Below are 57051 nucleotides of genomic sequence, written 5' to 3'. Positions count from 1 at the left end.
TCATGCTGCATCCTCCTCGAGCGCCTGGGGATGGCTATCGAGCAACGGCTGGTAAAGCCGCTCGCTCCACGCCGGGAACTGGCCGTCAGCAGTGAGCGCGGTGTAGTCCGGGAACTGCCGGGCCAGGCTGGCGCTGCCCTGGACTTCACCGGTGAGGTTGTAGCTGCCTTCGTAGACACTGCGGGCCTTGTCCTCGTTGTTGTCCTGCAGCCAGGCCAACGAGGTTTTCAGGGCGACCGGCAGCGGCGCCTGCATGCCGGCATTCCAGGCTTCCAGCCAGGCGCCAAGTACCTTCGACGCTTGCTCGGCTTGCAGAGGCTCGAACGCCAGACTGCGATCCTCGCCGACCAGCAAGGTGGTCAGCGGCGCACCGCAGGCCGCCGCGATGACGTGCAGCGCGTAAGGCCGCAGCAGGCGATGCCACTTCCAGCTTTTATCCTTGTGCAGCGCCCCCGGCAGCAGCTCCAGGCGCGCCAGACTGCCATCGGCCTTCTGCCGCAGCCCGGCGAGCCAGCCATCGAGCTCAACACCGGCTGCGCTGAACAACAGGCGCAGCGGCGACTCCACCAGGTTCGGCCAGCACAGGCAGAGCCCCTGATAACGCTGCAATTGCGCCGGCAAAGGCTCCAGCAAGGCGTTGCGATACTGCTCGCCGAAACCGGCCAGCGGCAGCACACCGCTACGTTGCAGGCGATCAGCTGCCGCCCTCAGCGCATCTTCACAATCCCCCTCGCCTGCGACCGCCGCCTTGAGCAAGGTTTCCTGCAACTGATAGCGCTGCAAACCGTCGAGGGCGAATGGCTCGCTGTCGAGCTGTGCCTGCTCTTGCTCATCGAGAAATACCTTGAGGCGGCGAGTGAAGAAACACTTCACCGGATCACGCAGGAAGGACTGCAACAGCTCAGGCGTGAGCTGCTGTCCGTCCTCCCAGGCCGGCAGTGGCAACGTGCTCTCGCCCGCCGCGACCTGGCCATACAGCGCGGCCCATTCGTGGGCATAACTGAACAGCTGCCCCTGCTCATCGAAGTAGCGGCGACTGAACGGCTGCAAGGGATGCTCGGTGGTCAGGCCGTGCAGCAGGTCGCCGCCAGCGGCCAGCGTCCAGGCACTGGACAGATGGTCGCGCAACTGGCCGACCAGCACGGATGGCGGGCGCTCGCTGTTATCGCGAATGCTGCGCCCTACCCAGCTGATATAGAGGCGATCGCGCGCCGCCAACAGCGCTTCCAGCAGCAGATAGCGATCATCCTCACGGCGCGAACGGTCACCGGGGCGGTAATCACCGGCCATCAGATCGAAATCCAGCGGCGCCTGGCTGCGCGGGTAGTCGCCATCGTTCATGCCCAACAGGCAGACCTGGCGAAACGGGATCGCGCGCATCGGCATCAGGGTGCAGAAATTCACCGCACCGGCGAGAAAGCGCTGACTCAGCCGCCCCTGATCGAGCCCGCCCAGCCAGGCCTCGCGCACCACCGGCAGGGTCAGCGCCTCGTCCAGCGTCGCGGCCTCGCACAGCTCCAGCCAGCTCTCCAATGCATCGAACAACTGGGTGGCGAGCACCTCTTCACGATCGTTCTGCGCCAGGAAGAAGTCATCGAGCACGCCGCGCAAGCGTTCGCCCCACTGCGTCGGCGTGGCCGGCTCGCGCAGTTGCTGCAGATGCAGGTCGAGGGTTTCCAGCAGGCGCGTCACCGGGCCGATCAGTGCGGCATCCAGCCCGCCGATCTCATCATAGGGTTCGATACCGGCAAAGGCGTCGGCCGTACCCACCGCATACCCCAGCAGCATGCGCCGCAGGCCGAAGCGCCAGGTGTTCTGTTCCAGGTTCTCGCCGAGGCCGAGCGACTGCCGCTGAGTCGCGTCCAGCCCCCAACGCACACCGGCACCCTCCAGCCAGCGGCGCAATGTTGGCAGCTGATCCTCGGAGATGGCGAAACGTTCGCGTAGTGCCGCGACATCCAGCAGATCGAGAATCTCGCTGACGCTGAAACGGCTCTCCGGCAGACGCAGCAGGTGCTCCAGGGCGATGACCAGCGGCTCCTTGCCACGCAGCCCCTGGTCGGCCAGGGTGAAGGGAATGAAACGCGGGTCGTCGCTGGCGAACTGGCCGAACACCGCCTGGATATGCGGCGCGTAGGCATTGACGTCGGGCACCATGACGATCACGTCGCGCGGCCTTAGCGTGGCGTCCTCACTGAAGCTGGCCAGCAACTGGTCGTGCAGCACCTCCACCTCGCGCTGAGCACTGTGGGCGACATGAAAGCGCAGCGAATGATCAGCCTCGGGATCGACCGGCGCCCAGGTACTGCGCGTTTCCGCCAGCGGGCGCAGGTCGAGAATGTCGTTCTGCAACTGGCCGAGCAGGCTGCGCTCGCTGGCCGGGCTGAACAGGTCGATACGCTCGAACTGCTCGCGGTAGCGTTGCGGCTCGTCGTACTGATCCAGCAGGTTGATGTAGTCGCGTCCCTGTTTGCCCCAGGCGGCCAGCAGCGGCTGCCCGTGCTGATGCATGTCTTCCTGCTCGAACAGGCCGATCTGGGCGCTTGGTCTGCCCTTGCGCTGCTGACGACGGTACTCGTGGCGCAGCAGGTCCTTGTCTTCGACGATATCGCCCCAGTGGTGCTGACAGGGGTTGTGCACATAGAGCATGACCTGGCTGAAACGCGCCATGGCCGCCAGCGCCTCCAGCACCTGGGCCGGCAGCGAGGAAATGCCAAAAACGGTGATGCGCCGTGGCAGCCCGGGGGGCGGCGCCTCCAGTTCGCCCATGCGGGCGACGAAGCGCGGATGCACACCGGCGCGGCTCTCGGCCAGGTGCTGCTCGCCGACATCCGCCAGCAAGGCGCGCCACAGCGCCGGCTGCCAACGGGAATCATCGTCCAGAATCCGCTCGCCACCGCGCGAGGTACGCAGACGGTCCTGCCCGGCGGCCCAATCGGCCAACCAGTCGGCGCGATAGACCTGGTACTGGTCGAACAGATCGGCCAGGCGCTCGGCCAATTGGTGACGCTTGCGTAGATCCTGGTCATCGGCGAGAAAACGCCGCAACGGAGCGAACGCCTCCTCGACCAGCAGCCCCGGCAACAGCCGCATCAGGCGCCAGGTCAGCGGCGCCTTGTCCAGCGGCGACTGCTGCGGGATCGCCTCCTTGCCCAGCACGTTGCGATACGCCTGCCAGAGAAAGCGCGCCGGCAGGTCGACGTCCAGCGCCGCAGCAATCCCGCAGCCGTCACGCTCGGCCAGCGCCAGCTTGAGCCACTGGGCGATGCCGTTGCTCTGCACCAGCAGCACTTCATTCTCCAGCGGCCGCAGCGGATAGCGCCGCATCCACTGCACCGCCAGCGCACGCAGCTCCTCGAGGTGGTTACCGTGAATGACGATAAGGCCGGGGGACAACTCCGGGCTGGCGGGCATCGACTGGCTCCTGTCGAAAATCGAAGCGCAAGTTTGCCAGCATTTGGCGACAAGGTGCGTCATCCATCGCTGCGGCGCAGCACGCTCGCCTCAGACCAACCCGCCATTGGCGCGCAATACCTGGCCATTGACCCAGGCCGCATCCGGCCCGGCCAGAAACGACACCACCGCCGCGATGTCTTGCGGCTGGCCCAGACGCTCCAGCGGCGGCATCTTGGCGAAGTGCTCGATCTGCTCCTCGCTCTTGCCACTCAGAAACAGCTCGGTCGCCACCGGGCCCGGCGCGACGGCATTGACCGTGACGTGACGGCCACGCATCTCCTTGGCGAAGACACGCGTCAGTGTCTCCACCGCCGCCTTGCTCGCGCCATACAGGGCGTAGCCTGGCAGGTTCAGCCCGAGCACCGATGTGGAGAAGTTGATGATGCGCCCACCGGCATTCAACCGTGCGCTGGCCTCACGCAGCGTGTTGAAGACGCCTGCAAGATTCACGGCCATGGTCCGTTCGAAAAGCGCATCGTCGGTGTCCGCCACTGGCAGCGCCTTGAAGATACCCGCGTTGTTGACCAACACGTCGACCTTGCCCAGCCGCCGCTCGGTTTCCTGGAACAGCTGCCGTACCTGCTGCGCATTGGCCACGTCGGCCTGCAAGGCGATGGCATGGCCGCCCTGTTCGCAGATATCCGCTACCAGGGCGTCGGCCTCGGCGGCACTGCTGGAATAGTTGACGACCACCGCCATGCCGTCACTGGCGAGACGCCTGGCCAGCGCAGCCCCTATGCCTCGGGACGCGCCGGTAATGATGGCGACTTTCTGGATCGTGCTCATGCTGAACCTCTCGCTGGAAGAAATTGACCAGCACAGGCTCACATGAGCATGAATCCAGATAAATACGCCAAAATTGCCTTTACTATTCAAAAACCATAAACAATAGGAGTGCGCAGTGGATCAGGTAAAAGCCATGAAGGTGTTTGCACGCATCTACGAGCGCGGCAGCTTCACCCGCGCAGCCGAAGACCTGGAAATGCCTCGCGCCACGCTCACTCACACCATGAACCAGCTAGAGGCCTGGCTGGGCACCCGCTTGCTGCAGCGCAGCACGCGCCGGGTCCGCCCCACCGAGGACGGCGAAGCCTACTACGGGCGCTGCGTACAGTTGCTCAGCGAACTTGAGGAAGCGGCTCAAGCCTTCCGCAGCGGCGCCCCCAGTGGTCGCCTGCGAGTGGACATGCATGGCACGCTGGCGAAGTTCTTCGTCATCCCGGCACTGCCCGAGTTTCTTGCCCGCTACCCCGACATCACGCTGAACCTCAGTGAATCGGACAGGCTCGTCGACCTGATCGAAGAAGGCGTCGACTGCGTACTGCGCACCGGCACGCCGAGCGACTCCTCACTGATCAGCCGGCGCCTGGCCGACCTGCCCCAGGTCACCTGCGCCAGCCCCGGGTATCTGCGCCAGTTCGGTACACCGCAAGGCATCGATGATCTGGTCAACCACCGAGCAGTGAACTACCACCCGAAGACCGCCGCGCGTTGCTACCCCTTCGAGTTCACCTGCAAAGGCCAGGTAACGCAGGTCGAAATACCCGGCTCGGTCACCGTCGTCGGCGCAGAAATCTACGCGGCCTCGGCCATCGCCGGGCTTGGTCTGATCCAGGTGCCACGCTACCGAGTGGCGGCGCAGATCGAGCAGGGCCTGCTATGCGAGATCATGACGGACAGCCCGCCGCCACCGATGCCGATATCGGTGTTCTATCCGCGCAATCGGGTCATGTCCAAGCGGGTCAGGGTCTTCGTCGACTGGCTGGTCGAGCGCTTTGCAGCGGCCTGAGGCCCGGCGTGAGCCAGACAAAAGCCAGCACCACGTCCTGCGGAAACCGCTGCAAACGACGCAGGACCTGATGAGAAGCGGGCCTGTCATCGCTGATTGCGGAAATCTCTGGGCGAGATGCCCGTACCGCGCCGGAAGAACCGCGAGAAATAGGCGGCCTCGGAAAAACCCAGGCTGTCGGCCACCTGGGCAATGGTCATCGAGGTGTAGACCAGGTTGCGCTTGGCTTCGAGCATCAGCCGCTGGTGGATCAGCTGCAGGCCGGACTGCCCGGCCAGGCGCCGGCACAGGCTGTTGAGGTGGGCCACGCTCAGGCCCAGTTGCGAGGCATACCAGTCCAGCGGGCGATGCTCGCGATAGTGCTGCTCGACCAGCCCCTGCAAGCGGCGCAAATGATTGCGCCCGCGATCATTGATGAACGCCTCGGCGCGCTCGCCAGCCAGAGCCTGACGCGCCAACCACACCAGCAGCGCACTGATCAGTGACTGCAGCATCAGTTCGCGCCCGGCCTCGTGCTGCCCGTACTCATGGGCCAGGGTCGCGAACAGCATGTCCAGACGCGGCCGCTGGTCCGTGACCAGATAACAGACCGGCTGACTCAAGGGCGGCCTTTCCAGGGCGGTGCCGAGGTGCTCGACCAGCGGCTGGGCCAGGGTCAGCACGTGGCCCTGAATGTCCTCGGAAAAGCGAAAGGCATGCACGCACAGCGCCGGTACCACCTGCACCGCCGACTGATCGAGCACCCGCGCCTGACCGTCGATCTCCACCTCGGCGTGTCCGCTCTGGATGTACAGCACCTGCAGCAGGTCACTGTGCAGGTGAGCACTGATTTCCCAGCCGTGCAGGCGGCTGCGCTCGGCGATCGATTCGCAGTGGATCAGGTCCGGCGTCGGCCAGGCGCGATCCTCGCCATAGAGTTTGAACACGGGAACCTGGCCGGTCATGAGCGATCCTCGAAAAGTCCAACTAACCAAGCAGATAGTGCCTTCATACGCCATGCCGACGCATCAAAAATACTGCTTCCAGCCTCAGTGCCTTGCATACGGCTGTCACCCAAGGGATAACAACAATGAACACCCAAGTTGCAATCATCGGTGCCGGTCCGTCCGGCCTGCTGCTCGGCCAGTTGCTGCACAAGGCCGGCATCGACAACGTCATCATCGAACGCCAGAGCCCGGACTACGTGCTCGGCCGCATCCGCGCCGGCGTGCTCGAACAGGGCATGGTCGACCTGCTGCGTGAAGCCGGCGTCAGTGCGCGCATGGATCGTGAAGGCCTGGTCCACGATGGCTTCGAGCTGGCCTTCGATGACCGCCTTGAACGCATCGACCTGCGCGGCCTGACCGGCGGCAAGACGGTGATGGTCTACGGCCAGACCGAAGTCACCCGCGACCTCATGGACGCCCGCGTGGCCAGCGGCGCGCCGAGCTTCTACAACGCCAGCGAAGTCGAGCTGCACACGCTCAAGGGCGAGCAGCCCTATGTCACCTTCGTCCACGCAGGCCAGCGCATGCGCCTGGATTGCCAGCAGATAGCCGGCTGCGACGGCTTCCACGGCGTATCGCGCCAATCCATTCCCGACGGCGTGCTCAAGGAGTTCGAACGGGTCTACCCCTTCGGCTGGCTCGGCGTGCTGGCCGATACTCCACCGGTTCACGAGGAGCTGATCTACGCCAACCACGAACGCGGTTTCGCCCTGTGCAGCATGCGTTCGCCGACACGCACCCGCTATTACGTGCAGGTCAGCAGCGAAGAGAAGGTCGAGGACTGGTCGGACGAGCGTTTCTGGGACGAACTCAAACGCCGCCTGCCAACGCAGACCGCGGCCAAGCTGGTCACCGGCCCGTCCATCGAGAAGAGCATCGCGCCGCTGCGCAGCTTCGTGGTCGAGCCCATGCAGTATGGTCATCTGTTCCTCGTCGGCGACGCCGCGCACATCGTTCCGCCCACCGGCGCCAAGGGCCTGAACCTGGCCGCCAGCGACGTCAACACGCTGTACCGCATCCTGCTCAAGGTGCACCGCGAAGGCCGCACGGAGCTGCTGGAGAAATACTCGGAAATCTGCCTGCGGCGCATCTGGAAGGCCGAGCGCTTCTCCTGGTGGATGACCTCGATGCTGCACCGCTTCCCCGACACCGACGCTTTCAGCCAGCGCATGCAGCAGACCGAACTGGACTACTTCGTCGGCTCCGAGGCCGGACGCCGCACCATCGCCGAAAACTACGTTGGCCTGCCGTACGAGGCCGTGGAGTAACGAGGCAGGCGGTGGATCGCTTCTCGATCCACCGCCGTCGCCCTCAGTCCAGGGCCAGGTAAAGGCGATGCCAGGCCTCCGGAAACAGGCGGCGGAAGAAGAACCGCGCAGCGACCTCACGCGCCTCCCCCAGCCCACGCTCACGGCTGATACGCGCCGCACGCAACCAGGCGTAACCGAGCAACAGCCAGGCGGTCACCTGCAGCATGTCCACGGCGGCCTCGTAGGGGCGCTGCGGCGCACTGTCCTGGCTTTCGCGCAGTTGCGCCAGCGCGCCCTGCCACTCGTCCAGCAGCTCGGCCAACGCTTCGGCCTGCGCCTGCAGGGAAGATCCTTCGGCGCGCTGGCATTCCCCAGTGACCTGCCGCAGCAGTATCGGCACACCAGGCGCAGCGACAGGCAACAGCTTGCGCAGCAGCAGGTCGTTGGCCTGAATCTCGTTGGTGCCTTCGTAAATCATGGCGATGCGGCTGTCGCGCAAGGTCTGCTCGATGGGGTATTCGCTGCAATAGCCGTAGCCGCCGAACACCTGCAGCGCCTGGCTGGCGAGCTGGAAGCCCTGCTCGGTGAAGCTGGCCTTGACCACCGGCGTCAGCAGCGACGCCAGAGCCTCGGCCTCGTCGCGTTGCTGCTCGTCCACCGCCTGCTCGGCGATGTCCAGCAGGTGCGCGGCCCAGTAGCCCAGCATGCGCATGCCCTGAGTCTGTACCTCCAGGCTCTGCAGAATGCGCTGCATGGCCGGGTGTGCGGCGATGGCATCAGCCTCGCCACTGGCCCCGGCCGGGCGCGGCACGGCGCGCATCTGCCGGCGTTCGGCGGCGTAGGCGCTGGCCTGCTGACGGGCAAACTCGGCGTGCCCCAGCCCTTGCAAACCAACGTGCAGGCGCGCGCCATTCATCATCACGAACATCGCCGCCAGGCCCTGGTTCGACTCACCCAGCAGCCAGCCTCGCGCGCCCTCGAAGCGCAGGCTACAAGTGGCGCTGCCACGGATGCCGAGCTTGTGTTCGAGGCCATCGCAGAACACCCCGTTGGCCTGCCCGTCCAGCTCCCGCGGCACCAGAAACAGCGAGATGCCACGAGTGCCGGTGGGTGCATCAGGCAGGCGCGCCAGCACCAGGTGGACGATGCTCTCACCCAGGTCGTGGTCGCCACCGGAGATGAACAACTTGCTGCCGTGCAGGCGGTAGCTGCCCGCCTCTGCCGGTTCGGCGCGGCAGCGCAGCAGGCCGACGTCGCTACCGGCCTGGGGTTCGGTCAGGCACATGGTGGGCACGCAGGTGCCGTCCACGAGTCCTGGCAACCAGGCAGTCTGAAGCTCTGCGCTGGCGAAACGGCGCAGCACCTCGTAGGCGCCGTGGGCGATGCCCGGGTACATGGCCCAGGCATGGTTGGCGGCGTAGAGCATTTCCAGCACACCGACGTTGAGCAACTGCGGCAGGCCCTGGCCGCCGTACTCGGGGGCGCAGGCCAGCGACGGCCAGCCACCGTCGACGAAGGCTTGGTAAGCATCGGCGAAACCGTCCGGGGTGATCACCCGGCCATTGTGCAAACGGCAGCCCTGGCGGTCGCCGGGGGTGTTCAACGGCGCCAGGCGATCCTCGGCGAAGCGCGCGGCCTGCTCCAGCACCTGGGCGGCCAGGCCATGATCCAGCTCGGCGAAAGCCGGCAGCCGCGCCCAGTCCTGTTCAGCGTCCAGCCAGTGTTCGATGACGAAGCGCATGTCATCCAGCGGGGCACGGTAGTGCGTCATAGGTGAATCCTTCAACGATGGGCAGGGTTTTCCAGTAGCAGAGCCATGCCCTGACCGCCGCCAATGCAGGCAGCGGCGATGCCGTAGCGGGTGCCACGCGCCGCCAGTTGGCGGGCAACGCTGTGCGCCAGGCGCAAGCCAGTGGCGGCCAGTGGGTGGCCGAGGGCAATGGCGCCGCCATGGCGGTTCAGGCGCGCCGCATCCAGCTCCAGCTCGCGCTGCACCGCCAGCACCTGGGCGCCCTGGGCTTCGTTGATCTCCAGGCTGTCGATGGCGTCCAAGGTCAGGCCGGCACCGTCGAGCAGCAGACGGATCGCCGGGGCCGGGCCGATGCCCATGATCTCCGGCGGCACACCAACCACCGCGCTGGCGCGCAGCAGCGCCAAGGGCGACTCAGCGCTTCGGGCATCGCCCACCAAAATGGCAGCGGCGCCATCGACCAGCGCGCAGCTGTTGCCGGCGGTCTGCACCGAGCCAGCGCTGACTGGCGAGAGCGCCGCCAGGGCCTCGGCACTGGTCTGCCGGGGATGGCTGTCACGCTGCAGATCGTTGATCTTGCGCGGTAGCTTGAGGTGCCGCGGCTGATAGCCGGCCAGCTCGAAACGGCTACTGGCCACTGGCGCGATCTCGGCGTCGAACCAGCCCTCGGCCTGCGCCGCCAGCGCCTTGTCGAAGCTGCCCAGAGCGAAGGCGTCCACTTCCTCGCGGCGCAGGCCATAGCGCTGGGCGAGGTTCTGCGCGGTGTCGATCATGGTCTGGGCAATGGCCGGATCGAGCAGCGCCTCCCAGAGAAAATCCTTGAAGCCCACCGGTGCGCCGAGGCGAAAGCCACCCCGATGCTCGTAGCTGGCGATGGGATTGCGCGACATCGACTCTGCCGCCACGCACAGCGCCAGGCTGGTGCTGCCGCGTTCGAGCTGGTTGCCGGCCTGGCGCAGCAGCTCCAGGCCGGTACCGCAGATGCGCTGCACCGCCAGCGCCGGTACCTCGATCGGCACACCAGCGTACAGGCCGATATGCCGGGGCAGCATGTAGGCATCGAAACTGGCCTGGGCCATGCTGCCGGCCAGCACGCTGTCGACCTGCTCGCCACCAATGCCGGCGCGCGCCAGCACGGCGCGGGCGACATGGATGCCCAGGTCGATGGGCGACACCTGGGCCAGTGGCCCGCAGTAGTTGATCCAGGGCGTGCGCGCGGCGGCCAGCAGTGCCACCTGCTCGAAGGCCTCGAACTGGCCCTTCATGGCCGCGCCTGCGCCATTACGCAGTGCGCGGCTGGGTCGGCGTAGAGGCGCTCGATCAGCTCGGCGCGGCGGCTGAGTACAGCACGCTGGTTGAGCGAGCCTTTGTCGGTGATCTCGCCGGCGTCCAGGCTCGGCGCCTCACTCATCAGGCAGGCCCAGGCGATGTGCGAGGCCAGCCCGGTGGCTTCCCGGTTGAGCTCTTCCAGCAGCCCGGCCAGCCACTGCCGCACGGGCTCGGCGGCCAGTACCGCTTCGACGCTGGCATCGCTCGCCAGCCCGGCCAGGGCGCGGCAGGCCGGTACGCTGGGGAACACCAGCAGGCCGATACGCTGACGATCCGGCCCGGTAACCACCGCGTCCTGCACATAGGGCGAGCCCTGCAGGATGACGCGGGTACGCAGTGGCCCGACGCTGACGAATACGCCGGTGCTGAGCTTGAAGTCCTCAGCGATACGCCCGTCGAACATCAGCCCCCAATGCGGGTTCTGCGCATCGGCAAAGCGCAGGGCATCGCCGGTACGGTAGTAACCTTCCTCGTCGAAGGCCTCGTCGTTGAGTTCGGCCTGGCGCCAGTAACCGGGCATCACATGCGGGCCACGGAAGCGCGCCTCCAGCTTGCCGTCGACCGGCGTCAGCTTGACCTCGCAACCCGGCGCCGGCAGGCCGACATAGCCGGCCAGCGACAGCGGCCCGGTGGTGAAGGTGCAGGACGGCGCCGTCTCGGTCATGCCCAGGCCAGCCATCATGCGGATGCGCTCGCCGCAGTGCTGCTCGGCGACCCGGTCGAGGCGATCCCAGATCGGCTGACTGAGGCCGGCGCCGGCGAAGAAGAACAGCTTCATGCGCGCGAAAAAACGCTCGCGCAACTCGCCATCCTGCTCCAGCGCCGCCACCAGTTCCTCCCAGCCCTTGGGCACGGTGAGGTAGGCGGTGGGCGAGATGTCCTTGAGGTTGCGCAGCGTCTCGCCGAACAGTTGCGGCGTCGGCCGGCCATCGTCGAGGTACAGGCTGCCGCCGTTGTACAGCACGATGCCGACGTTGTGGCTGCCGCCGAAGGTGTGATTCCACGGCAGCCAGTCCACCAGCACCGGCGGCTCCTCACCGAATACCGGGAAGGTCTGCAACAGCATCTGCTGGTTGGCGCAGAGCATGCGCTGGGTGGTCACCACGGCTTTGGGCAGCTTGGTCGAGCCACTGGTGAAGAGGAACTTGGCGATGCTGTCCGGCCCGGTGCGGGCGAAGGCGGCGTCGGCGGCAGCCGGGTCGCGCGGCGCCAGTAATTCATCGAAGCGCTGGGCAGCACGCCCCGCCACCTCGCCCTGCACCAGCAGCAGGGGCATGTCGGCCGGCACCACGGCCTCGATGGCGCGGCTGAAGGCGGCGCCATCGGCGGCCATCACCAGGCCCGGGCGCAGCAGGTCGAAGATGTGCTGCAGCTTGGCGTAGTCGCGGGCCACGGTGGAATAGGCCGGCGACACCGGGCAATAGGGCACGCCGATGTACAGGGCGGCCAGCGCCAGTTGCAGGTGTTCCAGGTCATTACCGGAGAGGATCACCAGCGGGCGTTCCGGGCTCAGGTCATGTTCGAGCAGGTGCGCGGCGATGCAGCGCACGCGCGCCAGCATCTCGCGGTAGCTGATGCGCTGCCATTGCCCATCACCGCCACGACGGGCGACGAAGGTGTGCTCACCGCGCACTTCGGCCCAGTGCAGCAGGCGGTCGAGCAGGCGTGGCGGCAATTCGCTCAGCGGCTCTCGCGCGTTGAGATAGACGCTACCGGCACGTTCCTCGATGTGCACATCCGGCGAGCCCAGGGCCACCGGACGATAGCGGGCAGCGAGCGATTGGGAGGGTGCATTGTTCACTTGTTATCACCTCCGGTCCTGCCCGTTCGGGCACGACGCGACGCCGGGGCTTTCCGGCAAACTCGATTCGGGGCGCTCACAGCCCGCTCAAAGACTCACGGGCTGGAGCTATGCAAGGCGTTTCCGAACGTTCAGATCGGGTAGTGGCGCGGGCCATTCTGCAGCGTCACCCAACGCAGCTGGGTGAAGTGCTCGATGCTCGCGCTGGAGCCGAAGCTGCCGTAGCCGCTGGACTTCACCCCGCCGAAAGGCATCGGCGCCTCGTCGTGCACGGTCGGTCCGTTGATATGACAGATGCCCGACTCCACCCGCTGTGCCAGATTCAACGCACGCGACACATCACGGCTGAAGATCGCCGAGGACAGGCCGAACTCCGAATCGTTGGCCAGGCGCAGCAGCTCTTCGTCGCCCCGCCCTCGCAGGATCACCGCCACCGGGCCGAACGACTCCTCGCGGTACAGGCGCATGGCCGGGGTGACGCGGTCGAGCAGCACCGGCTGCATCACGCTGCCGTCGATCTGTCCGCCGGCCAGCAGCACGGCGCCCTTGTCCAGCGCGTCCTGCACCAGGCTCATGATGCGCTCGCCAGCGGCGGCGTCGATCAGCGAACCAAGCACGGCCTCACCTGGCAAGCCGGCCTTGAGCGTGGCGACCTTGGCGGCCAGGCGCGCGGCGAAGTCGTCGGCGATGCGCTCGTCGACCACCAGGCGCTCAGTGGACATGCAGATCTGCCCCTGGTTGAAGTAGGCGCCGAAGGCCGAGGCGGCCACGGCCTGATCCAGGTCGGCATCGTCCAGCACCAGCAGCGGCGCCTTGCCGCCCAGCTCCAGCACCGCCGGTTTCAGGTGTTTCGCCGCAAGCTGGCCGATGATGCGCCCGACATGGGTGGAGCCAGTGAAGTTGACGCGGCGCACCGCCGGATTGGCCACCAGCCGCTCGACGATGGCGGCAGCATCGGCCGGTGCGTTGCTGATGACGTTGACCACGCCATCGCCAAGACCGGCCTGCTGCAGCACCTCGCCGATCAGCGCGTGTACCGCCGGGCTGTTCTCCGAAGCCTTGAGCACCACGGTATTGCCGCAGGCCAGGGGCATGGCCAGAGCGCGGGTGCCAAGGATGATCGGCGCGTTCCACGGGGCGATGCCCAGCACCACGCCGCAGGGCTGACGCAGCGCCATGGCGAAGCTACCCGGTACGTCGGAGGGAATCACCTCGCCCTTGATCTGCGTGGTCATGCCAGCGGCATCGCGCAGCATGTTGGCCGCCAGCTTGACGTTGAAGCCGTACCAGTCGGCGGTGGCGCCGGTTTCCACGGCCATGGCCATGAAACGGTCGCGGTTGGCCTCCAGTAAGCGGGCGGCCTCCAGCAGGCGCGCACGGCGCTCGCCCGGCCCCAGCGCGGCCCAGGCCGGAAAGGCCGCCTGCGCGGCAGCCACAGCGGCATCGGCATCTTCCAGGGTGGCGGCGGCCACACGACTGACGGTCTCGCCGGTGAAGGGACTACGGCGCTCGAACACTGCGCCGCCCGTAGCCGGGCGCGCCTGCCCGGCGATCAGCAAAGGCACTTCGAACATGGTCTGGCTCCATCTTGTGATTGTTATACGGGGGGCGGGCACGACCGCCCCTGGCACAGCTCAGCGTTTGTAGGCCTGCAGGCCCGGCTTGATGCTCTTGTCATCAAGGAACTGCTTCATGCCCTGCTCGCGACCACCTTCCTTGTCCAGCAGGCGCGACTGATCCAGCTTGGCGTACAGGTAGTCTTCGTTCTGCTCCCAGGTCAGCTCGCGGCAGCGCTTGAAGCCGATCTTCGCCGCGCGCATCACCACCGGGTTCTTCTCCAGCAGGTTACGCGCCAGTTCGATGGTGGTCTCGCGCAGTTGCGCCAGCGGCACGCTTTCGTTGACCAGGCCCATCTCGGCGGCCTTCGGCCCGCCAAAGGTCTTGCCGGTCATGATGTAGTACAGCGACTGGCGATGGCCCACGGTGTCGGCCATGGCCTTGCTCACCAGGTTGCCCGGTGGGATGCCCCAGTTGATTTCCGACAGGCCGAAGGTGGCCTCGTCGGCGCAGATGGCCAGGTCGCACGCCACCAACGGGCTAAAACCACCGCCGAAGCACCAACCGTTGACCATGGCGATGGTCGGCTTGGCGTACATGCGCAGCAGCTTCCACTGCCAGGTCGAGGCCTCGCGGCGAATCTTCTCCTGAAGGATCTCCGGGCCGGCGTCGACTTCACGGAAGTACTCCTTCAGATCCATGCCCGCAGTCCACGACTCGCCTGCGCCGGTCAGCACCAGCACGCCGACATCGGCGTCCTGCTCCAGGGTTTCCAGCACATCGACCATCTCGCGGTTGAGGGTCGGGCTCATGGCGTTGCGTTTTTCCGGACGATTGAGGATGACCCAGCCGATGCCCTCTTCGACTTCGACCTTGACGGTTTGCCAGCGTGCTTCGTACTTGCTCATGGGGGTGTCCTGCATGTGTTGGGTAGATGAGCTCAAGGTAGGCCGCGTAAATAGTTATGTCAATTAACTATTTGCGCGAAACGTTCGATCACCGCACCGATGAAGTCGATGGATACAGCAACATCAACGACATGATTATGCTGATTAACTAGAAATCACGAGCGGCGACCGGATCAACCAGCGCGAACCTCAGGCCGGGGCCGCCGCGCGGCGCTCGCGGCTGCCCATCGCGACCACCACCAGGGCAGCCACCAGCAGCCCCGGCGCGGCCGCCATCAGCACCCCGGCCGTGCCGGCGCCAGCGGCCAGGATGTGCCCGGCGGCCAGCGGCCCACTCACCGACCCCAGGCGGCCGACGGCCACTGCGGCGCCCACGCCGGTAGCCCGCACCTGCGTCGGGTAATAGACCGGCGCCAGGGCGTAGAGCACCAGTTGCGCAGCCATCACGAAGACTCCGGCCGCGAAGCCCGCCGCTGCCATGCTCGCCAGGTTGGTGGAGAAGCCGATCCCGGCCAGCGCCAGCAGCAATCCGAGGTAGATGCACAGCACCACTGGCGTGCGCTGGAAGCGGTCGAGCAGCACGCCACCGAGCAGCGAGCCGAGGGCGCCGCCGATGTTGAAGACCATCTGCACCGTACCGGCCTGCGGCTTGCTGAACCCCAGCTCCAGCAGCAGCGACGGCAACCAGTTGAGCAGCATGTACATCACGGTGAGGGTGAAGAAGTAGCTGATCCACAGCGACAAGGTGATGCGCGTGCGGCCATCACCGCACAGTGCTTCCACGGTGGACGGCCGACCCTGCGTGGCACGCGCCTGCTGCTGGTGGAATGCCGACGACTCCGGCAGCAGCCACAGCATCAATGGCGCGATGGCCAGCGGCGCGACGCCACCGACGATGAACACCCATTGCCAGGCCTCGCCGGCCAGCATGCCGATCACCGCCGCCGCCGCGCCGCCGAGAGGAACACCGCAGTACATGATGCTGATAGCCGTGCTGCGCTGGCGTTCCTCGACTGCCTCGGCGCACAGGGCGATCAGGTTGGGTAACGCCGCCCCCAGACCAAGACCGGTGAGAAAGCGCGCCGCCAGCAGGCCGGACAGGCTGCTGGTATAGGCCGTCCACAGGGAAAAGATGCCGAACAGCACCACGGCGGCCACCAGCACCTTCTTGCGGCCGATGCGATCGGCAACGTAACCACCGAGGAAAGCACCGGGGAGCAGGCCGATGATGCTGGCGCTGAACATCCAGCCCATCATCCCTGGGTCCAGGTTGAAGGCTGCACGAATACCGGCAGCGGCGATGCCGGCCGATTGCAGGTCGAGCCCTTCGATCAGAGCGACGATGAAACAGATGACGATGGTCAGCCGGGAACGGCTGGATGGGGTTTGCATGGCGGAATCTCGCTCTTGTTGTTTTTGTTCGGGAGTGACGACGAGGTCCAGTTCTCGTCGCAAGAAGATTAACAAACAAAACTAAAAAAACACCCCCAGGCAAAACGCCAGGTTCGAGCCATTCATTCCCTTCAGAAACAATCAGTTAGATCACCCACAAAGAATTCATTACGAATTAGTTAATGATTTTAACGTTCGTTAATCGGCCACTGCCATTTGATAAGCCCAGTGCGCACTCTCATCCTCTGTGCGCAACGGCGATCCGCCGGACAACAACAAAAATAAGGATATCGAGCATGCCTACACGGTTTCTTCGTACTGCATTCGTGCGCAGCCCCCTGCCCCATGCCATTGCTCTATGCAGCCTCGGCATATCCTGCGCCGCCCAGGCCCAGGGCTTCATCGACGACAGTCATGCCAGCCTGACCCTGCGCAACTATTACCTGGATCGCGACTTCCAGGATGACGGCGCCAAGTCCGAAGCCCGGGAGTGGGCACAGGGCTTCATCCTCAAGTTCCAGTCCGGTTTCACCGAAGGCCCCGTGGGCTTCGGCCTGGATGCCACTGGCCTGCTGGGCCTGAAGCTGGATTCCTCGCCGTCGCGCAGCGGCACCGAACTGCTGCCTGTATCGCCCAGCAGCGGGCGTGCAGCGGACGAGTACTCGCGCCTTGGCCTGACCGGAAAGATGAAGATCGACAAGACCCTGTTGCAGGCCGGTGATCTCAACCTGGCCCTGCCGTCGGCTCTCTCCAGCCCGTCGCGCCTGCTGCCGCAGACCTTTCGCGGCGGCTACCTGAGCTCCACGCAGATCGACGGTCTGACCCTACACGGCGGCTACGTCGACCGCATCGCCAAGCGCAACTCCACCGACTACGAGGCCATGACCGTCGCCTCGCCCAACGGCCGCTTCAATGGCCGTGCGACCGCCTCGCACATGGCCTTCATCGGCGGCGACTACGCCCTGAGCCCGGAGCTGACGCTCAAGGCGCACTACCTGGAAGTGGCCGACCTCTATGAGCAGGGCTACCTCGGCGCCCTGCACAAGACCAGCCTCGGCCCCGGCACCCTGAGCACCGATCTGCGCGCCTTCTTCAGCGGCGAGAACGGCAGCGCCGATGCCGGCAAGGTGGACAACCAGCACCTGTCGCTGCAATTCGCCTACGGCCTGAACGGCCACCGCTGGACCCTCGGTTACGCCCACCAGGGTGGCGACACCGCCACGCCCTACATCTCCGGCACCGAGCTGATGGGCATCAGTGAAATGACCATGAGCTCCGACTACCTCAACGCCAGGGAGCGCATGTGGCAGGCCATCTGGGACTACGATTTCGCGGCCGCTGGCGTGCCCGGCCTGACCGCGCGCCTGCGCTACGTGCGCGGCGACAACATTGAGCTGGCCGCCTTTGGCGTCGATGACCGCAAGGAGCGCGAAGCCCAGTGGGAAATGGGCTACGTGATCCAGGACGGCCCGCTGCGCGGCGTCGGCCTGCGCGTGCGGCAGTCGTTCTACCGTAACGACTTCCCCACCGGCGCCGCCTTCCGCGATGAAAACCAGACTCGCCTGATGGTCACCTACAACCTGCCGATCTGGTGACCCGCCACACAGCCGCATCGCCTCGCGGTGCGGCCGGCGGCGAACCAGGGGTTGAACGAAAAGTCGTCGAGCGAAGGTCAGGCGATACCGATGGCGACCCCAAAAAAACGAGCGGGGAGCGGACTGGGGCCCGCACTCGAGTTTACGAGCTGTAAATGAGCATTCGACCGGACTGGCGTTCCAGCCCGCTTGTAACGAAGCATCACCGAGCGCAGGCACTTTTCGTACAGAGCCTGGATTCACCAGGCGCTGGCCTGGCGCAGTACCTGCAACGACGCCTCGTCCAGCTCCAGCGTCATGGCTGCCTGCAGCGCACGCAACTGCGCCAGGCTGGTGGCACTGGCGATCGGTGCGCTGATGCCCGGCTGAGCCATCAGCCAGGCCAGCGCGATGCTGGCCGGGCTGGCATCGAATTGCTCGGCGAGCTGTGCCAGCGCGTCCAGAATGCGCTGGCCGCGCGGGTTGAAATAGCGCTCCAGGTCCTCGGCCCGCGCGGCTTGCCGGATATCGGCAAGCGTACGGTACTTGCCGCTGAGAAAACCCGAAGCGAGGCTGAAATAGCTGACCACGCCGAGCCCACGGGCCTGGGCGTATGCCTGCAGCCGCGTTTCGTAGTCCTTGCGGTCGTACAGGTTGTATTCCAGTTGCAGCACGCCATAGCTCGGCAAACCGGCGTCGACGCCAATCGCCAGGGCGGCCTCGAGCTGTTCGCGGCTGTAGTTGGAGGCGCCGATGGCGCGCACCTTGCCACTGGCGATCAGGCTTTCGTAGGCGCGCAGGGTTTCCTCGTGCGGCGTCTGCTCGTCGGGGTAGTGGGAAAAGTACAGGTCGATGTAATCGGTGCGCAGGCGACGCAGGGAATCCTCCACCGCACGCACGATCCACTGGCGCGACAGCCCACCGCCCTCACCCATCGGGGCGCCGACCTTGGTGAACAGGGTCAGGCGATCACGCAGAGCGGGATTGGCGGCCAGCCACTGACCGATGATCTGCTCGGACTCGCCCCCGACGTGCCCCTCGACCCAACTGGAATACATATCGGCCGTGTCCAGGGTGGTGATCCCGGCCTCGAAGGCTGCACTCAGCAACTCGCACGAAGCGCGCGCATCCAGCGTCCAGCCGAACACGTTGCCACCCAGCACCAGTGACGAAACCCTCAAACCGGTATTACCCAAAGCCTTGCTCGCGGACATACCCGCTCCTTCTTGCGCTCATTCGTGGGCAACCGGCGCGGTAGGCAGAGCCCGCCGCGCCGGCGCAGTTCACTTGCCGGTACGGATGCTGTTCCAGGTACGCACGCGGATACGCTCGGCTTTCAACGACAGAGCCTTGAGTGCATACAGTGAGCTCATCCTGTCAGCCGGAATATACATGTTGGGATTGTTGCGAACCTCCGGAATGACGAACTCCGTGGCGTCCTTGTTGGGGTTCGGATAACCGATAGCGTTGCTGGCCTTGGCGATCACTTCCGGACGCAGCAGGTAGTTGATGAAGGCATGCGCCTCATCGACGTTCTGCGCGCCCTTGGGGATGACCATCACGTCGGACCACAGCGGCGCACCTTCCTTGGGCAGGAACATGTCGATCTTCACGCCCTTGCCAGCCGCCACCCCCATCTTGCGCGCCAGCTCGATGCCACCGGACCAGCCCACCGCCACGCAGATCTCGCCATTGGCCAGGTCGTAACCGTAGCGCGAGGAGTTGAAGTAGGTGATGTAGGGGCGGATCGTCATCATCAGATCCTGTGCCTTGCGATAATCCTCGGCTTTCTCGGAGTTTGGATCGAGGCCGAGATAGGCCAGAGCAATGGGCAGGATATCGCTCGGCGAGTCGAGGAAGCCCACGCCGCACGAAGCGAGCTTGGAGAGGTTCTCCGGCTTGAAGATCAGGTCCCAGCTATCGAGCTTCGCATCCGGGCCCAGCGCCTCGCGCACCTTGTCGACGTTGTAGCCGATCAGGTTGGTGCCCCACATGTAAGGCACCGCGTACTGATTGCCGGGATCGCCACTATTTGCCAGCTCGGACATGAAGCTTTCGTCCAGACGGTTCCAGTTGGGCAGCTTGCTGCGATCGAGCTTGTCGAAGGTACCGGCACCGATGAAGGTGGCCAGCATCGCACTGCCCGGAAAGGCGACGTCATAACCCGAGTTGCCCGTGAGCAACTTGGATTGCAGGGTTTCAGGGCTGTCGAACACGTCATACACCGGGCGGATGCCGGTTTCGGCCTCGAAGCCCTTGAGGATCTCAGGCGGCATGTACTCGATCCAGTTGTAGATCCTCACCGTGCGTTGCTCGGCCTGAACCTCAACGGCGCCGAACAGGGCCAGGGTCATGGCAGCGACCATAGGTAGTGCTTTCATCGCAATGTCTCCTGGCACGGCTTAGTAACGGTAGGTGAAGTAGAGTTCGAGCGCGGTGAAGCGGTCATCGTCTCCGAACACCTGCTTGGCCGCCGACTTGGCGTCGACCCAGTTGTAGGCCAGCGAAGTGTACAGACGCTCGGTAGGCGTCCAGTCCAGGTACACCACGTTCTCGTTGGCGAAACGACGGTCGTCGACGGCGATGCCCTGATAGTTGTCCTTGTCCAGCCAGAATTGGTAGTGAATCGCGCCCAGGGTGAGGGTTTCGCTCAGACGGGTCTTGATCGAGAACTGCTGCACGCGCTGGTTGGTGTTGAACAACACGTAGTTGCCCATCACATCACCGATCAGCCAGGTGCCCCAGTCGGTGAAGCCCTTGCTCAGGGGATCCCAGGATTGCTGGGTGTTGTCGGCCAGGTTGTCGTCACCGGAAAACAGTGCGTAGCGATAGCCCAGCACCGGAGTCAACGGCAGCGACTCGAAGGTGTAATCGGCCTGCGCGTACCAGGCCTTGGCATCGTACTTCATGCCGTCACCGCTGCCGCGTTGCACCGCGTATTCACCGTTGAGGGTCAGCGCATCGAGGCCCGGCAGTTGCCCACGCAGGGCGCGGAAGTTGTAGACCTGCATACCGTCGCGGCGCAGTGGCGTGGCGTAGGTGTTGGTCTGCGAATCCACCTTCATGGCCATGGCGCCGAGGGTCACCTGATCGGCCAGGTTGTAGTCCAGATTGGCGCCGTTGAGGCGGAAATCGCCCAGGTGCGAATCGGTGCGCAGGCTGAAGGCCTGCGCCTTGAGCGCGCCATGGTCCCAGGCCAGCACAGCCGAGTCGCGGAAGGCGCTGCGTGGCCCCAGCCAATAGGCGCCGTCGCCCTGGGAGTCGAGGTTGCCATCCATGACGATGAAGCCGTTGCCGACCAGGTAATTCTGCCGGCCTGCGGTGAAGGTCCATTCCCCGGCACGCAAGCCCGCGTAGGCCTCCTCCATCGCGGTGTAGCCATCGGAACTGCGGCTGAAGCCACCGGCATCGCCGTCGCCGAAGGTCTTGGCCGAGACCACCGAGCCGCCGGCAATCAAGTCGAAGTCGGGATCGATGGCGTACTTCAGGGTCACGCCCGGCTTGAGATAGAACTCTTGCCAGTCGACGCGGGTGCCGATGTTGCGGCCATTGCGCTGATCGACGCCGCCGGCGCCGAAGTTGACGTTGCGCGTGGACACGGTCGAACCGCCGACCGTAAGCGTGGCCTCGCCGGAGAGGTTGCCTTCTTCGAAGGAATAGCCGGCCATGGCCTGTGAGCTGCTCAGCACGGCGACGGCCAGCAGAGCGGGAGTGTGGGGAACGCGGATCATGAAATGCTCCTGGGTGATTTGTTTTTGTGTCACAGGGCAGTTGCAAAGCAGACCGGCAGGCACGGAGGCCGCCCGGCTGCGAACCGGCAGGCCTGCCTACGCAGGCCACCAGATTTTTCTTGTTCCTTGTCAGGTGACGCGCTCAGTCGCGTAGATGAGCGGCCAGCGCACGCAGCGCACGAACGTTGTCGACGTCGAAGATCCCCACCGCCTCGGGCAGCGAAGACTGCTTGGCAATGACCACGTCCGCCTCGAAGTCGACGAACAGGTACTGGCCATGGATGCCACCGGCGACGATGGCGCGGCTGTGATCGTTGAAGACGTACCACTGGCTGCGGTACGAGGCGCCCGGCATCCACTGGGCAAACTCCTCGTCCTGGGCGTAGATCGCCGGATCGGCACCGGCGGCGATGGCCTCGATGACCTCAGCTGAGAGCAGCGCCTGGCCCTGATGCTGGCCGCGATTGGCCAGCAGCAGGCCGAAACGCGCCATGTCGCGCAGCGTCGCGCTGAAGCCGGCACCGGCCACGCCACGGCCCCAGGGATCGGCCATGAAATAACCGTCACGCTGGCAGCCAAGCGCCGTCCAGATCGGCGCCAGGCGCTCGTGGCAGGCTTGCCCGCAGGCACGCTCCATCACCCAGGCCAGTGCTTCGGTGGTTGCCGTGACGTAGTGGAACAGCCCGCCATGCTCGCCGCACTTACGCAGCGATGGCAGGAACTGGTACAGCGAGGCGTACTGGGCGAACTCTGCCGGCGCCGGCATGAAACCGCAGGCATAGCCGAACTGAGAGCTTTCCGAGGCCGGGTCGTCGTACTGCTCGGTGTAGGAAATACCCACAGCCATATCCAGCAACTGGCGCACGGTCGCATCGAAGTAGGCGCCACCGGCGAACTCCGGCACGTAATCACCAGCCAGGCGCTCGGGGTCGAGCGTGCCTTCATGGATCAATTGCTCGGCGAGCGTACCGATCAGCGACTTGGTCACCGAGAACATGATGTGCCGATCATTGGCGGTATGGCCGTTGAAGTAGCGCTCGTACACCACCTGCCCCGATTTCAGCACGATGAAGCCATCGGCGTGACTGGCCAGCAGGTGCTCGTCCAGGCGCACGCTCAGGCCGCACTCGCTGGCGAAGGTGAACGCATCCAGGTCCTGAAGAGCCTCGGGCAATGCCTGTGTAGCATCACCGCACGGCACGCTGATGCTTGGGCGCAGACGCCCCAGGTGACGAAAACCCCATTTGTTGAAAGGCGGACGCATCCAGTTGTCCCAGGTGACCCGCTGTGCCTCGACCGGGGGGAAACCGACCATGAAGGGTGTCGACGCCTGGGCGCGCTGCAGGGCGTCGTGAGCATCGGCGTACTGACGAGCCAGGAGGCCGGCGACCGGAGCATGTGCGAGGGAATTCATGAACCTCTGTCCTTTCTTCTAAGAAGCCCTGCACGCGGCAGGCGTGCGATAATAATTGCCTTAATAAAATGTTTTAGTCAATAATACATTTACTTATGAAAACCTATTTCCGTTATGCTCCCGATGCACACCATCAGGACGAGGAGGAACATCAGTGAGCGGTCTGCGCGAACGTCAGAAAGCCATGCGCCGCAAGGCGATCGGTGACGCCGGTGTAGCTCTGTTCGAGCGGCAGGGGTTCGATAACACCACCATCGAGCAGATCGCCCGGGAAGCGGGCGTCTCGGCGCCCACGGTGTTCAAGTACTTCGGCTCCAAGCAGGAGATCCTTCTGGAGATGCTGCAGAAGGCCGACGAGAGCGCCTTGCAGGACGCCCGCGAGCACATGGCCGAGCTGGATGACCCGCTCGACGCACTGTGCTACCTGGAGCAGGTGCTGGTGGATCATGCGTTGAGCATGCTGCCCGCGCCGATCTGGCACGAACTGCTGCTGCATGTACTTGGCGGCGACCGCAGCGACCTGCCGGAACAGTACAAGCGCCACAACGAGGCCCTGCAGCACGAGATCGCCAGCCTGCTGCGCGACCTGCAGGCACGCGGCAAGCTGCGCGACGATCTGGACGTCGAGCTGGCGGCCTTCCTGCTCAACGACTATTCGCACCTGCAACTGCTGCGCCTGACCGGTAGCGAACCGCTGGACCTCGAACAGCACCGACACCAGGTCCGTCTGACCAGCGGCCTGATCCTGCAGGGCATGATCGCCCGCTAGCCGGAACCATGCGCTTCAGCAGTGGAAGCGCCTGAGCACCTGCGCCTGCTGCGACACCTGCTCCTGGACGATCCGCGTTTGCAGCGCGGCCGCGCGTACGCTGTCGGTGAGTTCATCGCTCACCTGGCGCACACGCCCCAGGGCACTGTCGACCGAATCCACCACCACTGCCTGTTCGCGTGCCGCCGTGGCGATCTGCGCGCTCATACCCACCAGCGCATCCACGCCACGGCCGATGCCATAGAGCGACTCGAGCAGCTCACCGAACAATGCCTGCGCCTCACCTACGCGCTGCTGATTGACCTGCATGCTGTCGACCAGGGCCTGGGTGTCGCCCTGCAGCGTGCCGATGATCTCGTCGATTTCCTGGATCGATCCCTGCGTCCGCTGCGCCAGATTGCGCACCTCGTCGGCGACCACGGCGAAACCACGCCCGTACTCACCGGCACGTGCCGCCTCGATGGCAGCATTGAGGGCCAGCAGGTTGGTCTGCTCGGCGATGTCGCGAATCAACCGCAGCACCACGCTGATGCGCCCGCTCTTGTGCGACAACGCCACCACCTGCTGCGCCGTGAGCTGAAGGTCCTGGCCCTGCTGCTCGACGATGGCCACGGTACGCTCGATCAGCGGCGTGCCCTCCTCTATAGCCTGCAGCATCCCGCCAGTGGTATCCACGGCAGAGGCCGTGTTGTGTTCGATGTCGTGGGCCGCCGCGCTGACCTGGCGCATGGCATGGGCCACCTGGTCGATATCGGCCCGCTGCCGTTCGGTCGCCGCCAAATTGCCGGTCGCCTCGGAGGCACTGCGGCCGGCGGCCTCGTCGAGCCTGTCCAGCGAATGGCGCAGGCTGTTCATGATGCCCTGCAGGGAGCCCAGGAAACGGTTGAGCACGCGGCTGACTGCGCCCATCTCGTCATTGCGCGTCTCATCCAGACGGCGGGACAGATCGCCGCCACCATCGGCCAGCCCCTCGACCATACGCGCCAGAAGACGCAACGGCTGAACCACGGAACGCGAAGCCAGCGCCAGAATCAGCAAAGCCAGGGCAGCCGCCAACAGCCCGTACAGCAGCTGCCAGCCGATGGCCTGCTGCAGTTGCCGATCCAGCTCATCGCGCAGTTGCGCGACCGGCGCGAAGGCGGCGCTGGCCGGCACTTTCACGCCAACCCGCCAAGGCGCAGCGCCGGCAATCGGGGCGAAGCGCTCCTCGGCCTGGAAGTCGTCGGCCTGCGCCCAACGCTCAGCCTGCCAGGGCTGCCCAAGCTGCGCGGCATCCCCGGTGTAGGCAGCCAGATTACCCTGTGCACTGGCCAGCATGACCTGGGCTTCGGGCAAGGCTGCTCTGGCCTTCTCGGCCAGGGCCTGGAGCTGGTCGAGCAGGATGTCCACGCCGAGTACAGCGACGACCTTGCCGTTGCTGCGCACCGGTACGGTCAGCGAGGTACTCAGCAGTGGCGTGCCGGACACAGCGTCCAGATAAGGTTCGAGCAGGCAGGCACCTGCGGTTTGCAACGGGCAATCGAACCACTGCCGCGCTGCCGCGCCCGGCTGAGTCGCCTGCAAGGTCTGTTCGGCCATGTTGACCAGTTCGTAGTCCTGACCCGAATGGCGGAACCAAACCGGGGCAAAGCGCCCGCGCTCGTTGCTGCCCAGATCGGTGCGGCCAGCGAAGTCGGCGTCGCGTCCATCCAGAGCATCATCGAGAAACACCAGGTAAACGCTGAGCAGCGCGGGATCGCGATCGACCACCGCACGGATCTGACGGGTCAGCTGTCGCCTCACCCGCTCGCCATCCAGACCGGCATCCTGCCGCCAACTCGAGCGTGCGCTCGACCTCCTCGGCGCCCCGCTCAGCGGCGTCCTGCGTCTGCTCGAAAAACCGCTGGATACCGGACGCCTGGAAGCGCACCGAATCGCCCAGGCGCGCGTTGATCGACGCCCGCAGTTCCTGCGCCGTACGCTCCTGCGCCTGGCTGGCCAGCGTACGCATCTGGCTGATGGAGACCATGATCAGCGCACTCGCCAACCCCAGCAGGCAGGCACCGAAAAGCAGGATGACCTTCAGGCGCAACGTGATATGCATGACTCAACCCTCGAAAAAGAGACGACCTCCCTGTCGCCGATAAAGGAGCCACGGATGCAACGTGGGAAGGCCTGCCGGGCCGGCTTATGGCCTGCCAGCAGGACAAAACAGTGGATCAGCACAACGCGAGCAACGCGGCGTGCGCACAGATAAGGCGGTTCAAGGCTGGATGTCCTGCCCGGCCTGAAGACTGCGCCACACCCGTGCCCTGACGCGCTCGACAGCCTCGGGAACCGGCGTGATGGTGAAGAAACGCTGCTGCTGTGCGGCTTGCAGCAGTTCCTGGCGTGAGTCGTCGGCTGCAGCGGGCTGGGCCAGCAAGGCGCCGTTCGGGGCGGGATAACCCATTTGCTGACTGATGCGCGCGATCACATCCGGGCGCAGCAAGTAATTGATGAAGGCATGCGCCTGATCCGGGTTCGGCGCCTTGGTGGCGACGACCATCACATCCGACCAGAACGGCGCGCCCTCGGGCGGCACGAGCATCTTCAGGCGCAACTGGCGTCCGGCGGCCGCAGCCATCTGCCGCGCCTGCACGAAGCCACCCGACCAGCCCACGCCCAGGCAGATCGAACCATTGGCCAGGTCGTCACCGTACCGCTGCGAATCGAAGTAGCGCACATAAGGACGGATGCCCTGCAGCAGTTGCTGGGCGGCGCGGTAATCGGCGCGGCGGTGGCTGTTGGGATCCAACCCAAGGTGATGCAGCGCGATAGGCAGGATTTCGTCCGGCGCATCGATGATGCCCACCCCGCAACCGGACAGACGGCGCAGATTCTCTGGCTTGAACAGCAAATCCCAGGATGACGGAACGTTGCCGTCGAACAGCGGCTCGACACGATCCGCGTCGTAACCGATCAGCGTGGCGCCCCACAGATAGGGCACGGCATAGCGATTGCCAGGGTCGCCGGCGGCTTCCAGGCCTTGCAGAAAGGCGCCGTCCAGATGGCGCATGTTACTGAGGCGCTCGCGCTGCAGCGGCTGCACGGCGCCGGCGACGATCAGCTTGCGCAGACTGCTGCTGCCGGGGAAAACCACGTCATAACCGGAGTTCCCCGTCAGCAGCTTGTTCTCCATCGTCTGCACCGAATCGAATTCGACGTAGTGCGGATGAATGCCGGTCTCCTGCTCGAAATCCCGCAGCACCTGCTCGGGCAGGTAGCGCAGCCAGTTATAGACACGCACCTCGCCAGCGGCAGGCGCCGCCTGAGCCGTGCTCACGAAGGTCAACAGCCATGCCAGAAGTAGCAAGCGCCCCAAGCCAGATTCCGCGCCCATGATCCGCGCTCCCCTCGATTTATTGTGATTCGCACGGCTGAGGAATCGCCGTACGCGTATGCCCCCGCTTGAGGGACTGGGCATTATTTAATTCTATTAATTTTTTAAGTCAATAAAATAAATGGCACGCAAACGTGCTCACGCGTGATGGACCACCGCAAGGCCAGCGTCGCCTTGGCCAACGAGCGGGTACGCATCTGCTGGACGGTGTGGAGCCACGAGCGGCGCGTCAGTGCCAATCGGCACAGCGCAAAGCCCGCCTCCCGGCAGGTAGCCAGGTACGTATTTCTTGTGGTGGTAGTGAATAGCGGCGCGGTCGGAACAGGCAAGCCCTGCAGCGGAACAAGGCCGATAGCAATGACGATCCTGGGATCACTTGAACGCTTGGCCCCGCTGCGCGAGCTACAGAATGGCTGGGGCGGAAAAGCCCTCAACAGGCCGGATATACGAATGCAACCGCGCTGACGACAGGTGCAAAAGCAAAGCTTTGCTCACTACTTGTGGGGAGAGTCCATATACGCATAAAGCGCAGCGCAATGCGGTCAAATTGATTGATTAATTTGTTATGCACCGGCCTCATTCTACTTTGGCATCGGCTTTTTCTTTTTATCTATCAAAACATCCTGCTGCCATTTACTAGGCTTCTTGTCGGTACGGTGTATACACCCTACCCAGCAGCAAGGTCGCTTTTTTCCCTCTAAAAGTTCTTCTGTAGCTCGTGCTATCCGTTTCGCTCTCGTTTTCTCTTGCTTGGCATCTTCAACCCAACAAATAAATTCATTACGACCAATTGCAGACAGGCCCTCCCAAGTATTGCTGAGATCTTCCTCAGTTAATGCCACGGCAAAATCGACGGGCAATTCATGCACCAGGCCTCCGGAAAGTTTTGGCTTCATATCTGACCTCCTAGTTTCTGAGTCTGCAGACCAACTGCTTGAAGTGCATAACGTTTGGTTAAGGAGCGAGCTTTAGCCCGTCCCAGTGAGCGAAGCGAACGGTTTGAACCAATTTTATATCCCTCACGGCACCAGGCTATTCAAGGAAATCAACAGGAACTGTTTTCATATATTCCTTCGATTTGCTGATAAGCACCGCCCATTCTGCTTGGGGCTTTCCAGTGGCGTCGTTTTCAGCCAATGAATTTTCGAGCAAGTTCGCTAAACCCCAAATGGCTCTTCTTTCTTCTTCTTAAAGACTATCGTTTGACTGCAAGTCTGAGAATTTATCAGACAAGACCTCCCAAGCAAGCAGTAGGTGGCCGAGGGTTATTTTAATGGATGTTTCTTTGGAGAAATCTTCAGCTTCCATTTCGGAGATTCCTTGATGAGGCACATAACAGCGATCAGATGGAAGGCAGTACTAATCTGATAGTAGAGCCTTCCATCTAACTCCGCATCATCGTCATACGCACCGCCAAATAAACCTATTTAAATCAATTACTTACTACTTCACCACTGACATGGCAACGTATTAGCTTGACCTCCTCTTTTTGCTCCAGCATTACCACTGGATAGAGAAACAGTCCAAGCCGGCCACCGCCACGCTTTCGACAATCTGCACGAAATAAGAACAGCGATTGCGGCGGGATTATGGCTCGGTCCGTCTGCTGCCCTTCTGAATCACCGTCCGCCCACTGCTCGCGCCCTCTTCCGCGCCGAACAAGCGGGCGTAGCGCAGGGTCGCGTTGGCGTGCTCGCGCATGATGCCTTCGGCGCGGGCGCCCTGGCCGGCAAGTACGGCGTCGACGGCGGCGTGGTGTTGCAGGTGGGCAAAGTTGAAGCGGCGGTATTCGCGATCCAGGTGGGCTCGGTCAACGGCCAGGGCGCTGACCGAGGCGAACGGCAGGTGGTCGTTGCGCGCCAGGGCCGTGGCGATGGCCGGGTTGCCGCTGGCCTCCACCAGCGCCTGGTGAAAGCGCAGATTGATGTCGTGGTAGCTGGCCAGGTCTTCTTCGCTCAGGTAGCCCTTGTCGAATAACTGGTCGCCTTGCGCCAGGCACTCCAGCAGTACCGCACGCACGGCCTCGGACACACCGCGCTCGGCAGCCTGGCGCGCGGCCAGGCCTTCGAGCACGCCGCGCACTTCCACCGCGCCGGCCAGCTCCTCTTCACCGAGTTGGCGCACTGCGTAGCCGCGCGCGCCATGGCGAATCAACAAGCCTTCCTGCTCCAGCACGCGAAACGCCATGCGCACCGGCATACGCGATACGCCCAGGCGCTCGGCCGTGGGGATCTCGGCGATGCGCTCGCCCGCCGCCAGACTGCCCTCGGCAATCATCTGCCGCAGCAACGCCAGAACCCGTTGTCCCGGTCCGCTCATGACTTCTCCTTGATTGGATCCAATGGCGCCAGTCTACGGCAGCCAATGGCCAGGTCAATTCGGCTTTTCGTGCGATTAACGCCCGTTAATGGATCCATAAACCCGAACAAAGCTGGTCACCTACCCCTTAAAAGCAGACTATTGGATCCAATAACAACAATAGCCTCGAGGAGGTTGCCATGTTCCCGAAGAATGCCTGGTACGTTGCATGCACACCGGACGAGATCGATAGCAAGCCATTGGGCCGCACCATCTGTGGCGAATCCATGGTGTTCTACCGTGGCCCGGAAAACCGCGCGGTGGCCCTGGAAGACTTCTGCCCGCACCGGGGCGCGCCGCTATCGCTGGGCTACGTCGAGGATGGCCTGCTGGTCTGCGGCTACCACGGCCTGGCCATGGGTTGTGATGGCAAGACCGCCGCCATGCCCAACCAGCGCGTCCAGCACTTCCCCTGCATCAAGCGTTTCGCGGTGATCGAGCGCTACGGTTTCATCTGGGTCTGGCCCGGTGACGAGGCGCTGGCCGACCCGGCGCAACTGCCGCATCTGGAGTGGGCGGAAAACCCCGAGTGGGCCTACGGTGGCGGCCTTTATCACATCGCCTGCGACTACCGGCTGATGGTCGACAACCTGATGGACCTGACCCACGAGACCTACGTGCACGCCAGCAGCATCGGCCAGAAGGAGATCGACGAGGCGCCGGTCAATACCCGCGTCGACGGCAGCGAGGTGATCACCAGCCGCTTCATGCAGAACATCTCCGCGCCGCCCTTCTGGCGTGCGGCATTGAGCGCCAACGGCCTGGACGAAACGGCGCCGGTGGATCGCTGGCAGATCTGCCGCTTCACCCCGCCGAGCCATGTGCTGATCGAGGTCGGCGTGGCGATTGCCGGGCATGGCGGTTATGAAGCGCACGATCAGTACAAGGCCAGCAGCATCGTGGTCGACTTCATCACCCCGGAGAACGACACCTCGATCTGGTATTTCTGGGGCATGGCGCGACGCTTCAAGGTCGACGACAACGAGCTCACCGACCGTATCCGCGAGGGCCAGGGCAAGATTTTCAGCGAAGACCTGGAGATGCTCGAGCGCCAGCAACGCAACCTGCTGCGCCACCCGGAGCGCAACCTGCTCAAGCTCAATATCGATGCCGGCGGCGTGCAGGCGCGGCGCATCATCGAGCGACTGGTCAACGCCGAACAGGCCCAGGCCGACGGGCAGATCCTGGCGCGGAGCGCATCATGATCGAAGTCATCATCCGCGCCATGCGTCTGGAGGCCGAGGGCATCCTCGGCCTGGAACTGGTGGCTGCCGATGGCGCGCCGCTTCCGCCGTTCGAGGCCGGTGCGCATATCGACCTGCACCTGCCCAACGGGTTGATCCGCCAGTATTCGCTGTGCAATGACCCGCGCGAACGCCACCGCTACCGCATCGCCGTATTGCGTGACGCGGCCTCGCGCGGCGGTTCGCAGGCCGTGCACGAGTTGCTGCGCATCGGCCAGCGCCTGCGCATCAGCGCGCCGCGCAACCTGTTCGCCCTCGACGAGCAGGCGCCGCGCAGCCTGCTGCTGGCCGGCGGCATCGGCATCACGCCGCTGCTGGCCATGGCCTGGCGCCTGCACGCGCTCAGCGCGGACTTCGCGCTGCACCAGTGCGTGCGCTCGGGCAAACTCGCCGCCTTTGCCGAGCGTCTGAGCAACGCGCCCTTCGCCGCGCACACCCACCTGCACCGCGACGATGGCGACGCCGCGCAAAAGCTCGACCTGCCCGCCCTGCTCGCCGCCGAGCCGCCCGGCAGCCAGCTTTATGTGTGTGGCCCCAACGGCTTCATGGAGTACGTGCTGAACACCGCGCGCGCTCAGGGTTGGGCGGAAGAACGCCTGCACCGCGAATACTTCGCCGCGCCGGAAGCCGAAAGCGGCGGTGGCGCCTTCACCCTGCGCATCGCCAGCTCAGGCCTGGAACTGCAGGTGCCGGAAGATCGTAGCGCGCTGGAGGTGTTGGAGGACGCCGGTTTCGACATCCCGGTATCGTGCGGCCAGGGTATCTGCGGCACCTGCCTGACTCGCGTGGTGGATGGCCAGCCGGAGCACCGTGATCTGTTTCTCAGCGATGAGGAAAAAGCCCGCAACGACCAGTTCACCCCCTGCTGCTCACGTTCGCGCAGTGCTTGCCTGGTACTGGATCTGTAGGGACTGGTGCGCGCAGCGCAGCCTGCGGCAACAAGGCACGGCGCCCTACTTGCGGCGCCGTGTAGCCCGGATGCAATCCGGGGATTTGCGAGTCGACCATGCCCGGATTGCGTCCGGGCTACGGAAGATGTGCTGTTTGCCATGCCGGCGGCTCGGCGAAGGCGCTACGCAAGCTGTCCTCGATCAGTTGCCAGGCCTGCTCGGCGGACTCATCCGGGCCCAGGTGGGTGAACATATGGTCACAGCCGACAAACATACGTTCCTGCACGGCGACACCGGCCTGGCGCAGCTTCGCGGCATAGGCCTGGCCTTCCGCGCGCAGTACGTCGTACTCGGCGGTAATCAGCGTCGCCGGCGGTAGACCTCGCAATTGCTCGATCTCGGCCAACACCGGCGAGGCCAGCGGCTCGAGTGCCTGCACCGGGTCGGAGAAATAGCAGCTCATGAAGAAGTTCATCAGCCCGGGCCGCAGCAGCGGCTTTGCCAGCGGCGAGGTCTTGCTCTCGGCTGGCGCCGCCAGATCCAATGCGGCGTAATCAATCACCTGATGCACTACACGCAGGCGCTGATGATTGCGTGCCAGGGCAGCAACGCCAGCGCTCAGGTTGCCGCCGGCACTGTGTCCGCCGACGGCCATGCGCCAAGGGTCGATGCCCAGCTCGGTAGCGTTGTCCGCCAGCCATTCCAGCACCGCGAAACACTGGTTAAGCCCCGCCGGAAAAGGATGCTCGGGCGCCAGCACGTAGTCGAGGTTGACCACCAGGCAACCCAGGTTGTGCGCCAGGCGCTGGCAGTAGCTGTCATCGTGCTCCGGCACGCCAGCCACGAAGCCGCCGCCATGCAGGTTCAGGTACACCGGTCGCAATTCATCGCATCCGGCCAATGGCCAATAAAACAGCGCGCGTGCGCGCCCCTGCGGCGTGTCGATATAACGGGTCTGGCGCGCCTGCAGCGGATAGTCGGCACTGGCATAAACGAAACTCGCCTTCATCCGTTTGGCGAACGCGCGCAGTAATTTGGCGGCGATAAACTGCAATGGCTTGATCATGTGGCACTCCTGCAATGGGGCGAACGATTGGGTGGCACATAGCGGGTCGACGGGCGCCCGTCGACCTGCTCGGTCTCAGTCAGCCGCCTTGCGAGGGACACGCGGCAGCAGCAACCAGGCCAGGGCTGGCAGCAGGATCAGCGCGCCGAGCATGTTCACCAGGAACATGAAAGCCAGCAGGATGCCCATATCGGCCTGGAACTTGATCGGCGAGAACACCCAGGTGGCCACGGCGATGGCCAGGGTCAGGCCGGTCAGCAGCACCACCTTGCCGGTGGCCAGTAGCGCGCCGTAGTAGGCATCGACCAGACTGTCGCCCTCCTTCATGCGTGCCAGCAGCACGCTGAGCACATACAGCGCGTAGTCGATGCCGATGCCCACGCCGAGGGCGATCACCGGCAGGGTGGCCACCTTCACGCCCATGTCCAGGCCGACCATCAGCGCCTCGGCCAGCACCGAGGTGAGCATCAGCGGCAGGATCGCGGCGAGCACCGCGCGCCAGTTGCGGAAGGTGATCCAGCACAGCAGGATCACCGCGCCGTAGACCCAGTAGAGCATCTGCTGCATGGCCTTCTCGACCACGATATTGGTGGCCGCTTCGATGCCGGCGCTGCCGGCGGCGAGCATGAATTTGACCTCCGGCAGCGACTGCTGGGCGATGAACGCCTCGCTCTCGGCTACCACCCGCGCCAGCGTCGCCGCCTTGTGGTCAGCCAGGTAGACGTAAAGCGACAGCAGTGAGCAGCCCTGGTTGAACAGCTCACGCGGCGCGCGCGTTTGCACGGCGCCCAGCGCCCCTTCGTTGGGGATCAGCTCATACCACTTGAGGTTGCCCTCGTTGTAGCCAGCGCTGGCCATCTTGCTCAGGCTGGCCATGGAGTTGGTCGCCTCCACGCCTGGCAGTTGCTCCAGGCGCCAGGCCAGCTCATCCACCGCGGCCAGGGTGTTGTAACGCGTGCACTGATCCTCGGGGGTGCGCACCATGATCACGAAGATGTCCGAGCTGGCGGCGTAGTGCGCGTTCATGAAGGCGGCGTCGCGGTTGTAGCGCGAGTCGGCGCGCAGCTCCGGCGCGCCGGGGTCCAGATCGCCGATCTGCAACTGGCTGCCGACAAGCTTGCCGCCCAGCGCCAGCACGCCCGCCACCAGCAACGCGAGCACCGCCTGGCGTGGGGTGGCGAAGCGCGACAGGCCGCTCCACAGCGGATGCTGCGCTTGCCCGGCCTGCTGGTAACGCAGGCTGCGCTGCGCCGCCTTGGCGCTGACGCCGGTGCAGCTGAGCAGTACCGGCAGCAGCACCAGGTTGGTCAGCACCAGCACCGCCACGCCGATGCTGGCGGTGATCGCCAGGTCGCGGATGACCTGAATGTCGATCACCCAGAGCACGGCAAAACCCACCGCATCGCTGATCAGCGCGGTCAGCCCGGCAAGGAACAGGCGGCGAAAAGTCATGCGCGCCGCAGCCAGGTTCGACAGACCACGGCCGATGTCCTGCATGATGCCGTTCATCTTCTGCGAGCCGTGGCTCATGCCGATGGCGAATACCAGAAACGGCACCAGGATCGAGTACGGGTCGAGCGCATAACCCAGCGACGCCAGCAACCCGACCTGCCAGAGCACGCCCACCAGCGAGCAGGCGACCACAGCGAAGGTGCTGCGCAGGCAACGGGTGTAGGCCAGCAACATGGCCACGCTGACCAGCACGGCGATTACGAAGAACAGCGCCACCTGGCCCAGGCCTTCCAGCAGGTCACCGACGATCTTGGAGAAGCCGGTGATATGGATGCTCACGCCCTCGGCCTGGTACTTGGCGCGTAGCGCTTCCAGCTGCTGCGACAGCGCGGCGTAGTCCAGCGCCTCGCCAGTCTGCGGGTTGCGGTCGAGCAGCGGCAGGAAGATCACGCTGGAATGCATGTCGCCGGCCACCAGTTGGCCAATCTCCCCGGAACGGGCGACATTGGCACGCACCTCGTCGAGGCTGGCGGGCGAACCGTCGTAGCCATCGGGGATCACCGTGCCGCCATCGAGGCCTTCTTCGGTCACCGCCGTCCAGCGCGTGGTCGGTGTCCACAGCGACTTCATATAGGGCCGGTCGACGCCCGGCAGCAGGTACAGCTCGTCATTCAGGCGGGCCAGGGTGTCGAGGTAGGCGGCGTTGAAGATGTCGCCCTGCTGGGTCGCCACGGCGATGCGCAGTACGTTGCCGACGCCGCTCAGCTCGCTGCGCTCGGCGAGAAAGTTGGCGATGTAGGGATGCTGGGTGGGGATGGTTTTCTCGAAGCTGGCATTGATACCAATGCCGCGCGCCTGCCAGCCGAGCAGCAGGGTCAGCGCCAGGCACAGCAGGATCACCAGCAGGCGGTGATTGAAAATGGCGCGCTCGATGACATTGCCCGAACGCGGATCGAAGGTATCCAGATGCGCGACGACAGTCGGCGCGGCATCGGCGGGATTCTCGAATTTCACTACGCACTCCTCAGGCGTGGCACGTGCCACGCCGATACGGGATCACTCAGCGCTGGGCCGATTGTTCAGGGATTTGCCGCGCAGTGATGCCACTCAAACCGCCACTGGCGAGGCTGCCATCAGCCGCCTGGACGACGCTGGCCAGGCCCGGCGCCAGTCGCAGCGGCAGGCTCTGCACGCGAGCACTGCCAGGCTGCGCGACCAGTAACTCGCCGCCCTGCCCGGCCAACAGCAAACGGCCGTCGGCCAGCTCCAGCGCCGCGGCCAGGGCCGATTCCACGCCGGTTTCCAGTGCCTGCCAGGTTTCGCCACCATCGGTCGACCACCAGGCATTGCCGCGCAGACCGAACGCCAGAAGGCCTTCACGGGCGGCGAGCAGACCGAAGAAGCTGCCCTCGTAGGGCGATGGCAAGGCGGCGAAATGCTCGCCGTCATCGCGCGAGCGCAGCAGCAGGCCTCGCTCGCCGGCGATATACAGATCGCCACGCCAGGCGCGAATGGCATAGAGGTTGAGCCCCTGCGGGTTGTCCAGATGCTTCATCCAGCTGTGCCAGCTCTGGCCGCCGTCCTCGGTACGCAGGATCAGGTTGTAGGCACCGACCAGATAGCCGACGCGCTCATTCTGGAAATACAGATCGAGAAAGGGTTTGTCCGGGCCGTCGGCGACCATCGCCTCGGCCTGCGCGATGGCATCTGCATCGCCCGAGGCCTGCGCTGCCTGCAGAATCAACTGGACGGCCTGGATGCCGTCGAGCTGCTTGCTCCAGGTTTCCCCGCCATCGCTGCTGTGCAACACCACGCCAAGATGGCCGACCACCCAACCCTGCAGGGCATCGACGAACTGCACGGCCGTCAGGTTGACGCTGACCGGCACGTCCACCTGGCGCCAGCTCGCGCCATTGTCATCCGACAGCAGGATGATGCCGCGCTCGCCCACCGCCACCAGGCGCTGCCCGGCATGCGCCAGATCCAGCATTACGCTGCGTTGCGCCTTGGCACTGTGCAAGGCCGGGCGCTCCAGCACGGCGGGAGCCGCCTGCACGCCAAGGGCGAAAACACCGGCCAGCACCAGGGCAAGGCCGCTGAGCCCTTTCGCTAAGACTTTCATCAAAACCTCCTCGAAGGTCGGGGCAGCAGGCAGCACCGCCCCGGGGCGCTCGCATCAACGGATGCTGGAGTTGGCCATGGCGTCAGGAGTGAAGAACGTGGCAGACGGCCGCTCAATGGCGTGGTACTGCTCTTTCAGGTCGTTGCTCGAGGAATTGAGGAAGTAGGCCCCGGTGTCGAGGTTGTAGCTGCCCCACATCACCTGCGCAGTCAGGGCCGGCATGTCCGGCGCCAGCAGGGTCAGGCTGTACATCTGCCGGCCCAGACGGCCCTGTGCGTCATAGCCGTCAACCAGCAGTACCTGCCAGGAGTCCTCGTCAACGTAGTAGGTGCGGCGCGGCACCACGTGGCGCTTACCCGACTTGAGCGTGGCCTCGACCACCCACACACGGTGCTTCTCCCAGCGCACCAGATCCGGGTTGAGAAAGCGCGGCTGAACCAGATCATCGCTCTTGGCCAGCCCGGCTCGATTGTTGTTGTAAGGCACCAGCAGTTCTTTCTTGCCCACCAGCTTGAGGTCGTAGCGATCGGTCGGGCCGAAGATCATGAAGGCCTCGTCGAACAGGCCAACGCCGGAGGTGACGAAGTCCGGGGTGTCGTAGGCGATGTTCGGCGCACGGCGCACGCGGCGCTGGCCGACCAGGTATTGCCAGGCGGCACGGGCGGTGGGGTCGACGTCCCAGTGTGTCATCAGGCCCTCACCAGCTTTGGACGACGGCAGCTCGGTGTACAGCTTGCCCCACTGGTACTTGCCACCGAAGCTCTCCAGGTTGCCCTCCTCGAAGTAGTACGGGAACTGGTAGCTGAACTTGGCACGGGTGGCCTGCACCTTCTTGCCGCCAGCGGTCATCAGCCAGGTGTCGAACGGCGCGCTGATGGTGTCGCCACCCTGCCAGGACAGGCGGTAGTTCCACAGCACCTCGGCACCGTTCTGCGGAATCGGGAACGGAATGCCGCCGTAGGCGCCACTGACCTTCTCGGTCGGCACATCAACCTGGGCACGGGTGGCGTTGGCGAAGGTGTTGTCGTACACCCACTGCGGTGCGGCGGCGCTGCGATGGGTCGGATACACGTCCAGGCGGTAGTCCGGGTACTTGTTCAGCAGCACCTTGGTGCCTTCGGCCAATTGCTCGCCGTACTGGCCCATATTGGCGGCAGTGATGCTGTACAGCGGCTTCTCGCCAGCAAAGGGATCGGCGCGTTTGTCGCCACGTTTATAGCCGGCCGGCACCTGGGTGTAACCGCCGTCCCAGGCCGGGATGCTGCCGTCGGCATTGCCGGCGCGCTCGGCGCCCATGGGGGTCAGGTCAGTCTTCAAGCGCGCGGCCTGATCAGGGCTAACGGCGGCCTGTGCCAGGCCACCGGTGAGCAAGGCAAGGCTGCACAGGGTCATCATCAGGTTCTTGTTAAACATAGTCATTGCACCTGTTGTTCTTAGAAAGTGGTCTTCAGGTAAAGCGAGACGAAGTCGCGATCAGCCAGCGACTGGGCGTAGCTGAAGTTGCCGTCTTCACGCAGGCCGGCCTCCGGGGCGCCGAAGAAGTTCACGTAGTTCAGGCCCATCTCCCAGCGCTGCAGGTAGGTGGCTTTGAGGCCCACACTCCAGTCGCCGGCATGGGTGTTGCCGAAGCCGGACTTGCTCACCGCAGAAGAGCGGCCATCGAGCACCACGCCAAAACCCATCGGCACGCTCAGGTCGAGGCCATCGGCGATCTGGAAGTAAGCAGGCTCGGCCAGCACGCGCAGTGCGGTGGCATCGCGGGTGGTGTTGCTGTCCAGCGCGGCGCGGTTGTCGGTGACGCTCAGCGTGCGGTTCCACGCCAGTTCGGCGAGGATCGAACCACCGTCCCACAGCGCCGACGGCGACAGCAGGTAGATGGTCGAGAGGTTGACGTGCGCGGTGCGGCCCTTGGCGTAACGCGCCTCACCGTCGTTATCCGCCGCCTGGCCCGGTGCGATCACCTGCAGGTTGCTGACCAGCGGCGCGTTCCAGCGCAACGAGGCCTCACCGGCGAAGTTGAAGTCGCCATAGGCGGTGGAGAAGCTGGCACCAACGGTCTTGATGTCCTCGGCGAACACCTGGCGGTAGCTGGAGAGCACCGGCGACGGCCCGGCGGTGTTGACGTAGCCGTACAGGCCGCTGGGCGCCTTGTCGTGGTATTGCGCGGCGTACAGGCCCAGCTCCAGTTCGGTGTCCTCGGGCTTGAAGCGCAGTTGCACGCCGCCCTGGCCGCTGTACTTGGCCTCGATGTCACTGGCATGCAGGGTCAGGCCACCGGTGACATCGGTAATGGATCCGGAACCTTCGCCGATCAGGTCGTTATCACTCAGGTAGCTGCCCGCACCTGGCAGGCTGGAGCGCTCCCATTCGAACTGGTAGTAGGCGCCCACCGACAGTCGTGGCGTGAGCTGCAACTGCCCGGAAACCTGGTTGACCGGGCGCAGGATCTCCTTGAACTGGGTGCCTGGCACGCTGAGCAGCTTGACCACATCGGTCGGCCCCTGCGCCGCGCCGATACCGTTGGCGCCGTAAAACAGGCTTTCGCCGTAGACCAGGCTGTGGCGGCCGAGACGCAGCACGCCCTGCGAGCTTTCCCCCAGCTCGCCGCGCAGGTAGACGAAGGCGTCCAGCAGCTCGGCATCACGCCCGTGCAGGTCGCGGGTCTTGGACAGAAAGTGCGGCTGCTCGCGGCTGTCGGTGTCCTCGTTGTAAACGTGGTCGTACCAGGCCGCGCCGCTGAGGCGCAGGCCGTAGTTGCGATGGCTCAGATCCATCTCGGAGAGGATGTCGAGGCGGTTGGAAACCAGCCCACGGCTGAAATTCTTGTCGCCCTGGCTCTGGATCGAGGGAAACAGTCCGTTTGCCGTGGGCGCATTGGTTAGCCGGTCATCGGCGCGGTTGAGGCGCCAGGCCTGGCTGTACTTGAGGGTGTTGTCCCAGCGCATTTGCCAGTCGCTGTCGCCCAGATCGATCTGCGCGGCCATGGCCGGCGCGCTGCTGGCCAGGCTCACGACCAGGGCCAGCGAGCGAACGCGGGTATTCGCTTGTGTGTGCTTCATGTCGTTCCTCATTGTTCTTGTTGTACGGACTCAGTGACTGCCGCCAGGGCAGCCGGTATCAGCGGGGGTTCACTCCCGAAGGTTCAGAGGTAAGTGGATGCCAGGCCGCCATCGACCGGCAGGTTGACGCCGTTGATCCAACGCGACTCCTCGGCACAGAGGAAGGCGATCACCGCTGCCACCTCGTCGGCATAAGCCGGGCGCTTCATGCGGTGGGCGTCAGCTTCGGTGCGCTGGCTGCCGAGCATGGCCACGAAGTCGCCAAGGATCGGCGTGAACACCGGCCCCGGCGCCACGCTGTTCATGCGCACCGAATGGGCCATGAACCAGGGCTGCGCCTGGGTGATGCTCCAGACGATCAGCGCCTCCTTGAAGTACTGGTAGCAGGTCTGTGGTGGCACCGGGTTGGCCGCCAGCCAGGCTTCGCCGGCGGCGAAGTCTTCAGTGGCCGCCAGCGCCTTGTGCTGCTCCAGGCGCTCGGGCCACTGCGCGCCGAGGATCGAGGCAACGTTGACGATGCTGCCGCCAGACGCGATGCGCGGCAGCAGCGCCTCGGTCAGGTGGCGCAGGCCGAGGTAGTTGACCCGCGCCAGCAAATGCGGGTTGGCCGTCCCGGGCACGCCGGCGATGTTGCACAGCCCGTCGAGCTGCGCCGGGAGCTGGGCCACGGCCTGGTCGATGCGCGCCGGGCTTTCCAGATCGATCTCGACGAAGCCGTCGAGGCTCATGTGCGGTTCGCTGCGATCCAGGCCGATCACCCGCGCACCGTGAAAACGCAGCAGGCGGGCGGTCTCGGCGCCGATACCGGAGGCGACACCGGTTACTGCCAGGATCTTGCCTTGCAGGTTCATATTTCGCGTCCTCTTGTTCTTGTTGTGTTCGCAAAAAGGCTCGGTCAGAAGGGATAGCGCGGCGGCGTGTCCTTGACCGTCACCCACTGCCACTGGGTGTATTCGTCCCAGTCCGCCGGGCCGCCGACGCTGCCGCCGTTGCCGGAATTGCCGCGCCCGCCGAAGGGGTTGATGCACTCGTCGGCGACGGTCTGGTCGTTGATGTGCAGCAGGCCGCAATGCAGGCGCTCGCCGATGGCCATGGCGCGCCCGAGCGAGGGTGAGATCACCGCAGCGGACAGCCCGTATTCGCTGGCGTTGGCCAGCTCGACCGCCTCGTCGTCGTCCTCGAAAGGCACCACGCAGGCCACCGGGCCGAAGATTTCCTCATCGAAGGCACGCATGCCCGGGCATACCCCGGAGAGCACGCTGGGCTTGTAGAACAGGCCCTCGTACGGGCCGCCCACCTCCAGGCGCGCACCGGCCGCGACGCTGTCGTCGACGATCTGGCTGACCCGCGCCAGCTGGCGCTCGTTGATCAGCGGGCCAAGGTGCGCTTCGCCGCGGGCGGCGTTGCCCACCGTCAGCGCGCGCGCCTTGTCCACCAGCAAACGGGTCAGCTCCTCGGCAATCGAGGCGTGGGCGAGGATGCGCCCGGTGGCCATGCATATCTGCCCCTGGTGCAGCCAGGCACCCCAGGCGGCGTTGCTGGCGGCCAGCTGCAGGTCGGCGTCCTCCAGCACGATCAGCGAATTCTTGCCGCCCAGCTCCAGCGCCACCTTTTTCAGCGTGCGCCCGGCGGTCTCGGCCACCTTGCGCCCGGCAGCGGTGGAACCGGTGAAGGCGATCATTTTCACCTGCGGGTTCTCGCACAGCGCCACACCGGCCTCGGCATGCCCCGGCAACACCTGCAGCAGGCCCGAAGGCAGGCCAGCCGTCTCGAACAGGCGAGCGATGAGGAAACCGCCGCTGACCGGCGTTTGCGGATCGGGCTTGAGCACCACCGCATTGCCCGCTGCCAACGCCGGCGCCACCGACCGCAGGGACAACACCAGCGGGAAGTTGAATGGGGAGATCACCCCGACCACGCCATGCGGCACGCGCCGCGCATAGGACAGGCACCCGGCCTCGCTCGGCAGCACCAGGCCGTGCCCCTGCGAAAGCATCGCGGCTGCCTGATGCAGCAGCACGATGGCCTCGCGCACCTCATGGCTGCCCTTGAGCACACTGCCGCCGGTTTCCCGCGCCACGAACAGCGCCAGCTCGTCGAAGTGCGCTTCAGCCTGATCGGCGGCGCGGCGGAAGATCAGCGCCTTGTCGCGTGGCCCCAGCGCGCTCCAGGCTGGCTGCGCCTTGCTCGCCGCTGCGCAGGCGATGCGCATGTCCTCGGCATTGGCCAACCCGGTAGTGGTCAGTTGGGTGTTGGTCGCCGGTTCGCGCACCGGGTTGACGCCACCGAGCGGGCTGATCCAGCCGCCATTGAAAATCTTCTCGCGCCACTGCGCTTCACGCAGGAAACCGGCCTCTTTGACTGCGGACATATCGCACTCCGATGTTCTTGTACTTGTGGAGGGCGGCACCCGCTGCTTCGCTCACGAGACCTGCCCTGCCAGCACTAGAGCAAGCGCTGTGCCCACTCCTTCAGAAGCTCGATGAAGAGGCTCTATTCCGGCCATTTCAGCCGTTTCACGAACAAACCAAGCACGCTTGCGGCGCAGCGACGATTACGCAAATGATCAAAGTTATGCTAATTAACTTTTTACCCATTGATCATTTGATGAAGCGAGGCGTTGCCCCATGGAGATGCCCAAGCACCTGTTCAGTGACTTCGCCCAGGGCAAAGATCCAAGCCCGTTGCGCGGCGACAGCTCGCTGCTGCAGCAGGATCAGTCGCCAACCACGGCGGAACTGGCCGAGTGCCTGTTCTTTTCACCCGGTGACGGACGCATCTGGCTCAACGACCAGCGCATGCTGCTGATGCACGGCTCCTCGTTCGGCGCGTTGCGCCGCGAATTCATCGACAGCCTCGGCCTGGAGCGCGCACGTGGGCTGTTCACCCGTACCGGCTACCAGTCCGGTGCGCGCGACGCGCAGCTGATCCGCACGCGCTGGCCGCAGGCCGACCGCACCGCCGTGTTCTTCGCCGGCACCCGTCTGCACACCCTCGAAGGCATGACCAAGGTGGAGCCGTTGCACTTCAAGTTCGACGCCGATGTCGGCCTCTATGAAGGCGAGTTCCTCTGGCACCACTCCTGCGAGGCGGACGAGCATATCGCCGCCTACGGCATCGGCCAGGACTCGGCCTGCTGGACCGAGATCGGCTACGCCACCGGCTATGTCAGCGGCCTGTTCGGGCGTCTGGTGATCTTCCGCGAGGTGGAGTGCCGGGCCATGGGCCACAAGGTCTGCCGGGTGATCGGCAAGACCGCCGAGCAATGGGGTGACGTCAGTGCCGACCTCGCCCTGCTCTATGCCACCCCCAACCCGACGCCGCCCGCCGCCCAGGCGACGGCGCCGCTACGCCCCTTCAGCAGCGAGCCCGGCGAACTGATCCCGATTGGTGTCAGCGCCGCCTTCAACGCTGCCCGCCACGCCCTGCAACGGGTGGCGCCAACACCGGCGACAGTACTGATCGGCGGCGAGTCAGGCGCCGGCAAGGAACTCTTCGCCCGCGAGCTGCACCGCCTCAGCCCCCGACGCGAACAGCCCTTCGTCGCACTCAACTGCGCCGCCATACCCGACAACCTGATCGAGGCCGAACTGTTCGGCGTCGAGCGCGGCGCCTTCACTGGTGCCAGCCATTCACGCCCAGGGCGCTTCGAGCGCGCCCATGGCGGCACCCTGTTCCTCGACGAAATCGCCTGCCTCAGCCTGCCCGGCCAGGGCAAATTGCTGCGCGCCCTGCAGGAACGCGAAGTCGAGCGCGTCGGCGGCGGCCAGCCGATCAAGGTAGACGTGCGCGTGGTCGCAGCGACCAACGTCGATCTGCGCCAGGAGGTGCAGGCCGGGCGCTTTCGCGAAGACCTGTTCTACCGCCTCAACGTCTACCCCATCAGCCTGCCGCCGCTGCGCGAACGGCGCGACGACATCCCGCTGCTGGTGGATGCCTTCCTCAGCCGCTATTGCCGCGAATACCAGCGCACTCCCGCCGGGCTGACCATGCGCGCGCTCAAGGCCCTGCTGCTGTACGACTTCCCGGGCAACGTGCGGGAACTGCAGAACCTGATCGAGCGTGGCCTGATCGCCAGCGACGAGGGCCGCCCCATCGACCTCATCCACCTCTTCCACAACGAACCGCTGCCACCGCAGCTCTACTCGCTAAGCCAGAGCGGCACCCTCTCCAGCAACACGGACAGCAACGCCAGCGGCCCGGACAACCTGCTCGAACAGCTCCAGCGGCTAGATATCGAGCCTGACATCCAGCACCTGGAACGGCGCCTGCTCGACGACGCCCTGAACAAGGCAGAAGGCAACCTGGCCGCCGCCGCACGCCTGCTCGGCCTGACCCGCGCGCAGTTCGCCTATCGCCTGAAAAAACACGGCCCAGCCGATCAGTAGCCCAATTAGCGCTGGCATCTCGCCTTGCGAGACTGCAAGATAATTAACTTACTTAACTTAAAGCGTGATCAATTCGGACAACATGGCCAAAATTCCCGAACTCAGCGACCGCCCCCTGGATCCAGCGCTTCTCGACCTGGCGTTGGATGGTTACCTCGGCTACGTGCTTCGACGCGCACAGATGAAGGTATTTCAGCACCTGTCGGCGCGCCTGGAACCGTTCGACCTGCGCCCCGCGCAATTCACTGCCCTGATGATCATCGAACAGCATCCGGGCCTGATGCAGGCCGACCTTGCCCGCGCGCTGGCCATCGAACCGCCGCAAGCAGTGGTGCTGGTCAACAAGTTGGAAAAACTAGGCCTGGCCATGCGCGTGCGCTGCAAGCCGGACAAACGCTCCTACGGCATTTTCCTGAGCAAGTCAGGCGAGGCCCAGCTCAAGGAGCTCAAGGAAATAGCACAGCAGAGCGATGTCGACTCGACCCGCTCACTTGACCAGCAAGAGCGCGGACAACTGATCGCGCTGCTGCGCAAGCTCTATCGCGACAACCGCTGAAATATTGATCACTGCAGCCCTCGGGAACGCAAGCGGGTTGAGCAATCCGGGCTTTCTGCCTTCGTCGCGTCGATACGAGAACGAGCTCAACAAGTGTCGCAAGACACACCGCTTGGCAACTGTACACGCCAGAAACTTCTCCCCCAGCCACGCCCATGCCGTCGAGCGGCACGCCGGGTACGCCTATGTACAGCACAGATCAGCGGGGCTGGCAGCTCTACCCCGCGTAAAGCAATCATGAAGGAAGACAGGAAGGCTCAGCTGGACCACGAAAACGGCAGCATCACCTGTCACTATTCGGCCGCCGAGTTGGGCAAACTGATCGATGAAGCCAACAGGATTTCGGCTACCGACTCGCGCACCAGCCCTGACAGTTTTGAAGAGGATGGCAGGCTGAAGAAAGTCCCGCCAAAAGTCTCTGACACAAAAAAGCCTGGTCATCACTGACCAGGCTCTAATGTAGGGATTTTTTGGTCGGGACGGAGTGATTCGAACACTCTACCCCTTGCACCCCATACAGGTAATTACCCGTCCGAGCAGATACAACCAAATTCAAAGCAACCCCGCACAACCCTTGATATTACTGGCTTACAGCTAATTTCTCGTCCAAAATAGCCCTATTCGATTCGAAGAAAGCCGATCTCAATTGGCAACGAATTGGCAACCAGACAATCTCAATTGGCAACCAATTGGCAACGGGAAAGCTGACCATATGGCCAACATTACAGACCGCCAGATGACTGGCAAACCAGGGACAAGTGACAAATGGCTGAGCGAAGTCGCCATCTGGGGACATGGCAGCCTAGTAGCTCGGATCACTCCTAGCGGAGAGCGGCTTTTCTACTTTCGCTATACCAATAGCCGCAGCGAACGCGTGACCTTCCCTATTGGTACATACAGCCGTGATGGCAACGAAGGCACGATGACGCTAGCCGAAGCCGGCCAACGAGCCAAAGAGCTTGCAGGGCTGCACAAGTCAGGTATCAAGGATGTAAAGGAGCATCTCGAAGCTGAGGAGGCTGCCCGAATTGCAGCTCGCGATGCCGAGCTTGCAAGAATCGCCGCTGAGAAAGCGGCCATCGAAGCAGCAAATGCTCGACTTGCTGCCAGGAAAACCGTCAATGACCTATTTGACCACTGGGCAAAGGTAGACCTGATTAACCTCAAGGATGGCGGCGATGAGGTTCGCCGGATGTTCAATAAGGACGTCCTACCCTTTCTGGGCGAACTACCTCTCGACGAAGTAAAAAAAGGCCACATCACAGAAGTGACCGATGCGCTGCTTGCCCGCGGCGTTAACCGGATGGCCAAAATGATCTTCAGTCTTATGCGCCAAATGTTCAGGTTCGCCGTGGATCGCGATTTGATTGAGCACGACCCAACAGCGAGCATCCGCAAAGCAAAAATTGGCGGCAAGGATACAGAGCGCGACAGAGTTCTTAGTGAGGATGAAATCCGAACACTGGCCAAGCTAGCACCAGAGGCCGGACTGCTTCCATCAACCGAAGCAGCAATCTGGATAGCCCTATCAACCTGTTGTCGTATAGGAGAACTGATGAACGCGCGCTGGGAGAATATCGACCTGAAAGCAGGCACCTGGCTCATTCCTAGTGAAGACAGCAAGAATGGAAAGGCGCACACCGTGACTCTATCCGAATTTGCAATCGAGCAATTCGAACGCATCAAGGTCATCAGCAGCAAAAGCGAGTGGTGCTACCCCAACACCAAAGACACTGGGCCAGTCTGCTCCAAAACTGTTACAAAGCAGCTTGGTGACAGACAGCGCAAACCAGATCAAGGGACCATGAGCAATCGCAGTGCCAAAGCCCAAGCTCTCTTATTAAAAGGCGGGAAGTGGACCCCACATGACCTGAGGAGAACCGGCGCTACTATCATGACTGCCCTTGGAGTTCTACCAGAGGTAGCTGAGCGCTGCTTGAATCACACTGAAGAAAATAGAATTAAACGAACATACCAACGACATAGCTATTCTAAAGAGATGTCTGAGGCATGGAAAACACTTGGCAAAAAACTAGAGTTACTCACCAAGGACGAGCCACTCAATGAAGAACCAAACAAAGATTGAAGCAGATAAAAATACACTTGAATCGCTATTCAAAAAAACCATTAGCACCATTAAGAGCAATACAGAAGCAGTATTAAAATACTCCGAGTCCGACATAAATCTTGAGGAAATAATTGAAAAACAAAGAAAGACCTTAACAGAGAGCGAAATCGAGGAGGCCATAATTAATAAAGACTTCACAAGAATAGTAACATCTAACCTTAACGAAAGAGTCAACTGCAACATCTACTTGATAGCACTTCACATCTTAAAAATAGAATATAATTTACCAAAAGAAGACTACATAAATGCTTGGTTTTCTCAGCGCCGCGCAATTGAAGCCCAAGGTTACTTAGAAGGGGTATATGATAAAATCATCGCCAACAGAAGTAGTAAAGCGAAGCTAGGCGGCGAAGCAAAATCAATATACTACAAGAAACTGATAGCACTAATCGACGAGCACATTGCCAACACCCCAAAAGGGAACAGAACTAATGCCGAATACGCCGAAAATATAACAAGCGCACTCCTCAACATCGAAGACAACAAACAATATCTCGGCAAGAGAGAAAAAGATGACATAACTCAAATTATTCTAGACAAAATAATCGAAAAGCAAAAACAATAATTTCAAATATTGGATTTTGGTGGTGCTAACCTTCCAAAAGCTGACACCACCACGACTATCAATCATTAAGTCTTACTACCATTCGCCCCAGACGGCGCTCATGAATAATTATTTTTTTAGCCGATACAAGATAATCTAAAATCGGCGAAAGTACTTCCTTTTTTCTCATTCTATTCGGACCATATTGAAGTAAGTCATTTTTATCGATTTCACGCCCCCTTACACGCTTTCTTGTTACGAGCCACTGATACAACTCATCAGCATCAACTTCAATTTGAACAGGAGGAACAAAAATCTTTTTGAACTCATCAGCAAACCAACAGCATAGAGAAACAGAAAACTCAAGGATCTCAATTGGGATATCTCCCTCCTCACCCTCAAAAAAGTGAAGCAATGCAGCAACCCTGGCAATATTATCAGCTAGCTTAGAGGCAAAATCGGGCATTCTTTCAAATCGCCCCCCTTCACGCATCCCAACCTCAATCTCGTTGAAAACTTTCATCCACAGTGCAGATGCTGCAGGGGTAAACTTAATTCTCTCTCGACAGCTTGTAGCCTGCGCCTGAAACCGAGCATTACGCTCCAGCAGTTCGGATACCCTTACGTTAAACTCAGTAGTTCTCTGCCAAGAACTACTGAAGCTTTCCATAACCCTAGTCCCCCTTATCGAATCAGGCTTACAAATTAAAAATCTAGCCCAAAGTCCAGCTCCGCGCGACAACTCACCTTTACGCGACAAATAGTCAATGAAGTTCTTCTCCTGCACCATTAGCGATACAGTTAATCGCGCCTCATCAAGTCGATAACTTTCTGAAGAGGTACGATCCACAGCAATTACTCCGCCGCTCCAGATTGTATTTAATTTCGGAAAATCCCTAAAGGTACGACCATTCAAAATACCTGATGCCTCATCGGAGATAAGCCCTGCGGTTGGCAGCCCCTCATACATGCCCAGAAACAAGGCTTGCGGCGTAGTGTCGTCATACAGCATTCGAAACCGCCTGGGCTTTTCAGGCTTATTATTCTCATGCTCCATTATTTTACTTTCGATACTGCTGGTATCAAAATCATCACGATAAGCTTTACTGATAGATTTTAGTAACTCCTTCTTCCCCTGCTCCCATATTGCCAACCCAGCCTTCCACCGAACCATATCACGCTTATATTCATCATCTCTTCCTACTTCAAAAGACCTCACACTTTTTAACAGCGCATCCTGAGCCGTAGATTTACGATCACCAGAATCAGCAATGGTCGCCAGCATTAAAGATACTGGCACCACCTGATTATTTGGCTTCAGCACATCAATTAGCCCCTGAGAAACTAATGATATTGCTGTCAGTGCCCCAGAAATCACAAGCGACCTGGGCGCCTTGATGTTTACTTCTACTTCATCTACTGCTGCCGCAAAAATTGGCGCAGGAATAAATAAAGGATATTCACAACCAGGCTCAGGAAGCGCACTTTGATTAGCCATTACTGCCCTCGCATTAAATCTTGATGACTTTAAAGTGGGAGAGCTACTCTCCCCCACCTCCCCGATCACAACTTTTTAATCCTTGAACCACCTCTCTTGAGCTAACCCATTGCTGCATCTCACATGACAACCACCCCACTGAATTACCACCCAACCTTCTTGGTCGTGGAAAATCCTTATCGTATCGTGGCGATAGGCTATTTATTCGATCATAAATTGTTGAGCGTGATAGCCCTGTCATTTTCACAACATCTTTAACCCTAATAATTCGCACTTCAGAATCGACACCTAATTCTGGGCTCATACTTTCCTCCAAACATTTAAAGAGCATTCGAGCGATTTCTGGCAACGCGACTGTGCAGACGGCCTGCTCTCAAAACGCGTGCCTTCGCTTGCGTCGTCACTCTACGAATGCCTGCTCCAGCATTCATCGCGTCTGCTTAATTTTTTTTTTTACTACGAGCAGGCGCACGTATAGGTGCCGGCAATGACTTGCCCCTCAGGATTGCCGGCATGAAGACACGGCTAGCCGCTATTTCCGCTACTCGTAGCGGAAATAGCGGGCTTTGGTCTCAATCGAATGAAATTTCAGTCACACATCACCGCAATGACATCCCCACCCTGGAGTCTTCAACCATGTCATTGCACTGCCCGAGCTGCGGCTCTCCTCAGGTCTCCACGCACCTCACCGCCATGCGGATTGCTGCCTTCATCGGCATGCTGGGCGGTGCGCTGCGTGGTGCCGGCACCATCCTGCTCACTGGCCCAGCAGTTACCAGTAGCACCCTAGCCAAGCCTCCTAATGTCAACCTCAACGCCCTGTCATCGGCCATTCTCAGCGGCCTGGTTGGCGCTGCTGGTGGTTGTGCGATGGGCGCTCAGCTTGGTGAAAAACTCGACCGTCATGTGCTAGCACACAACGTCTGCTTGAGCTGCGGTCACCGCTTCAATCAGCCGGTCTGATCAGGCCGCCCTTCACTCTCACTCATCCCTGATTGCCGGTGCTGCGCCATGCGCGGCGCTTTATGCCGGCTACTGCTCAAAGGAAATTCATCATGGCTCATCAAATCGAACAAATGGCCTACGTTGGCGCTACTCCGTGGCACGGCTTGGGCAACAACCTGCCTCGCAAGCAACCTATCGAGGTCTGGCAGCGTGAAGCCGGCATGGACTGGCAAATCATGGAAAGCCCCGTGCACTTCAAGTCCGATGCAGTCGGGCACCTGGGCGCGATCCATTCCTTCCCGGAGCAGAAGGTGCTCTACCGCTCCGATACCAAGGCTCCGTTATCGGTCGTCTCCAACCGCTATCACACCGTGCAACCGCGCGAGGTGCTGGAGTTCTATCGCGATCTGACAGAGGTCTCCGGTTATGAGCTGGAAACGGCTGGCGTGCTCAAGGGTGGTCGCAAGTTCTGGGCGCTGGCGCGTACCGGACAAGGCACGTCGATCAAAGGAAACGATCAGGTGAACGGTTATTTGCTGCTGGCGACTTCTTGTGACGGCACCCTGGCGACTACGGCAACACCGACTACCGTGCGCGTGGTGTGCAACAACACCCTGACCGTCGCCTTGGATGGCACCAGCCGTGCAATCAAGGTGCCGCACAACACCCGCTTCGATCCCAAGGTGGTGAAGAAGCAGCTCGGCATCGCCGTTTCGCAATGGGACGACTTCATGTACCGCATGCGCGCGCTGGCTGAGCGCAAAGTGCAGTGGCATGAGGCTTTGGGCTACTTCATGAATGTGCTGTGCGAGGTCAGCCCGACCGGGCAATTGCCCGAGCAGTTGCCCAACGAACGCGCTTTGCGCCGTGTGCAGGAGCTGTACGAGGGGCGTGGACGTGGCTCGGATCTGGAGTCGGCTCGCGGCACTGCCTGGGGTCTGCTCAACGCGGTGACCGAGTACGTTGACCATGAGCGTCGCGCTCGCAGCACTGAGTACCGACTCGACTCGGCCTGGTTTGGCCAAGGTGCACAGGTCAAGCAACGCGCTCTGGATGCGGCCCTGCAAATGGTCGCCTGATCTTCCCCTTTTCTACTTCATCCACTCCATAACGCCCGGTCAGTTCAGCGCTGACCGGGCGTTTTTGTGTCCGCGAGGTGAACACCATGAAAGCAACGTCATTGAATGACAGCACCAGCAAGAAACGTCCTGCCCTGCGCCTGGTCAGCACCAAGGAGCTGCCGCGCGAGGACTGGCTGCAGATCCGAAAGCAAGGCATCGGCAGTTCGGATGCAGCGGCGGCGGTCGGTCTCAACCCCTACAAATCCCAGTTGGAGCTGTGGCTGGAGAAAACCGGCCGCGACAGCAAACTGCCGAAGACCGACCCGCACGATGAGGAAAGCCCGGCTTACTGGGGCAACGTGCTGGAGCCCATCGTGGCCTGGCATTACAGCAAGCGCACGAAGCACAAGGTACGTCGCATCAACGCCGTACTGCAGCATCCCAATCCGGATTTGCCCTGGATGCTGGCCAACATTGATCGCGAAGTGATTGGTACAGATGAAGTGCAGATCCTCGAATGCAAGACAGCCGGCATAAACGGAGCACGCCCCTGGAAAGAAGGCGTACCCGAATATGTGCAGTTGCAGGTGATGCACCAGCTCGCCGTCACCGGTAAGCAGGCGGCCGATGTGGCGGTGTTGCTCGGTGGTCAGACGCTGGAGATCCATCGCATCGAGCGGGATGAGCAGATGATCGCTCGCCTGATCGAGTTGGAGCGCCGTTTCTGGCAGTACGTCGAAACGGATACCCCACCACCTGCCGATGGCAGTGCCTCGGCCGAGCTGGCGCTGCGTTGCCTGTATCCGCAGGACAACGGCCAGGTCGTCGACTTCAGCGGCAATGCCGGCCTGGTGGCTGCCTTCCTGGAGCTGAAGGCTGTGCGTCAATCGATCTCCGAGAAAGAAAAGCGCGAAGCCGAGCTCAAGCAGATGCTGCAGCAAGCAATGGGTGAGTCCACCCGTGCCGAGTTCTCCAGCGGCTACGTGAGCTGGCGCAAAGCCAAAGACAGCACCGTGCTCGATGTCGAGCGCCTGCTTCAGGAAAAGCCTTACCTGCAGGCCCGCTATCCGAAACTCAAAGAAGGTAGTCGGCGTTTTCTGATCGGCTGATCACCCTCTTCAACTCAATCCCTCCCCCCTTGGCCAGTCCATGCAGTTCACGCTGCTGGCTGGCCTTTTTTATTTCAAGGAGCGCAATCATGCTCAAAGGTCTAGCAATTACCCCGCCCGTACTCGGGCGCATCTCCATCGGCAAGGTCGTCGAGAAGAACGGCAAGCGCCTGCCCGAGAAAGACGACCAATTCACCATCACCTCGCAGGTACAAGGCAAAGACGGCTGGCTTCTGCATCCGCTCAATGACGAGCTGCGCCAAGGCAAAGACGACAAGCTGCGCAGCATCCCAGTGCGCTTGTTGTTCAACGAGCCTGAGTTGAATTTCCGCGCTGATTACACCCTGTTTGATCGGCAGAACGGTCGACCGGTCTGTGTCGGCAACGGTGAAACCTGCAAGCGTATCGGTAAGGACGGCGTTCAATCGCTGCCCTGCCCGTCACCCGATGCCTGCCCGCTGGCCAAGGGCAACGCCTGCAAGCCCTACGGACGAATGAACGTGGTGATCGGTGATGAGGATGCCCTGGGCAGCTTCGTGTTTCGCACCACGGGCTTCAACAGCATCCGCACGCTGATTGCCCGACTGCAGTACTTCCGGGCCATATCAGGTGATCGTCTGGCGTGCCTGCCGCTAGAGCTGCGTCTACGTGGCAAATCCACCCGGCAGAGCCATGGCACGCCGATCTTCTACGTCGATCTGACGCTGCGCAGCGGCATGACCGTGGAGCAAGCGTTACTCACTGCGCGTGAGTTGGATGAGGCGCGTCAGGCGGCTGGTTTTGATCAAGCCGAACTGGATGCCACCGCGCGTGTCGGTCTGGGCAACGGCATCTTCGAGGATGACGGCGAGGACAGCAGCGCCATTGCTGAAGAGTTCTTTCCGGACGGTCAGCCCGCCACGTCGAAACCCGACAGCACCGTTCACACCCAGTCGCTCGCCGAGAAACTCGAAGCCCAATCCCAACAGCTCGAACCTTCTGCCTAACCACGGGCGGGCCGAATCGGCTCGCCATCCGGAGACAGACCATGAAATTTCACAAGCTCAGAGCCGGTGAAGTCGCCGGCAGCTACCTGGTGGACTCGCCCGTCAGCGAGACCGACATCCTGCGTATGGCCCAGCAGTTGGCCACTCACCGACTGAGTAAGGGCCGCGCGCTCACCGATCCACACAAAGTCAGGGAGCACCTGCAAGTGCTGCTGCAGGATCTGCCGCACGAAGTCTTCGCGGTGCTACTGCTCGACAGCAAACACCGCGTGATCCGTTTCGAGGAGCTGTTTCGCGGCACCCTCGACGCAGCCAGCGTCTATCCGCGTGAAGTGATCAAAACAGTGCTCGCGCAAAACGCCGCGGCTGTGATCCTGGTGCACAACCATCCTTCCGGCGATCCCTCTCCCAGCCAGGCAGATATACGCCTGACGCAAACACTCAAAAACGCCCTGGCCATGGTCGGCACCACCACGCTGGATCACTTCATCGTGGGGTCAGAAGGCATCGTGTCGCTGGCTGAACAGGGCTTGCTCTAACCACCCTTTGCTGCGGGCACCATCACGCCCCGAGGAGCGATCATGTCCACACGCTGCTTGATCTGTGAATCATCCGCTGTGTTGTCCAACGAAGCGGTCGGCACGCTGGTTATGCTGGCCAGCGTCATAGGCGGTTTTATGAATGCGGCACGGCGACCTTCCGCCCCAGAGGCTGCATCATCTGGAGTGGAACCGATCAACCTGGAACAGGTGCTGGAATTTGTGACGGAAGGGATTGAACTGGCTCAGCGGCAATGGGCTGAGAACCAGCCCTTTCTGCAAGACGCCCGGCGCTTTCAGTTCATGCAACACGACTGTCTGTGCCTGCGTTGCGGGGCACTGTTCAACCGGGCGCCCGAACCTGAACTCAATCCTGGCTCAGGCGTTGGGTGAGACGCTCGATCATCTCCAGCACCAGCTGACGATCTGCTGGTGTGAGCTGGTTTAGCATCTGGCTGATACGCACGGCCTGGTCTTCAGGACGGTGGCTGGCTTGGGTCAGAAGATCCGCAGCCTCACAGCCAAATATCTCGGCGAACTGCATCAGGCGCTCGATGTTCGGCATCACGATGCCTCGCTCGATACGCGACACCGCTTCACCACCAATCCCCAGCCGCTCGGCGACCTGCTCTTGAGTCAGTTCGCACAGCATGCGCTGCCTGGCAATCGCCAAGCCCACCACTTTGGCCAGGTTCGTTTCTTCAGACTTCGGCATACACCCTCCAGGTCAACCTGAATGGTCGAATGCCATCCTCTTGACATGAAGGGCTTCAAAGGTTGTTATCCAACCCATAGAGTCGATACGCATCCATCTAAGTCGACACTGCAAAACCCTTCATTGCGCAATAAGCGAGACCTTCACCATGACACAACTGACATTCGATGACTTGGCCACCGCCAAGTTGCCTCAACTCATCAGCCGCAAAGAGTCGTTTGAGGTCGTGGGCCTAAGCGGCAAGTTGATCGAGGCCGTTCGCCTGGTCGAAAGCAAGATCGAGGTAACTGGACTGACCTGCCGCGTGTACACCGTAGGCCGCGTTGGCCTGGCAGCCGGCAGTTTCGCAGGAGGAGTCACGGGTGCATTCGGATTGCTCTCGGCGACCAGTATTGCCGTGCACAACCTGCTGACCTTCAACCCCGACTACGAGATCGAGAAGTACCCGGTGCATAACCGGATCGTCGTTCGCTACAAGAAAAAGAAGAAGTAACCCAACCCATACCGAGTGGCCAGCCGCTCACCATACGAAGGGAGTTCGATCATGAACCTGACCACAAACCCCAAACTGATTTTCGCCCTTGCAGCCACCCTGATCACTGCCGTCACAGCGAGTAACGTCGCCACGGCCCAACAGCGTGAGGTGGACTACGTTGTTGGCGAGAACGTCTTTAGCTGCTCAACCACGAAACACAGAAGCATCGGTAGCTACGACTGCCGCCCTGCAGGGGATCGCACACCACGGATCAAGCGCCTGCCCTTCATCGACACCCAGACCGGCACCAAGACGCTGGAGGAAGTACCCGGCTCGTTGAACGTGCTCTGCGACCAATACGGCTGCGCCACGATCTCGAATCAGCCTGGGTTTCCGAAGGGCACGATGATGGGAAAAGGGGCCAACGGTTATTTCATCGTCGAATCGGGCTGGTATCTGGACTATGACAACAATGGTCACACCACGGCGTATCGCGTCGATGTCGGCCCGCAACGGGGCTATGCGCCTTACAAAGCAAGCAAGTCAAAGGATACCAATCATGGTACTGAAGCCTGCTTCGATGCCATGGTCGCGGAAATCCAAGAGGAAAATCCAAATTTCCCGATCAGCTTCGACATGATGAATGAGATGCGGACTGAGTGCGGTTTACCTCCAGAGGAATAGCTTGAGCACCCAGATAATCAAGAGTCCGCATTAATGCGGACTATTTTTTTTGGCTTAGTGCACAGAGCTGGGCCATCGAGAACATGCTTCCAGCCTAAGACTGGTGGCCTGGCTAGCCCTTGCCGCACCAGTAAGGGCAGCTGGCAGACTCATGATGCATCAGTCGTAAAACAGCCTAGGGTCAAAGCGCTTGTCGAACAGCTCGGGAAGGCTGCTCAATTCCCCATCCCACTCGCCCATCCAGTGCAAACCAAGCAGTGAGTCGTAGCGTTTCACCAGCTTTTTCTTACCTAGTTTTCCAGCAAGTGCCAGTGCCTCTGCGAGCACATTTTTGAAAATATCAGGATCGCGACCAACACCGAGATTATAGGCTGTCTGGTAATGCTCAAGCGCCTTCTCATTTTGCCTGCATAGCACCAAGAATCGAGCACGAAGCCATTCGACGATGTGATATGTCTGCCCAGCAATAGGCTCCCAAGTACGCTCAAGACGAGTGAGCATGTCCTGAACGGCTGCCGCATCGCGCGGCACATCAGGGTTGTAGAGCGCTTCGCGCAAAGCACCGTAGGGGCGGTCAGGGCCAATGCTGTACTGCCGCACATTGTCCATCGCGACCTCTCGCTTACGCCAGAAGAATGCTTCTTCAGCGTCAACAATAGTGAGTTCTGTCAGGCTGAAATGATTGGCGATCGACTTACGGTACTCGAGTGGCGTTCGAGATAACAACCGACCAGCCACGACCCACAGCTTTGGCCCCATTTCATGATCGAGGCCCAACGCCTTTAGAAGCTCAAGCGCACGATCTAAATTAGGCACAGTGGGGCCTTTCAGCCATGCATCCAGCGTGTCGCGACAGTTATCGAAGTCGATGCCGTGTTCTTTTGCTCGATGTTCGCAAATTAGGCTGTAATCCTTGCTACCTCGGGTGCATAGCGCTTTGATCACACACCCGAATGGCGCAGAGCTATTCAGAACGACAGTAGGCTTAACCAACGGCAGAACTAGGTAGACTGCATTCAAAAGCAAATAACCGCCTACTCCAAAAATTGTTGGCCAGAGGAGCTCACGCATATGCTGACGCTCAAGCAGGCCTGCATCGTGCCGTGTTACAAACCCGGCATAGAACTCAAGCCATCGGCGAGCGCCCACGAAGATCATGTTCGCTGCGTATGGATCCCCCAAATAGTCAGCCAGGCGCGCTTCCAAGCTGTAGAGAATGGTTGTTGGAATCTCGATGGGGTCCAGGCCCGGTCGTTTACGGTCATCCTTGAATGCTTTCAGATCCTCGTAAAGATTGCTGATATCTGTAGACAGCACTAGGCCGCTACGAACGGCAACTTCATAGACAATCTCGCCGATTGACGGATAGGGAGATACGGGAAGTTTCATCTGGGCACCTCTGCCAGGGGAGGCTAGCCCCCCTGGCATCCTTGGTTCACTGTTTGCGGTCTGCCTTGTCAGCAGCACTTGCAGCTCGTGAAGCAAAGCTATCCGGCGGGATGATGCCGTTATTGTCACGGGCAGTTGCCGAATAGATTCGAGCCTTGGCGTCTTGGGTCATGGGCTTGCTTACGGATTTCTTGGACATTTCAGTTTCCTGTAAAGAGTCAGTGGAGACGCTGATGCGTCAAAGGCGACTCTACGCAGGCACCGATAACAGGTCAGGGGGGCAAACTCGGAAAACTCTATTTAGAGTTTCGCCATCCCGCTTACACCAATAACTGGTCAGAGCCTATGGCCGTGACTGACACCCGTAATTTGCTGGCATCGCCCCCCAAACGTGGCATCAATCGATGGCGGCCTCAGCCTCATCTGCCACCTCTTCATACTCCATCTGGTGACGCGTCCATTCCGCAGCGACAGCCGGGTTTTCAAGGATCTGCTGTTCGATCTGCAACGTTTCACGGTACTCACGAGCCTGAGCAGCCATAGTCCATTGCGTCTGCACGCCTAACACTTCGAGTTCCTGCTTGATGTCGGTAATCCCTAGGCGGAAGAACTCTTTGCGCGGATTGACCTTGTTGACCTGCTGCCGCAGGGTAAGCGTCCGCCGAACTCACCTTGCGTGATTCAGGCAGGTACCCACTGATGCGGCAGTAGTTGGCCGATCTCACTCGCCCGCTGCGTCGGCAGTCGTGTCAGCACGTCCTTGAGATAGGCATACG

At 62.3% G+C, this 57051-nt stretch carries 50 protein-coding genes and 3 pseudogenes (1 of these 53 only partly in view); 19 read left to right on the top strand and 34 right to left on the bottom strand.

The features are described 5' to 3' along the window. Nucleotides 1-4: the 5' portion of an exodeoxyribonuclease V subunit beta gene (gene recB / locus ACN8M7_RS25230; RefSeq protein WP_490262570.1), read on the bottom strand. Its footprint begins 3626 nt before the window's first position; 4 of the gene's 3630 nt are visible here — the first part of the coding sequence; it begins with the start codon at nucleotides 2-4; its stop codon lies beyond the left edge, outside the window. After that, nucleotides 1-3414, bottom strand: coding sequence for an exodeoxyribonuclease V subunit gamma (gene recC, locus ACN8M7_RS25225; RefSeq protein WP_490262569.1), 3414 nt, complete (start codon nucleotides 3412-3414; stop codon nucleotides 1-3). Before recC ends, recB begins: the two co-directional genes overlap by 4 nt. A 90-nt stretch (nucleotides 3415-3504) precedes the next feature. After that, the gene (locus ACN8M7_RS25220) at nucleotides 3505-4242 is read right to left on the bottom strand and encodes an SDR family oxidoreductase (RefSeq protein WP_490262568.1); all 738 of its coding nucleotides are present in this window, start codon (nucleotides 4240-4242) and stop codon (nucleotides 3505-3507) included. Between the two features lie 115 nt (nucleotides 4243-4357). On the opposite strand from ACN8M7_RS25220, the gene ACN8M7_RS25215 reads away from it, so the two are divergent. Beyond that, nucleotides 4358-5245 (top strand): LysR family transcriptional regulator, encoded by an 888-nt coding sequence (locus tag ACN8M7_RS25215; RefSeq protein WP_490262567.1) that lies wholly within the window; start codon nucleotides 4358-4360, stop codon nucleotides 5243-5245. Between the two features lie 86 nt (nucleotides 5246-5331). Here ACN8M7_RS25215 and ACN8M7_RS25210 read toward each other — a convergent pair whose 3' ends face one another. Then, on the bottom strand, nucleotides 5332-6189 hold the full coding sequence (locus tag ACN8M7_RS25210) for a helix-turn-helix domain-containing protein (RefSeq protein ID WP_061238275.1): 858 nt from the start codon (nucleotides 6187-6189) through the stop codon (nucleotides 5332-5334). 125 nt (nucleotides 6190-6314) lie between these two features. Between ACN8M7_RS25210 and pobA the strand changes: the two genes are divergently transcribed. Continuing rightward, a complete protein-coding gene (pobA, locus tag ACN8M7_RS25205; protein WP_490262566.1) occupies nucleotides 6315-7499 on the top strand; it encodes a 4-hydroxybenzoate 3-monooxygenase in 1185 nt (394 codons plus the stop codon). Between the two features lie 43 nt (nucleotides 7500-7542). On the opposite strand, the gene ACN8M7_RS25200 is transcribed toward pobA, so the two are convergent. From ACN8M7_RS25200 to mhpT, 6 genes are all read right to left on the bottom strand, one after another. Beyond that, nucleotides 7543-9252, bottom strand: a complete 1710-nt coding sequence (locus ACN8M7_RS25200) for an acyl-CoA dehydrogenase (RefSeq protein ID WP_490262565.1) — start codon at nucleotides 9250-9252, stop codon at nucleotides 7543-7545. An 11-nt stretch (nucleotides 9253-9263) separates the two neighbouring features. After that, nucleotides 9264-10496 carry a thiolase family protein gene (locus ACN8M7_RS25195; protein WP_490262564.1) on the bottom strand — a complete coding sequence of 411 codons (1233 nt, stop codon included), beginning with the start codon at nucleotides 10494-10496 and terminating at the stop codon, nucleotides 9264-9266. Continuing rightward, nucleotides 10493-12361 carry a feruloyl-CoA synthase gene (locus tag ACN8M7_RS25190; RefSeq protein WP_490262563.1) on the bottom strand — a complete coding sequence of 623 codons (1869 nt, stop codon included), beginning with the start codon at nucleotides 12359-12361 and terminating at the stop codon, nucleotides 10493-10495. The genes ACN8M7_RS25195 and ACN8M7_RS25190 overlap by 4 nt, the downstream gene beginning before the upstream one ends. A 131-nt stretch (nucleotides 12362-12492) precedes the next feature. Then, on the bottom strand, nucleotides 12493-13935 hold the full coding sequence (locus ACN8M7_RS25185; protein WP_490262562.1) for an aldehyde dehydrogenase: 1443 nt from the start codon (nucleotides 13933-13935) through the stop codon (nucleotides 12493-12495). A 60-nt stretch (nucleotides 13936-13995) separates the two neighbouring features. Then, entirely contained in the window at nucleotides 13996-14826 is an 831-nt protein-coding gene (locus ACN8M7_RS25180; protein WP_061238269.1) for a p-hydroxycinnamoyl CoA hydratase/lyase, read from the bottom strand. A gap of 189 nt (nucleotides 14827-15015) precedes the next feature. After that, nucleotides 15016-16218 carry a 3-(3-hydroxy-phenyl)propionate transporter MhpT gene (gene mhpT, locus ACN8M7_RS25175; RefSeq protein WP_490262561.1) on the bottom strand — a complete coding sequence of 401 codons (1203 nt, stop codon included), beginning with the start codon at nucleotides 16216-16218 and terminating at the stop codon, nucleotides 15016-15018. A gap of 296 nt (nucleotides 16219-16514) precedes the next feature. Here mhpT and ACN8M7_RS25170 point away from each other — a divergent pair, with 296 nt between their 5' ends. Further along, nucleotides 16515-17813 (top strand): OprD family porin, encoded by a 1299-nt coding sequence (locus ACN8M7_RS25170; protein ID WP_490262560.1) that lies wholly within the window; start codon nucleotides 16515-16517, stop codon nucleotides 17811-17813. A 239-nt stretch (nucleotides 17814-18052) separates the two neighbouring features. On the opposite strand, the gene ACN8M7_RS25165 is transcribed toward ACN8M7_RS25170, so the two are convergent. The 4 genes from ACN8M7_RS25165 to ACN8M7_RS25150 all read right to left on the bottom strand — a co-directional run bounded on the left by ACN8M7_RS25165 (nucleotide 18053) and on the right by ACN8M7_RS25150 (nucleotide 22937). Then, nucleotides 18053-19006 (bottom strand): aldo/keto reductase, encoded by a 954-nt coding sequence (locus tag ACN8M7_RS25165; protein WP_061238266.1) that lies wholly within the window; start codon nucleotides 19004-19006, stop codon nucleotides 18053-18055. 69 nt (nucleotides 19007-19075) lie between these two features. After that, on the bottom strand, nucleotides 19076-20158 hold the full coding sequence (locus ACN8M7_RS25160) for a polyamine ABC transporter substrate-binding protein (RefSeq protein ID WP_490262572.1): 1083 nt from the start codon (nucleotides 20156-20158) through the stop codon (nucleotides 19076-19078). 36 nt (nucleotides 20159-20194) lie between these two features. Continuing rightward, nucleotides 20195-21523 (bottom strand): alginate export family protein, encoded by a 1329-nt coding sequence (locus ACN8M7_RS25155; RefSeq protein WP_490262559.1) that lies wholly within the window; start codon nucleotides 21521-21523, stop codon nucleotides 20195-20197. A 142-nt stretch (nucleotides 21524-21665) separates the two neighbouring features. Beyond that, nucleotides 21666-22937, bottom strand: a complete 1272-nt coding sequence (locus tag ACN8M7_RS25150) for a serine hydrolase domain-containing protein (protein WP_490262558.1) — start codon at nucleotides 22935-22937, stop codon at nucleotides 21666-21668. 154 nt (nucleotides 22938-23091) lie between these two features. Here ACN8M7_RS25150 and ACN8M7_RS25145 point away from each other — a divergent pair, with 154 nt between their 5' ends. Continuing rightward, nucleotides 23092-23706 (top strand): TetR/AcrR family transcriptional regulator, encoded by a 615-nt coding sequence (locus ACN8M7_RS25145; protein ID WP_490262557.1) that lies wholly within the window; start codon nucleotides 23092-23094, stop codon nucleotides 23704-23706. 15 nt (nucleotides 23707-23721) lie between these two features. Here the strand turns inward: ACN8M7_RS25145 and ACN8M7_RS25140 are convergent. The 6 genes and pseudogenes from ACN8M7_RS25140 to ACN8M7_RS25115 form a co-directional block, all read right to left on the bottom strand. Then, nucleotides 23722-24249, bottom strand: a pseudogene (locus tag ACN8M7_RS25140) (methyl-accepting chemotaxis protein); the annotation flags it as partial. A 330-nt stretch (nucleotides 24250-24579) separates the two neighbouring features. Continuing rightward, nucleotides 24580-25416, bottom strand: a pseudogene (locus ACN8M7_RS25135) (methyl-accepting chemotaxis protein); the annotation flags it as partial. Next, on the bottom strand, nucleotides 25403-25789 hold the full coding sequence (locus ACN8M7_RS25130; RefSeq protein WP_490262556.1) for a hypothetical protein: 387 nt from the start codon (nucleotides 25787-25789) through the stop codon (nucleotides 25403-25405). The pseudogene ACN8M7_RS25135 and the gene ACN8M7_RS25130, both read right to left, overlap by 14 nt. A 159-nt stretch (nucleotides 25790-25948) precedes the next feature. Continuing rightward, the gene (locus tag ACN8M7_RS25125; protein ID WP_490262555.1) at nucleotides 25949-27067 is read right to left on the bottom strand and encodes an extracellular solute-binding protein; all 1119 of its coding nucleotides are present in this window, start codon (nucleotides 27065-27067) and stop codon (nucleotides 25949-25951) included. Between the two features lie 581 nt (nucleotides 27068-27648). After that, on the bottom strand, nucleotides 27649-27963 hold the full coding sequence (locus ACN8M7_RS25120) for a YdeI/OmpD-associated family protein (protein ID WP_490262554.1): 315 nt from the start codon (nucleotides 27961-27963) through the stop codon (nucleotides 27649-27651). 691 nt (nucleotides 27964-28654) lie between these two features. Beyond that, nucleotides 28655-29386 carry a GntR family transcriptional regulator gene (locus ACN8M7_RS25115; protein ID WP_490262553.1) on the bottom strand — a complete coding sequence of 244 codons (732 nt, stop codon included), beginning with the start codon at nucleotides 29384-29386 and terminating at the stop codon, nucleotides 28655-28657. 179 nt (nucleotides 29387-29565) lie between these two features. Here ACN8M7_RS25115 and ACN8M7_RS25110 point away from each other — a divergent pair, with 179 nt between their 5' ends. Beyond that, a complete protein-coding gene (locus ACN8M7_RS25110) occupies nucleotides 29566-30630 on the top strand; it encodes a Rieske 2Fe-2S domain-containing protein (protein WP_490262552.1) in 1065 nt (354 codons plus the stop codon). Next, entirely contained in the window at nucleotides 30627-31577 is a 951-nt protein-coding gene (locus tag ACN8M7_RS25105) for a PDR/VanB family oxidoreductase (RefSeq protein WP_061242456.1), read from the top strand. The genes ACN8M7_RS25110 and ACN8M7_RS25105 overlap by 4 nt, the downstream gene beginning before the upstream one ends. Nucleotides 31578-31695: 118 nt before the next feature. Here ACN8M7_RS25105 and ACN8M7_RS25100 read toward each other — a convergent pair whose 3' ends face one another. The 7 genes from ACN8M7_RS25100 to ACN8M7_RS25070 form a co-directional block, all read right to left on the bottom strand. Beyond that, nucleotides 31696-32625, bottom strand: a complete 930-nt coding sequence (locus ACN8M7_RS25100) for an alpha/beta hydrolase (protein WP_490262551.1) — start codon at nucleotides 32623-32625, stop codon at nucleotides 31696-31698. Nucleotides 32626-32700: 75 nt separating this feature from the next. Beyond that, nucleotides 32701-35091: an efflux RND transporter permease subunit gene (locus tag ACN8M7_RS25095; protein ID WP_490262550.1), complete on the bottom strand. Its 2391-nt coding sequence runs from the start codon at nucleotides 35089-35091 to the stop codon at nucleotides 32701-32703. Between the two features lie 46 nt (nucleotides 35092-35137). Beyond that, nucleotides 35138-36199 carry a WD40/YVTN/BNR-like repeat-containing protein gene (locus ACN8M7_RS25090; protein WP_490262549.1) on the bottom strand — a complete coding sequence of 354 codons (1062 nt, stop codon included), beginning with the start codon at nucleotides 36197-36199 and terminating at the stop codon, nucleotides 35138-35140. Between the two features lie 54 nt (nucleotides 36200-36253). Next, nucleotides 36254-37612: a DUF1329 domain-containing protein gene (locus ACN8M7_RS25085; protein ID WP_490262548.1), complete on the bottom strand. Its 1359-nt coding sequence runs from the start codon at nucleotides 37610-37612 to the stop codon at nucleotides 36254-36256. Between the two features lie 20 nt (nucleotides 37613-37632). Next, nucleotides 37633-39258 carry a DUF1302 domain-containing protein gene (locus ACN8M7_RS25080; RefSeq protein WP_490262547.1) on the bottom strand — a complete coding sequence of 542 codons (1626 nt, stop codon included), beginning with the start codon at nucleotides 39256-39258 and terminating at the stop codon, nucleotides 37633-37635. An 83-nt stretch (nucleotides 39259-39341) separates the two neighbouring features. Continuing rightward, on the bottom strand, nucleotides 39342-40109 hold the full coding sequence (locus ACN8M7_RS25075; RefSeq protein WP_490262546.1) for a coniferyl-alcohol dehydrogenase: 768 nt from the start codon (nucleotides 40107-40109) through the stop codon (nucleotides 39342-39344). 44 nt (nucleotides 40110-40153) lie between these two features. Next, entirely contained in the window at nucleotides 40154-41629 is a 1476-nt protein-coding gene (locus tag ACN8M7_RS25070) for a benzaldehyde dehydrogenase (protein ID WP_490262545.1), read from the bottom strand. A 256-nt stretch (nucleotides 41630-41885) separates the two neighbouring features. Here ACN8M7_RS25070 and ACN8M7_RS25065 point away from each other — a divergent pair, with 256 nt between their 5' ends. The 5 genes and pseudogenes from ACN8M7_RS25065 (at nucleotide 41886) to ACN8M7_RS25045 (ending at nucleotide 46895) form a co-directional block, all read left to right on the top strand. Then, complete coding sequence (locus ACN8M7_RS25065) at nucleotides 41886-43646, top strand: sigma 54-interacting transcriptional regulator (RefSeq protein ID WP_490262544.1); 1761 nt, start codon at nucleotides 41886-41888, stop codon at nucleotides 43644-43646. Nucleotides 43647-43728: 82 nt separating this feature from the next. After that, a complete protein-coding gene (locus ACN8M7_RS25060; protein WP_490262543.1) occupies nucleotides 43729-44202 on the top strand; it encodes a MarR family winged helix-turn-helix transcriptional regulator in 474 nt (157 codons plus the stop codon). A gap of 234 nt (nucleotides 44203-44436) precedes the next feature. Continuing rightward, nucleotides 44437-44599, top strand: a pseudogene (locus ACN8M7_RS25055) (tyrosine-type recombinase/integrase); the annotation flags it as partial. A gap of 315 nt (nucleotides 44600-44914) precedes the next feature. After that, the gene (locus ACN8M7_RS25050; RefSeq protein ID WP_316915883.1) at nucleotides 44915-46288 is read left to right on the top strand and encodes a tyrosine-type recombinase/integrase; all 1374 of its coding nucleotides are present in this window, start codon (nucleotides 44915-44917) and stop codon (nucleotides 46286-46288) included. After that, on the top strand, nucleotides 46266-46895 hold the full coding sequence (locus ACN8M7_RS25045) for a hypothetical protein (protein WP_490262542.1): 630 nt from the start codon (nucleotides 46266-46268) through the stop codon (nucleotides 46893-46895). Before ACN8M7_RS25050 ends, ACN8M7_RS25045 begins: the two co-directional genes overlap by 23 nt. Nucleotides 46896-46953: 58 nt before the next feature. Here ACN8M7_RS25045 and ACN8M7_RS25040 read toward each other — a convergent pair whose 3' ends face one another. After that, a complete protein-coding gene (locus ACN8M7_RS25040) occupies nucleotides 46954-48372 on the bottom strand; it encodes a YfjI family protein (RefSeq protein ID WP_316915885.1) in 1419 nt (472 codons plus the stop codon). Between the two features lie 43 nt (nucleotides 48373-48415). Next, a complete protein-coding gene (locus ACN8M7_RS25035; RefSeq protein ID WP_490262541.1) occupies nucleotides 48416-48676 on the bottom strand; it encodes a helix-turn-helix transcriptional regulator in 261 nt (86 codons plus the stop codon). 332 nt (nucleotides 48677-49008) lie between these two features. On the opposite strand from ACN8M7_RS25035, the gene ACN8M7_RS25030 reads away from it, so the two are divergent. The 6 genes from ACN8M7_RS25030 to ACN8M7_RS25005 all read left to right on the top strand — a co-directional run bounded on the left by ACN8M7_RS25030 (nucleotide 49009) and on the right by ACN8M7_RS25005 (nucleotide 53405). Continuing rightward, the gene (locus ACN8M7_RS25030) at nucleotides 49009-49335 is read left to right on the top strand and encodes a hypothetical protein (protein ID WP_490262540.1); all 327 of its coding nucleotides are present in this window, start codon (nucleotides 49009-49011) and stop codon (nucleotides 49333-49335) included. A 92-nt stretch (nucleotides 49336-49427) separates the two neighbouring features. After that, nucleotides 49428-50396 carry a DUF932 domain-containing protein gene (locus ACN8M7_RS25025; RefSeq protein ID WP_490262539.1) on the top strand — a complete coding sequence of 323 codons (969 nt, stop codon included), beginning with the start codon at nucleotides 49428-49430 and terminating at the stop codon, nucleotides 50394-50396. Between the two features lie 86 nt (nucleotides 50397-50482). Continuing rightward, nucleotides 50483-51487, top strand: a complete 1005-nt coding sequence (locus ACN8M7_RS25020; RefSeq protein WP_490262538.1) for a YqaJ viral recombinase family nuclease — start codon at nucleotides 50483-50485, stop codon at nucleotides 51485-51487. Between the two features lie 89 nt (nucleotides 51488-51576). Continuing rightward, nucleotides 51577-52473, top strand: coding sequence for a recombination directionality factor (locus tag ACN8M7_RS25015; RefSeq protein ID WP_490262537.1), 897 nt, complete (start codon nucleotides 51577-51579; stop codon nucleotides 52471-52473). A gap of 41 nt (nucleotides 52474-52514) precedes the next feature. After that, the gene (gene radC / locus ACN8M7_RS25010) at nucleotides 52515-53012 is read left to right on the top strand and encodes a RadC family protein (protein ID WP_490262536.1); all 498 of its coding nucleotides are present in this window, start codon (nucleotides 52515-52517) and stop codon (nucleotides 53010-53012) included. 42 nt (nucleotides 53013-53054) lie between these two features. Then, nucleotides 53055-53405 (top strand): hypothetical protein, encoded by a 351-nt coding sequence (locus ACN8M7_RS25005; RefSeq protein WP_490262535.1) that lies wholly within the window; start codon nucleotides 53055-53057, stop codon nucleotides 53403-53405. Here the strand turns inward: ACN8M7_RS25005 and ACN8M7_RS25000 are convergent. Beyond that, nucleotides 53380-53727, bottom strand: a complete 348-nt coding sequence (locus ACN8M7_RS25000) for a helix-turn-helix domain-containing protein (protein ID WP_033939302.1) — start codon at nucleotides 53725-53727, stop codon at nucleotides 53380-53382. The genes ACN8M7_RS25005 and ACN8M7_RS25000 overlap by 26 nt on opposite strands. 148 nt (nucleotides 53728-53875) lie before the next feature. On the opposite strand from ACN8M7_RS25000, the gene ACN8M7_RS24995 reads away from it, so the two are divergent. Both ACN8M7_RS24995 and ACN8M7_RS24990 read left to right on the top strand, forming a co-directional pair. After that, nucleotides 53876-54220 carry a hypothetical protein gene (locus ACN8M7_RS24995; protein WP_033939301.1) on the top strand — a complete coding sequence of 115 codons (345 nt, stop codon included), beginning with the start codon at nucleotides 53876-53878 and terminating at the stop codon, nucleotides 54218-54220. 51 nt (nucleotides 54221-54271) lie between these two features. Further along, nucleotides 54272-54886, top strand: a complete 615-nt coding sequence (locus tag ACN8M7_RS24990; protein ID WP_490262534.1) for a hypothetical protein — start codon at nucleotides 54272-54274, stop codon at nucleotides 54884-54886. Nucleotides 54887-55045: 159 nt separating this feature from the next. Here ACN8M7_RS24990 and ACN8M7_RS24985 read toward each other — a convergent pair whose 3' ends face one another. From ACN8M7_RS24985 to ACN8M7_RS24970, 4 genes are all read right to left on the bottom strand, one after another. Beyond that, entirely contained in the window at nucleotides 55046-56275 is a 1230-nt protein-coding gene (locus ACN8M7_RS24985) for a hypothetical protein (RefSeq protein WP_490262533.1), read from the bottom strand. A 46-nt stretch (nucleotides 56276-56321) separates the two neighbouring features. Continuing rightward, nucleotides 56322-56474 carry a hypothetical protein gene (locus tag ACN8M7_RS24980; RefSeq protein WP_490262532.1) on the bottom strand — a complete coding sequence of 51 codons (153 nt, stop codon included), beginning with the start codon at nucleotides 56472-56474 and terminating at the stop codon, nucleotides 56322-56324. Nucleotides 56475-56672: 198 nt separating this feature from the next. Further along, a complete protein-coding gene (locus ACN8M7_RS24975) occupies nucleotides 56673-56843 on the bottom strand; it encodes a hypothetical protein (protein WP_490262531.1) in 171 nt (56 codons plus the stop codon). Between the two features lie 113 nt (nucleotides 56844-56956). After that, a partial coding sequence (locus ACN8M7_RS24970; protein WP_146226874.1) for a transposase domain-containing protein occupies nucleotides 56957-57051 on the bottom strand: 95 nt, incomplete at its 5' end.

The organism is Pseudomonas spartinae, from assembly GCF_965197125.1.
Classification (GTDB): domain Bacteria; phylum Pseudomonadota; class Gammaproteobacteria; order Pseudomonadales; family Pseudomonadaceae; genus Aquipseudomonas; species Aquipseudomonas composti_A.
Note: the sequence above shows the minus strand (reverse complement) of the source record. Positions and strands in the feature narration are given on the sequence as shown.

Coding starts and splice junctions, on each gene's coding strand:
- ACN8M7_RS25080 (WP_490262547.1), bottom strand. CDS start 39,258: ATGAAGCACACACAAGCGAATACCCGCGTTCGCTCGCTGGCCCTGGTC.
- ACN8M7_RS25195 (WP_490262564.1), bottom strand. CDS start 10,496: ATGAAGGGCCAGTTCGAGGCCTTCGAGCAGGTGGCACTGCTGGCCGCC.
- ACN8M7_RS25040 (WP_316915885.1), bottom strand. CDS start 48,372: ATGGCTAATCAAAGTGCGCTTCCTGAGCCTGGTTGTGAATATCCTTTA.
- ACN8M7_RS25090 (WP_490262549.1), bottom strand. CDS start 36,199: ATGAAAGTCTTAGCGAAAGGGCTCAGCGGCCTTGCCCTGGTGCTGGCC.
- ACN8M7_RS25000 (WP_033939302.1), bottom strand. CDS start 53,727: ATGCCGAAGTCTGAAGAAACGAACCTGGCCAAAGTGGTGGGCTTGGCG.
- ACN8M7_RS25200 (WP_490262565.1), bottom strand. CDS start 9,252: ATGACGCACTACCGTGCCCCGCTGGATGACATGCGCTTCGTCATCGAA.
- ACN8M7_RS25180 (WP_061238269.1), bottom strand. CDS start 14,826: ATGAGCAAGTACGAAGCACGCTGGCAAACCGTCAAGGTCGAAGTCGAA.
- ACN8M7_RS25050 (WP_316915883.1), top strand. CDS start 44,915: ATGGCCAACATTACAGACCGCCAGATGACTGGCAAACCAGGGACAAGT.
- ACN8M7_RS24990 (WP_490262534.1), top strand. CDS start 54,272: ATGAACCTGACCACAAACCCCAAACTGATTTTCGCCCTTGCAGCCACC.
- ACN8M7_RS24995 (WP_033939301.1), top strand. CDS start 53,876: ATGACACAACTGACATTCGATGACTTGGCCACCGCCAAGTTGCCTCAA.
- ACN8M7_RS25005 (WP_490262535.1), top strand. CDS start 53,055: ATGTCCACACGCTGCTTGATCTGTGAATCATCCGCTGTGTTGTCCAAC.
- recC (WP_490262569.1), bottom strand. CDS start 3,414: ATGCCCGCCAGCCCGGAGTTGTCCCCCGGCCTTATCGTCATTCACGGT.
- ACN8M7_RS25115 (WP_490262553.1), bottom strand. CDS start 29,386: ATGAGCGGACCGGGACAACGGGTTCTGGCGTTGCTGCGGCAGATGATT.
- ACN8M7_RS25155 (WP_490262559.1), bottom strand. CDS start 21,523: ATGATCCGCGTTCCCCACACTCCCGCTCTGCTGGCCGTCGCCGTGCTG.
- ACN8M7_RS25065 (WP_490262544.1), top strand. CDS start 41,886: ATGGAGATGCCCAAGCACCTGTTCAGTGACTTCGCCCAGGGCAAAGAT.
- mhpT (WP_490262561.1), bottom strand. CDS start 16,218: ATGCAAACCCCATCCAGCCGTTCCCGGCTGACCATCGTCATCTGTTTC.
- ACN8M7_RS25130 (WP_490262556.1), bottom strand. CDS start 25,789: ATGCATATCACGTTGCGCCTGAAGGTCATCCTGCTTTTCGGTGCCTGC.
- ACN8M7_RS25075 (WP_490262546.1), bottom strand. CDS start 40,109: ATGAACCTGCAAGGCAAGATCCTGGCAGTAACCGGTGTCGCCTCCGGT.
- ACN8M7_RS25120 (WP_490262554.1), bottom strand. CDS start 27,963: ATGAAGCCAAAACTTTCCGGAGGCCTGGTGCATGAATTGCCCGTCGAT.
- ACN8M7_RS25210 (WP_061238275.1), bottom strand. CDS start 6,189: ATGACCGGCCAGGTTCCCGTGTTCAAACTCTATGGCGAGGATCGCGCC.
- radC (WP_490262536.1), top strand. CDS start 52,515: ATGAAATTTCACAAGCTCAGAGCCGGTGAAGTCGCCGGCAGCTACCTG.
- ACN8M7_RS25125 (WP_490262555.1), bottom strand. CDS start 27,067: ATGGGCGCGGAATCTGGCTTGGGGCGCTTGCTACTTCTGGCATGGCTG.
- ACN8M7_RS25030 (WP_490262540.1), top strand. CDS start 49,009: ATGTCATTGCACTGCCCGAGCTGCGGCTCTCCTCAGGTCTCCACGCAC.
- ACN8M7_RS24980 (WP_490262532.1), bottom strand. CDS start 56,474: ATGTCCAAGAAATCCGTAAGCAAGCCCATGACCCAAGACGCCAAGGCT.
- ACN8M7_RS25160 (WP_490262572.1), bottom strand. CDS start 20,158: ATGGTCGCTGCCATGACCCTGGCCCTGTTCGGCGCCGTTGAGGTTCAG.
- ACN8M7_RS25170 (WP_490262560.1), top strand. CDS start 16,515: ATGCCTACACGGTTTCTTCGTACTGCATTCGTGCGCAGCCCCCTGCCC.
- ACN8M7_RS25070 (WP_490262545.1), bottom strand. CDS start 41,629: ATGTCCGCAGTCAAAGAGGCCGGTTTCCTGCGTGAAGCGCAGTGGCGC.
- ACN8M7_RS25105 (WP_061242456.1), top strand. CDS start 30,627: ATGATCGAAGTCATCATCCGCGCCATGCGTCTGGAGGCCGAGGGCATC.
- ACN8M7_RS25025 (WP_490262539.1), top strand. CDS start 49,428: ATGGCTCATCAAATCGAACAAATGGCCTACGTTGGCGCTACTCCGTGG.
- ACN8M7_RS25060 (WP_490262543.1), top strand. CDS start 43,729: ATGGCCAAAATTCCCGAACTCAGCGACCGCCCCCTGGATCCAGCGCTT.
- ACN8M7_RS25045 (WP_490262542.1), top strand. CDS start 46,266: ATGAAGAACCAAACAAAGATTGAAGCAGATAAAAATACACTTGAATCG.
- ACN8M7_RS25165 (WP_061238266.1), bottom strand. CDS start 19,006: ATGTCCGCGAGCAAGGCTTTGGGTAATACCGGTTTGAGGGTTTCGTCA.
- ACN8M7_RS25020 (WP_490262538.1), top strand. CDS start 50,483: ATGAAAGCAACGTCATTGAATGACAGCACCAGCAAGAAACGTCCTGCC.
- ACN8M7_RS24985 (WP_490262533.1), bottom strand. CDS start 56,275: ATGAAACTTCCCGTATCTCCCTATCCGTCAATCGGCGAGATTGTCTAT.
- ACN8M7_RS25085 (WP_490262548.1), bottom strand. CDS start 37,612: ATGTTTAACAAGAACCTGATGATGACCCTGTGCAGCCTTGCCTTGCTC.
- ACN8M7_RS25150 (WP_490262558.1), bottom strand. CDS start 22,937: ATGAATTCCCTCGCACATGCTCCGGTCGCCGGCCTCCTGGCTCGTCAG.
- ACN8M7_RS25110 (WP_490262552.1), top strand. CDS start 29,566: ATGTTCCCGAAGAATGCCTGGTACGTTGCATGCACACCGGACGAGATC.
- ACN8M7_RS25035 (WP_490262541.1), bottom strand. CDS start 48,676: ATGAGCCCAGAATTAGGTGTCGATTCTGAAGTGCGAATTATTAGGGTT.
- ACN8M7_RS25220 (WP_490262568.1), bottom strand. CDS start 4,242: ATGAGCACGATCCAGAAAGTCGCCATCATTACCGGCGCGTCCCGAGGC.
- ACN8M7_RS25185 (WP_490262562.1), bottom strand. CDS start 13,935: ATGTTCGAAGTGCCTTTGCTGATCGCCGGGCAGGCGCGCCCGGCTACG.
- pobA (WP_490262566.1), top strand. CDS start 6,315: ATGAACACCCAAGTTGCAATCATCGGTGCCGGTCCGTCCGGCCTGCTG.
- ACN8M7_RS25100 (WP_490262551.1), bottom strand. CDS start 32,625: ATGATCAAGCCATTGCAGTTTATCGCCGCCAAATTACTGCGCGCGTTC.
- ACN8M7_RS25015 (WP_490262537.1), top strand. CDS start 51,577: ATGCTCAAAGGTCTAGCAATTACCCCGCCCGTACTCGGGCGCATCTCC.